This is a genomic window from Neobacillus sp. MER 74 (assembly GCF_023714155.1).
The window spans coordinates 1-57,671 of sequence record NZ_JAMAUV010000019.1 but is presented as its reverse complement, the minus strand read 5'-3'; the positions used below and the strand labels follow the sequence as shown (position 1 = coordinate 57,671).

Annotated in this window: 69 protein-coding genes, 2 rRNA genes and 2 other annotated features (1 of these 73 running past the window's edge); all 71 genes read right to left on the bottom strand. The window is 40.7% G+C overall.

What is annotated here, in order from left to right; genetic code table 11:
* Positions 1–1,290, bottom strand: the 5' portion of a protein-coding gene (locus M3610_RS22035) for an NAD-dependent malic enzyme (RefSeq protein WP_285851443.1). It extends 405 nt beyond the left edge of the window; only the first 1,290 of its 1,695 coding nucleotides appear in the window; its start codon is at positions 1,288–1,290; its stop codon lies off the left edge, out of view.
* Positions 1,291–1,419: 129 nt separating this feature from the next.
* Entirely contained in the window at positions 1,420–2,856 is a 1,437-nt protein-coding gene (gene aspA / locus M3610_RS22030; protein WP_251462619.1) for an aspartate ammonia-lyase, read from the bottom strand.
* Positions 2,857–2,876: 20 nt separating this feature from the next.
* Positions 2,877–4,148, bottom strand: coding sequence for a cation:dicarboxylate symporter family transporter (locus M3610_RS22025; RefSeq protein ID WP_098573628.1), 1,272 nt, complete (start codon positions 4,146–4,148; stop codon positions 2,877–2,879).
* Positions 4,149–4,343: 195 nt separating this feature from the next.
* Positions 4,344–4,736 (bottom strand): 30S ribosomal protein S9, encoded by a 393-nt coding sequence (rpsI, locus tag M3610_RS22020; protein WP_026565721.1) that lies wholly within the window; start codon positions 4,734–4,736, stop codon positions 4,344–4,346.
* A 20-nt stretch (positions 4,737–4,756) separates the two neighbouring features.
* Positions 4,757–5,194, bottom strand: coding sequence for a 50S ribosomal protein L13 (rplM, locus tag M3610_RS22015; protein ID WP_098573631.1), 438 nt, complete (start codon positions 5,192–5,194; stop codon positions 4,757–4,759).
* Between the two features lie 255 nt (positions 5,195–5,449).
* Entirely contained in the window at positions 5,450–6,190 is a 741-nt protein-coding gene (gene truA / locus M3610_RS22010) for a tRNA pseudouridine(38-40) synthase TruA (protein WP_251462616.1), read from the bottom strand.
* A 12-nt stretch (positions 6,191–6,202) separates the two neighbouring features.
* On the bottom strand, positions 6,203–7,000 hold the full coding sequence (locus M3610_RS22005) for an energy-coupling factor transporter transmembrane component T family protein (RefSeq protein WP_251462613.1): 798 nt from the start codon (positions 6,998–7,000) through the stop codon (positions 6,203–6,205).
* A complete protein-coding gene (locus M3610_RS22000; protein WP_251462610.1) occupies positions 6,997–7,866 on the bottom strand; it encodes an energy-coupling factor ABC transporter ATP-binding protein in 870 nt (289 codons plus the stop codon). The genes M3610_RS22005 and M3610_RS22000 overlap by 4 nt, the downstream gene beginning before the upstream one ends.
* Entirely contained in the window at positions 7,842–8,681 is an 840-nt protein-coding gene (locus M3610_RS21995) for an energy-coupling factor ABC transporter ATP-binding protein (RefSeq protein ID WP_251462608.1), read from the bottom strand. The genes M3610_RS22000 and M3610_RS21995 overlap by 25 nt, the downstream gene beginning before the upstream one ends.
* A gap of 381 nt (positions 8,682–9,062) precedes the next feature.
* Positions 9,063–9,425 (bottom strand): 50S ribosomal protein L17, encoded by a 363-nt coding sequence (gene rplQ, locus M3610_RS21990; protein WP_098573645.1) that lies wholly within the window; start codon positions 9,423–9,425, stop codon positions 9,063–9,065.
* A 55-nt stretch (positions 9,426–9,480) separates the two neighbouring features.
* A complete protein-coding gene (locus M3610_RS21985; protein ID WP_098573648.1) occupies positions 9,481–10,425 on the bottom strand; it encodes a DNA-directed RNA polymerase subunit alpha in 945 nt (314 codons plus the stop codon).
* A gap of 175 nt (positions 10,426–10,600) precedes the next feature.
* Entirely contained in the window at positions 10,601–10,990 is a 390-nt protein-coding gene (gene rpsK, locus M3610_RS21980; RefSeq protein ID WP_024027886.1) for a 30S ribosomal protein S11, read from the bottom strand.
* A gap of 21 nt (positions 10,991–11,011) precedes the next feature.
* On the bottom strand, positions 11,012–11,377 hold the full coding sequence (gene rpsM / locus M3610_RS21975; protein WP_026565543.1) for a 30S ribosomal protein S13: 366 nt from the start codon (positions 11,375–11,377) through the stop codon (positions 11,012–11,014).
* Between the two features lie 24 nt (positions 11,378–11,401).
* Entirely contained in the window at positions 11,402–11,515 is a 114-nt protein-coding gene (gene rpmJ, locus M3610_RS21970) for a 50S ribosomal protein L36 (protein WP_000868344.1), read from the bottom strand.
* Positions 11,516–11,553: 38 nt separating this feature from the next.
* On the bottom strand, positions 11,554–11,772 hold the full coding sequence (infA, locus tag M3610_RS21965; RefSeq protein ID WP_007085268.1) for a translation initiation factor IF-1: 219 nt from the start codon (positions 11,770–11,772) through the stop codon (positions 11,554–11,556).
* Between the two features lie 280 nt (positions 11,773–12,052).
* Positions 12,053–12,703 (bottom strand): adenylate kinase, encoded by a 651-nt coding sequence (locus M3610_RS21960; RefSeq protein WP_098573651.1) that lies wholly within the window; start codon positions 12,701–12,703, stop codon positions 12,053–12,055.
* A gap of 57 nt (positions 12,704–12,760) precedes the next feature.
* The gene (gene secY / locus M3610_RS21955; protein WP_098573654.1) at positions 12,761–14,056 is read right to left on the bottom strand and encodes a preprotein translocase subunit SecY; all 1,296 of its coding nucleotides are present in this window, start codon (positions 14,054–14,056) and stop codon (positions 12,761–12,763) included.
* Positions 14,056–14,496: a 50S ribosomal protein L15 gene (gene rplO, locus M3610_RS21950; protein WP_098573656.1), complete on the bottom strand. Its 441-nt coding sequence runs from the start codon at positions 14,494–14,496 to the stop codon at positions 14,056–14,058. Before rplO ends, secY begins: the two co-directional genes overlap by 1 nt.
* 32 nt (positions 14,497–14,528) lie before the next feature.
* A complete protein-coding gene (rpmD, locus tag M3610_RS21945; protein ID WP_026565539.1) occupies positions 14,529–14,711 on the bottom strand; it encodes a 50S ribosomal protein L30 in 183 nt (60 codons plus the stop codon).
* A 1-nt stretch (position 14,712) separates the two neighbouring features.
* Entirely contained in the window at positions 14,713–15,225 is a 513-nt protein-coding gene (gene rpsE, locus M3610_RS21940; protein ID WP_098573658.1) for a 30S ribosomal protein S5, read from the bottom strand.
* Positions 15,226–15,249: 24 nt separating this feature from the next.
* Positions 15,250–15,612, bottom strand: a complete 363-nt coding sequence (gene rplR / locus M3610_RS21935; protein ID WP_098573661.1) for a 50S ribosomal protein L18 — start codon at positions 15,610–15,612, stop codon at positions 15,250–15,252.
* A gap of 32 nt (positions 15,613–15,644) precedes the next feature.
* Positions 15,645–16,181 (bottom strand): 50S ribosomal protein L6, encoded by a 537-nt coding sequence (rplF, locus tag M3610_RS21930; protein WP_098573663.1) that lies wholly within the window; start codon positions 16,179–16,181, stop codon positions 15,645–15,647.
* A 31-nt stretch (positions 16,182–16,212) separates the two neighbouring features.
* Positions 16,213–16,611, bottom strand: a complete 399-nt coding sequence (rpsH, locus tag M3610_RS21925; protein WP_251462603.1) for a 30S ribosomal protein S8 — start codon at positions 16,609–16,611, stop codon at positions 16,213–16,215.
* Between the two features lie 29 nt (positions 16,612–16,640).
* A complete protein-coding gene (rpsN, locus tag M3610_RS21920; protein ID WP_007085277.1) occupies positions 16,641–16,826 on the bottom strand; it encodes a 30S ribosomal protein S14 in 186 nt (61 codons plus the stop codon).
* Between the two features lie 24 nt (positions 16,827–16,850).
* The gene (rplE, locus tag M3610_RS21915; RefSeq protein WP_026565534.1) at positions 16,851–17,390 is read right to left on the bottom strand and encodes a 50S ribosomal protein L5; all 540 of its coding nucleotides are present in this window, start codon (positions 17,388–17,390) and stop codon (positions 16,851–16,853) included.
* A gap of 28 nt (positions 17,391–17,418) precedes the next feature.
* On the bottom strand, positions 17,419–17,727 hold the full coding sequence (gene rplX, locus M3610_RS21910) for a 50S ribosomal protein L24 (RefSeq protein ID WP_098573668.1): 309 nt from the start codon (positions 17,725–17,727) through the stop codon (positions 17,419–17,421).
* A 36-nt stretch (positions 17,728–17,763) separates the two neighbouring features.
* Positions 17,764–18,132, bottom strand: a complete 369-nt coding sequence (gene rplN, locus M3610_RS21905; protein WP_026565532.1) for a 50S ribosomal protein L14 — start codon at positions 18,130–18,132, stop codon at positions 17,764–17,766.
* 40 nt (positions 18,133–18,172) lie between these two features.
* Complete coding sequence (gene rpsQ, locus M3610_RS21900) at positions 18,173–18,436, bottom strand: 30S ribosomal protein S17 (RefSeq protein WP_251462600.1); 264 nt, start codon at positions 18,434–18,436, stop codon at positions 18,173–18,175.
* Positions 18,437–18,458: 22 nt separating this feature from the next.
* Positions 18,459–18,659 (bottom strand): 50S ribosomal protein L29, encoded by a 201-nt coding sequence (gene rpmC, locus M3610_RS21895; RefSeq protein WP_026565530.1) that lies wholly within the window; start codon positions 18,657–18,659, stop codon positions 18,459–18,461.
* Positions 18,649–19,083 carry a 50S ribosomal protein L16 gene (rplP, locus tag M3610_RS21890; RefSeq protein WP_026565529.1) on the bottom strand — a complete coding sequence of 145 codons (435 nt, stop codon included), beginning with the start codon at positions 19,081–19,083 and terminating at the stop codon, positions 18,649–18,651. Before rplP ends, rpmC begins: the two co-directional genes overlap by 11 nt.
* A gap of 1 nt (position 19,084) precedes the next feature.
* Positions 19,085–19,741, bottom strand: coding sequence for a 30S ribosomal protein S3 (gene rpsC / locus M3610_RS21885; RefSeq protein ID WP_098573671.1), 657 nt, complete (start codon positions 19,739–19,741; stop codon positions 19,085–19,087).
* Positions 19,742–19,744: 3 nt separating this feature from the next.
* Positions 19,745–20,086 (bottom strand): 50S ribosomal protein L22, encoded by a 342-nt coding sequence (gene rplV / locus M3610_RS21880; RefSeq protein WP_042453964.1) that lies wholly within the window; start codon positions 20,084–20,086, stop codon positions 19,745–19,747.
* 17 nt (positions 20,087–20,103) lie between these two features.
* A complete protein-coding gene (rpsS, locus tag M3610_RS21875) occupies positions 20,104–20,382 on the bottom strand; it encodes a 30S ribosomal protein S19 (RefSeq protein WP_098573673.1) in 279 nt (92 codons plus the stop codon).
* A 60-nt stretch (positions 20,383–20,442) separates the two neighbouring features.
* Positions 20,443–21,273 carry a 50S ribosomal protein L2 gene (gene rplB / locus M3610_RS21870; RefSeq protein ID WP_098573676.1) on the bottom strand — a complete coding sequence of 277 codons (831 nt, stop codon included), beginning with the start codon at positions 21,271–21,273 and terminating at the stop codon, positions 20,443–20,445.
* 29 nt (positions 21,274–21,302) lie between these two features.
* On the bottom strand, positions 21,303–21,587 hold the full coding sequence (gene rplW, locus M3610_RS21865) for a 50S ribosomal protein L23 (protein ID WP_098573679.1): 285 nt from the start codon (positions 21,585–21,587) through the stop codon (positions 21,303–21,305).
* Positions 21,587–22,210 (bottom strand): 50S ribosomal protein L4, encoded by a 624-nt coding sequence (rplD, locus tag M3610_RS21860; protein WP_098573682.1) that lies wholly within the window; start codon positions 22,208–22,210, stop codon positions 21,587–21,589. Before rplD ends, rplW begins: the two co-directional genes overlap by 1 nt.
* A 28-nt stretch (positions 22,211–22,238) precedes the next feature.
* Positions 22,239–22,865 carry a 50S ribosomal protein L3 gene (gene rplC, locus M3610_RS21855; RefSeq protein WP_026565522.1) on the bottom strand — a complete coding sequence of 209 codons (627 nt, stop codon included), beginning with the start codon at positions 22,863–22,865 and terminating at the stop codon, positions 22,239–22,241.
* 39 nt (positions 22,866–22,904) lie between these two features.
* Positions 22,905–23,213 carry a 30S ribosomal protein S10 gene (gene rpsJ, locus M3610_RS21850; protein ID WP_075689935.1) on the bottom strand — a complete coding sequence of 103 codons (309 nt, stop codon included), beginning with the start codon at positions 23,211–23,213 and terminating at the stop codon, positions 22,905–22,907.
* A gap of 503 nt (positions 23,214–23,716) precedes the next feature.
* Positions 23,717–24,904 carry an elongation factor Tu gene (gene tuf / locus M3610_RS21845; protein ID WP_098573688.1) on the bottom strand — a complete coding sequence of 396 codons (1,188 nt, stop codon included), beginning with the start codon at positions 24,902–24,904 and terminating at the stop codon, positions 23,717–23,719.
* Positions 24,905–25,035: 131 nt separating this feature from the next.
* The gene (gene fusA, locus M3610_RS21840; RefSeq protein WP_098573691.1) at positions 25,036–27,117 is read right to left on the bottom strand and encodes an elongation factor G; all 2,082 of its coding nucleotides are present in this window, start codon (positions 27,115–27,117) and stop codon (positions 25,036–25,038) included.
* A gap of 48 nt (positions 27,118–27,165) precedes the next feature.
* Positions 27,166–27,636 carry a 30S ribosomal protein S7 gene (rpsG, locus tag M3610_RS21835; RefSeq protein WP_098573694.1) on the bottom strand — a complete coding sequence of 157 codons (471 nt, stop codon included), beginning with the start codon at positions 27,634–27,636 and terminating at the stop codon, positions 27,166–27,168.
* A gap of 41 nt (positions 27,637–27,677) precedes the next feature.
* Positions 27,678–28,100, bottom strand: coding sequence for a 30S ribosomal protein S12 (rpsL, locus tag M3610_RS21830; protein WP_026565517.1), 423 nt, complete (start codon positions 28,098–28,100; stop codon positions 27,678–27,680).
* Between the two features lie 101 nt (positions 28,101–28,201).
* Positions 28,202–28,450 (bottom strand): 50S ribosomal protein L7ae-like protein, encoded by a 249-nt coding sequence (locus M3610_RS21825; RefSeq protein ID WP_098573696.1) that lies wholly within the window; start codon positions 28,448–28,450, stop codon positions 28,202–28,204.
* Between the two features lie 135 nt (positions 28,451–28,585).
* On the bottom strand, positions 28,586–32,185 hold the full coding sequence (rpoC, locus tag M3610_RS21820; protein ID WP_251462596.1) for a DNA-directed RNA polymerase subunit beta': 3,600 nt from the start codon (positions 32,183–32,185) through the stop codon (positions 28,586–28,588).
* An 86-nt stretch (positions 32,186–32,271) separates the two neighbouring features.
* Complete coding sequence (gene rpoB / locus M3610_RS21815) at positions 32,272–35,829, bottom strand: DNA-directed RNA polymerase subunit beta (RefSeq protein ID WP_251462593.1); 3,558 nt, start codon at positions 35,827–35,829, stop codon at positions 32,272–32,274.
* A 252-nt stretch (positions 35,830–36,081) separates the two neighbouring features.
* Positions 36,082–36,684 carry a class I SAM-dependent methyltransferase gene (locus M3610_RS21810; protein ID WP_251462590.1) on the bottom strand — a complete coding sequence of 201 codons (603 nt, stop codon included), beginning with the start codon at positions 36,682–36,684 and terminating at the stop codon, positions 36,082–36,084.
* A 118-nt stretch (positions 36,685–36,802) separates the two neighbouring features.
* Positions 36,803–37,165: a 50S ribosomal protein L7/L12 gene (gene rplL, locus M3610_RS21805; RefSeq protein WP_098573702.1), complete on the bottom strand. Its 363-nt coding sequence runs from the start codon at positions 37,163–37,165 to the stop codon at positions 36,803–36,805.
* 203 nt (positions 37,166–37,368) lie between these two features.
* Complete coding sequence (gene rplJ, locus M3610_RS21800) at positions 37,369–37,869, bottom strand: 50S ribosomal protein L10 (protein ID WP_098573705.1); 501 nt, start codon at positions 37,867–37,869, stop codon at positions 37,369–37,371.
* A gap of 33 nt (positions 37,870–37,902) precedes the next feature.
* Positions 37,903–38,047, bottom strand: a sequence feature (ribosomal protein L10 leader region).
* Between the two features lie 53 nt (positions 38,048–38,100).
* On the bottom strand, positions 38,101–38,799 hold the full coding sequence (rplA, locus tag M3610_RS21795; RefSeq protein ID WP_098573708.1) for a 50S ribosomal protein L1: 699 nt from the start codon (positions 38,797–38,799) through the stop codon (positions 38,101–38,103).
* A gap of 157 nt (positions 38,800–38,956) precedes the next feature.
* Entirely contained in the window at positions 38,957–39,382 is a 426-nt protein-coding gene (rplK, locus tag M3610_RS21790) for a 50S ribosomal protein L11 (RefSeq protein WP_026565509.1), read from the bottom strand.
* 179 nt (positions 39,383–39,561) lie between these two features.
* Entirely contained in the window at positions 39,562–40,095 is a 534-nt protein-coding gene (gene nusG / locus M3610_RS21785; protein ID WP_026565508.1) for a transcription termination/antitermination protein NusG, read from the bottom strand.
* 136 nt (positions 40,096–40,231) lie between these two features.
* Positions 40,232–40,414 (bottom strand): preprotein translocase subunit SecE, encoded by a 183-nt coding sequence (secE, locus tag M3610_RS21780; RefSeq protein ID WP_098573710.1) that lies wholly within the window; start codon positions 40,412–40,414, stop codon positions 40,232–40,234.
* 45 nt (positions 40,415–40,459) lie between these two features.
* Positions 40,460–40,606: a 50S ribosomal protein L33 gene (rpmG, locus tag M3610_RS21775; RefSeq protein WP_098573712.1), complete on the bottom strand. Its 147-nt coding sequence runs from the start codon at positions 40,604–40,606 to the stop codon at positions 40,460–40,462.
* 112 nt (positions 40,607–40,718) lie between these two features.
* Positions 40,719–41,369, bottom strand: a complete 651-nt coding sequence (gene sigH / locus M3610_RS21770; RefSeq protein ID WP_098573714.1) for an RNA polymerase sporulation sigma factor SigH — start codon at positions 41,367–41,369, stop codon at positions 40,719–40,721.
* Positions 41,370–41,438: 69 nt separating this feature from the next.
* Positions 41,439–41,948, bottom strand: coding sequence for an NYN domain-containing protein (locus tag M3610_RS21765; protein WP_098573716.1), 510 nt, complete (start codon positions 41,946–41,948; stop codon positions 41,439–41,441).
* 3 nt (positions 41,949–41,951) lie between these two features.
* Positions 41,952–42,695 (bottom strand): 23S rRNA (guanosine(2251)-2'-O)-methyltransferase RlmB, encoded by a 744-nt coding sequence (gene rlmB, locus M3610_RS21760; RefSeq protein WP_098573719.1) that lies wholly within the window; start codon positions 42,693–42,695, stop codon positions 41,952–41,954.
* Position 42,696: 1 nt separating this feature from the next.
* Complete coding sequence (locus tag M3610_RS21755; protein WP_098573721.1) at positions 42,697–43,116, bottom strand: Mini-ribonuclease 3; 420 nt, start codon at positions 43,114–43,116, stop codon at positions 42,697–42,699.
* A gap of 3 nt (positions 43,117–43,119) precedes the next feature.
* Positions 43,120–44,517, bottom strand: a complete 1,398-nt coding sequence (gene cysS / locus M3610_RS21750) for a cysteine--tRNA ligase (RefSeq protein ID WP_098573723.1) — start codon at positions 44,515–44,517, stop codon at positions 43,120–43,122.
* Positions 44,498–45,166, bottom strand: a complete 669-nt coding sequence (cysE, locus tag M3610_RS21745; RefSeq protein WP_098573725.1) for a serine O-acetyltransferase — start codon at positions 45,164–45,166, stop codon at positions 44,498–44,500. Before cysE ends, cysS begins: the two co-directional genes overlap by 20 nt.
* Positions 45,167–45,400: 234 nt before the next feature.
* Positions 45,401–45,650: a binding site (T-box leader), on the bottom strand.
* 46 nt (positions 45,651–45,696) lie between these two features.
* Positions 45,697–47,154 carry a glutamate--tRNA ligase gene (gene gltX / locus M3610_RS21740; protein ID WP_251462587.1) on the bottom strand — a complete coding sequence of 486 codons (1,458 nt, stop codon included), beginning with the start codon at positions 47,152–47,154 and terminating at the stop codon, positions 45,697–45,699.
* Between the two features lie 116 nt (positions 47,155–47,270).
* On the bottom strand, positions 47,271–47,753 hold the full coding sequence (gene ispF / locus M3610_RS21735; protein ID WP_251462584.1) for a 2-C-methyl-D-erythritol 2,4-cyclodiphosphate synthase: 483 nt from the start codon (positions 47,751–47,753) through the stop codon (positions 47,271–47,273).
* A 41-nt stretch (positions 47,754–47,794) separates the two neighbouring features.
* A complete protein-coding gene (gene ispD / locus M3610_RS21730) occupies positions 47,795–48,484 on the bottom strand; it encodes a 2-C-methyl-D-erythritol 4-phosphate cytidylyltransferase (RefSeq protein WP_098573731.1) in 690 nt (229 codons plus the stop codon).
* Between the two features lie 13 nt (positions 48,485–48,497).
* The gene (locus M3610_RS21725) at positions 48,498–49,586 is read right to left on the bottom strand and encodes a PIN/TRAM domain-containing protein (RefSeq protein ID WP_098573734.1); all 1,089 of its coding nucleotides are present in this window, start codon (positions 49,584–49,586) and stop codon (positions 48,498–48,500) included.
* 190 nt (positions 49,587–49,776) lie between these two features.
* The gene (gene disA, locus M3610_RS21720) at positions 49,777–50,850 is read right to left on the bottom strand and encodes a DNA integrity scanning diadenylate cyclase DisA (protein ID WP_098573737.1); all 1,074 of its coding nucleotides are present in this window, start codon (positions 50,848–50,850) and stop codon (positions 49,777–49,779) included.
* A 3-nt stretch (positions 50,851–50,853) separates the two neighbouring features.
* Positions 50,854–52,236: a DNA repair protein RadA gene (gene radA, locus M3610_RS21715; RefSeq protein WP_098573739.1), complete on the bottom strand. Its 1,383-nt coding sequence runs from the start codon at positions 52,234–52,236 to the stop codon at positions 50,854–50,856.
* A gap of 206 nt (positions 52,237–52,442) precedes the next feature.
* Positions 52,443–54,884, bottom strand: a complete 2,442-nt coding sequence (gene clpC / locus M3610_RS21710) for an ATP-dependent protease ATP-binding subunit ClpC (RefSeq protein WP_098573741.1) — start codon at positions 54,882–54,884, stop codon at positions 52,443–52,445.
* A gap of 17 nt (positions 54,885–54,901) precedes the next feature.
* Positions 54,902–55,972 (bottom strand): protein-arginine kinase McsB, encoded by a 1,071-nt coding sequence (mcsB, locus tag M3610_RS21705; protein ID WP_098573744.1) that lies wholly within the window; start codon positions 55,970–55,972, stop codon positions 54,902–54,904.
* Between the two features lies 1 nt (position 55,973).
* Positions 55,974–56,522 (bottom strand): protein-arginine kinase activator protein McsA, encoded by a 549-nt coding sequence (gene mcsA, locus M3610_RS21700; RefSeq protein ID WP_098573747.1) that lies wholly within the window; start codon positions 56,520–56,522, stop codon positions 55,974–55,976.
* A 25-nt stretch (positions 56,523–56,547) separates the two neighbouring features.
* Complete coding sequence (locus tag M3610_RS21695; RefSeq protein WP_026565491.1) at positions 56,548–57,009, bottom strand: CtsR family transcriptional regulator; 462 nt, start codon at positions 57,007–57,009, stop codon at positions 56,548–56,550.
* Between the two features lie 191 nt (positions 57,010–57,200).
* Positions 57,201–57,317, bottom strand: a 5S ribosomal RNA gene (gene rrf / locus M3610_RS21690).
* Between the two features lie 227 nt (positions 57,318–57,544).
* Positions 57,545–57,671: ribosomal RNA gene (locus tag M3610_RS21685) — 23S ribosomal RNA — on the bottom strand; the annotation flags it as partial.

The following is a 57,671-nucleotide window of genomic DNA, read 5'->3' as shown; positions in this document are numbered from 1 at the left end:
CCAATGGATTAGATCAGCAGGCTTTGCTTCCGCAAGCGGAGTCGGATTGGACAGAGGTAAAATTATCGGTCTTTCAACGTACGCTGCCATGTCTTTCACAATATCCTCAGTGAATGCCCCCGCAACCGTTGAAGTTCCGATCAAAATAGTTGGATGTACTTGTCGAACGACTTCAGCTAAGCCTGATCCTGCATTTTTTTCTTCAGCAGGACGCGCATATGGGCGCTGGAAGTCGTACAATACGTCCATATCATCTGCCAGTAAACCATTCCGGTCAATGCACCAAAATCTTTGGTTCGCCGATTCCCATGAAAGCCCCTCCCGTACCATGGCATCGCGCACCTGATCAGCAATTCCAATACCGGCTGTACCCGCCCCAAATACGACAACACGATGCTCACTGAGCGGAATACCGGAAGCGCGCACTGCCGCCAGCACAGCAGCAAGCGATACAGCCCCTGTACCTTGTATATCATCATTGAATGTACACACTTTATCTCGATACTTTTCTAAAATGCTTCGCGCATTTTGGGAACTGAAATCCTCCCAATGCAGCAAAGCATTAGGAAACATTCTCGCCACCGTACTTACAAACTGCTCAATGAATTCATCATACCGCCCATACCGAACACGGGGATGGCAATTACCGATGTAGAACGGGTTGTTCAGAAGCTCTTCACGATCAGTGCCCACATCTAAGATTACAGGCATGACACGTGCGGGATCGATTCCTGCTGCGGCTGTATAAACAGCTAATTTACCAATCGCGATATTACTACCGCCAACACCCCAGTCACCGATCCCTAAAATGCCTTCCCCATCGGTAATAACGATTAAATCGATATCTTCCGCACTCGCCCCGAAGTTTTTAAATGCTTGTTCAATGCCGCTTGCATCATTAATAGATAAATACACCCCGCGCGGCCGGCGGTATTCAATGCTGTAACGCTGGATTGCTAACCCGACTGTCGGTGTATATATGATTGGAAGCATTTCTGGTAAATGGTCCGTCAGCACCCGGTAAAACAATACCTCGTTTCGGTCATGCAGTGCCGATAACGCAACATTTTTATGCAAATCGTTCGGCTGCGAGCAGAATTGTTCATAAGCGCGGCGTGCCTGCTCATCGAGCGTTAGTACTGCCGGCGGTAATAATCCAGTTAAATTCAGCTCCTGTCTCTCCTCCTCCGTGAAGGCAACCCCCTTATTCAACAACGGTATAGCCATTAATTCCGCACCTCGTAAGGCAGTTTCCACATCCCCATTCGGACCAACCTTGAATTTATACATATATTCCCTTCCTTTTCCAATCAACCTCTGCTGTTGATTCTCAATAAAAATAAGGCATCCTCGAAGTTCTATCCCTTATGTCAAACAAAAAAGGGCTGCTCCGCCCTCCTTTGCTTGACATGTACAAGTTTACTGTCTATTTAAAAGAACTGCACCTGCGATACCAGGGTGAGTCATTTCATAAGGGTCCAAAATTAGATCAAGCTCTTCGTTTGATAATATGTCATATTTCAAACATAATTCGCGAATCGGCTGACCGGTTAAAATAGCTTCCCTCGCAATACGTGCAGCAACCTCATAGCCGATATGCGGATTTACCGCCGTAATAATCCCGGCACTCTTTTCTACATATTCCTTCATTCTATCTTCATTTGCTTCAATTCCCTTTAAACAATAGTCTGTAAATGCACGAAATGCATTATTCATAATACTGATGGATTGAAGTAAATTAAATACGAGAACAGGCTCCATAACATTCAGTTCCAGCTGCCCTGCCTCAGATACAAGACAAATCGTATGGTCGTTTCCAATAACTTGAAACGCCACTTGATTAATGACCTCAGCCATTACAGGGTTGACTTTCCCCGGCATAATGGAAGAACCAGGCTGACGGGAAGGCAATGTTATCTCGCCTAATCCCGTGCGGGGACCGGAGGCCATCAATCTCAAATCATTGGCAATTTTGGACATGTTCATCATGCATACTTTAAGTGCTGCCGATACTTCGGTGTAAACATCTGTGTTTTGGGTTGCATCCACAAGGTGCTCAGCTCCCACGAGCGATAAGCCGCTAATATCGGCAAGATGCTCCACTACACGCTCAATATAGCGAGGGTCTGCGTTCAAGCCCGTTCCCACCGCCGTCGCGCCCATGTTCACCTCATATAAATGCTGGCGTGATTGTTTGATGCGCTTGATATCGCGGGCAATTACGCGGGAGTATGCTTCAAACTCTTGACCTAATCGAATCGGTACAGCATCCTGCAGATGAGTACGGCCCATTTTGATGACCCGGTCAAATTCCTTTGCTTTTTGCTCGAATACGCCATGCATAGATTCCATTGTGTCTAATAATTTTTCTAACATATTCAATGTTGCGATGTGAATCGCGGTCGGAAAAGCATCATTCGTAGACTGAGCCATATTCACATGGCTGTTCGGACTAATATGAAAATAATCTCCTCTTTCTTTTCCGATTAATTCAAGCGCACGATTGGCAATGACCTCATTCGCATTCATGTTCATTGATGTACCTGCGCCGCCTTGAATCGGGTCGACAATGAAATGCTCGTGCCACTTGCCGTCGATGATTTCTTGAGCGGCCTCTATTATGGCTTTGCCCACCCCTTCATACAGGCGCTTTGTTTCCATATTGGCAAGAGCCGCCGCTTTCTTGACAACGGCCAAAGCTTTAATTAGTTCTTCATGAATTGTATATCCTGTAATAGGGAAGTTCTCGACAGCGCGCAATGTTTGGATGCCGTAATAGGCATTTACAGGCACCTCTTTTTCCCCTAAAAAATCCTTTTCAATCCGAACATTTCCTTTTATTTCAGTTACTGTCATTACATTCTCCTCCTATCCCTTTATGCAGCCTTTGTTTCTTTAACAGAATCCAAATAGTCCTGAGCTTTTTCTTTATCAAATTCGCCCTCCCATTTCGCCATTGAGATGGCAGCCAATGAGTTTCCTAAAACGTTTACAGCTGAGCGAATCATATCTAAAATACGATCGATTCCAGCAATCAAAGCAATTCCCTCTAACGGTAATCCCATAGATCCGAGAGTCGCCAGTACAACGACAAACGATGCACCTGGGACGCCTGCCATACCTTTTGAAGTCATCATAAGTACAAATAACAATGTGATTTGCTCCATCAATGACATGTGTACGTTATACATTTGCGCAACAAACAGCGAAGCAAGGGCCTGATAAATTGCTGATCCTGTCAGATTGAATGTGTATCCTGTCGGAATGACGAAAGAAACAATCGCCTTAGGACAACCGAATTGCTCCATCTTTTTCATGATGTTCGGGAGAACTGCCTCAGAACTCGCTGTTGTAAAAGAAATGATAAGTTCTTCCTTTAAAATCTTAATAAGTGTAAAAATATTTGTTCCTGTCATTTTCGCGTTTATACCTAAAATCACAATAGCGAAAAACAATACAGTTACATACACAGCCAATACAAGTTTTCCAAGCGGAAGCAATGTGCTCACTCCGAAATGGGCCACCGTCACTGCAATAAGAGCGAATACTCCAAATGGAGCAGCCTTCATTACTTGATTTGTTACCCAAAACATTGCTTCTAATACACCTTCAAAGAAATGAAGTACCGGCTTTCCTTTGTCCCCGATTGCCGCGACCCCTAGGCCGAATAGAACACTGAAGAAAATAATCGGTAATAGATCCCCTTGCGCCATTGATTCAAACACATTTTTTGGAACGATGTGAACGATTGTTTCCGCAAAGCCTTTGTTTTGTGTAGCGCTTGCTGTTTGTTCGTATGCTGAGATATCTCCTTTTGCCAGATGGCTCATATCTACACCAGAACCTGGATGGAACACATTTGCAGCCAGCAATCCAATCCCCAGCGCAATCGTTGTAATGATTTCAAAATAAAGTATCGTCTTGCCGCCAAGCTTACCTAATTTTTTTATATCACCTACACCCGCCACCGCAACAACAAGTGCGGCTATTACAATCGGCATAACGATCATTTTAATTAAATGAATGAAAATATCACCGATTGGCGCAATGTAGGCAATTGCTGTGTTGTTCCCATAAGTAGCAGCCCCAACCACTATACCTAAAATAAGTGCAATAAAAATTTGCGCAGCTAATCCAAATTTTTTCATGTCCATCCCCCTTGTTAACGCTTCCAATTTTGAATACTTAAATAATTTTAAAAGTAAAACAACAAAACCCTACAAAAATCTACAAAACGATTAAAAAAAAATTTAAAAGAACAAACTGCTGCGAGAATCCATGATTTCCTATACAAAAAAAAGACCCTCAACCAATTCGGGTTGAGAGCCTTTGAAACGTAAAAATTAACGTTTTGAGAACTGAGGCGCACGACGAGCACCTTTAAGACCGTATTTCTTACGTTCTTTCATACGTGGATCACGAGTTAATAATCCAGCGCGTTTTAATGTTGGGCGGAATTCAGGGTCAGCTTGTAATAATGCACGAGCAACACCATGACGGATTGCTCCAGCTTGACCAGTGTATCCACCACCGCTTACGTTTACAAGAACATCGTAGCTTCCAACAGTTTCAGTAGCTACTAATGGTTGTCTTACAACAACACGTAATGCTTCAAATGGGATATAATCTTCGATTTCACGACCATTAACAATAATTTTACCTGTGCCTGGTACTAAACGCACACGTGCGACAGAACTCTTACGGCGACCTGTACCGATATATTGAACTTGTGCCAAGTTAATTCCCTCCCTCTTTATTAACCGCGAAGTTCGTAAACTTCAGGTTGTTGTGCTTGGTGCGGATGTTCGCTGCCAGCATATACGTGTAATTTTTTGATGATTTGACGGCCAAGAGAATTCTTTGGAAGCATACCTTTAACAGCAAGCTCGATCATTTTCTCAGCATAGTTAGTACGCATTTCTAGAGCAGTTCTTTGTTTTAAACCACCTGGGTGATTTGTGTGACGGTAGTAAATTTTGTCAGTTAATTTCTTACCAGTAAGTTCTACTTTAGAAGCGTTAAGAATGATTACATTATCACCAGTGTCAACATGTGGTGTAAAAGTTGGTTTGTTTTTACCACGTAAAATTGATGCTACTTCAGAAGCAAGACGTCCAAGAGTTTTGCCCTCAGCATCAATTACGTACCATTTACGCTCGATAGTGTTGGCATTTGCCATAAACGTTGTACGCATGAGTTTCCCTCCTAATTTAAATCCAAAAAGATTATTGTCTTCGCACTTTTAAAGCAATTAGTGTTCAATTCTGTTCCGGGAATGAACATCTACTACCCTTGTGCGGTTAAGTTTGTATTCATATATTTTCAATCACGATGAAGACTTTCCGGGGCTTTATCGTGGGATTAAAAACACGCACATATAATATAATAAATACTTCAGGGCTATATGTCAAGAAAATGTTACACCAGGTTGTGTTGTATTAAAAATTATTTACTCATAATATACTTCCCAAAGGTATAAACCGTGGCCAGGGGCTGTTTTTCCAGACAAAGTCCGATCTTTCTGAGCCAATATATTCGGGATCTCTTCTGGGCTTCGATCACCAGATCCAACTTCTAATAATGTTCCTACTAAAATACGGACCATATTATATAAAAAGCCATTTCCAACAAAACGGATGGTTAACATCTCATTCTCGCGTGAAAAATCAATCGCTTTAATCGTTCGCACTTTGTCTTCCACTTCTGTCTTCGCAGCACAGAAGCTAGAAAAGTCATGTGTACCTAGGAAAAAATTACTTGCCTGTTCCATTGCATTCAAATTGAGACGATATGGATATTGGTAAGCAAATTTCCGCAAAAAAGGATCCCTATTTGAAGATAAATGGAGCTTATAGCGGTATTCCTTCCCTTTAGCATCAAAGCGGGCATGAAACGAATCATCGACCGTCACAGCAGAAAGGACAGAAATATCGCCTGGAAGCATTGAATTCAACGCTCTTCCCCACTTTTCTTCCGGAATATGGAGCGGCGAATCAAAATGAATGACTTGTCCTTTTGCATGTACGCCGGCATCCGTTCGTCCAGAAGCGAATACCTTCACCGGTTCACCCTTATGCATTTTTGTTAATACAGCTTCTAAAACAGATTGAACGGTCCGCTTATTAGGCTGAACCTGATAACCTGAAAATCCAGAACCATCATAAGAAATGATACATTTATACCTTGGCATAGCTTCGCTCCATTATGAACGTAATAAGAATAATAAGATCGTTACAAGAACTAAAAGAACCATCTGAAAGGAATCAGCTTTTTTCCAAGATAACTCCCGATACTTTGTTCTGCCTTCTCCGCCTCGATAACCCCTTGCTTCCATCGCTACGGCTAATTCTTCTGCCCGTTTAAATGAACTAACAAACAATGGGATTAGCAGTGGAATGACGGCTTTAATGCGTTCCTTAAACGGTCCGCTCGCAAACTCTACGCCTCTGGCGATTTGCGCCTTCATAATTTTATCCGTTTCCTGCATAAGCGTGGGAATAAACCGCAATGAAATGGACATCATTAACGCCATCTCATGGACAGGAAAACGAACCTTATTTAAAGGATGTAAAAGTGTTTCCAAACCATCCGTAATTTCAATCGGAGTGGTTGTCAGTGTCAACAAAGACGTCATTAGAATTAGGAAGAAGAATCGTAGCGAAATAAAAATCCCTTGTCTTAACCCTTCCTCATAAATCTTAACTGGCCCTAGTTCATATAAAAGGGCACCTTCTTTAGTAAAAAACAACTGTAGAATAAATGTAAAAAGGACAAGCCAAATAACCGGCTTCAAGCCGCCATACAAAAAGCGCACGGGGACTCGCGACAATCCAAGCATAAAAAAAGTATAAATACCAATAAGTGCATAGGTTACCACATTATTTGCCAGAAAAATAATACAGACAAAAAGAAAGATAATCAATATTTTAGAGCGAGGGTCCATCTTATGAAGAACCGAATCGGCCGGAACATAGCGCCCAAAAATCATTTTATCCATCATAAGCGAACACCTCTACTTAACACCTTAGTAACAGCAGCAGACAGTTCATCAATGGTTAGGAACATTTTCTCTAATTTAATCCCTAATTTGTCCTCAAGTTTCAGTTGAAAACGAACCACTTCGGGTACATCCAGTCCCATTTCAACAAGTTCACCCGGTGCTGAGAAAATCTCTTCCGGTGTCCCTCTTTGAACAACCTTCCCATGCTGCATTATGACAATTTGGTCTGCATATCTTGCAGCATCCTCCATACTATGTGTGACAAGTATGGTAGAAAGCTTTCTTTCTTTATGAAGATCGTAAAACATATCCATGACCTCTTTACGGCCTCTAGGGTCTAGCCCTGCTGTAGGCTCGTCCAGGACAATAACATCAGGTTCCATAGCGAGTACACCTGCAATGGCCACGCGGCGCATTTGGCCCCCAGAGAGATCAAATGGGGATTTTTGAAGGACTTCTTCGCCTAAGCCCACTTGATGTAAGGCAATCCGTGCGCGTTCCTTTGCATCACTCTCAGAAACGCCAAAATTCATGGGCCCGAACATAATATCCTTTTCAACAGTTTCTTCAAACAATTGATGTTCAGGGAATTGAAAAACAATCCCAACTTTTTGACGGATCCTCTTCAAATTTTTATTTTTCAGTCCAGCCTTAATTTCTTGATCACCAATCGAAACTGATCCTTTTGTTGGCTGCAAAAGTGCGTTTAAATGTTGGAGGACGGTGGACTTTCCTGAGCCGGTATGGCCAATTATAGCCATATACACCCCTGTCGGAATATCAATCGAAACGTCCGCAATGGCCAATCGTTCAAAAGGAGTATTTGCTTGATATCGATAATCTACATGTTTGAGCGAGATGTCCATAGCTCTGTCACCAACTCTTCTTCCGATAAATAATGTCTCGATAGTTGAACACCCTTGTCCCGAAATGATTTCGCCATTTTTACTGAAAAAGGAATATCCAAACCTAATTGAACTAATTGTTCATCCATGGAGAAAATTTCTTCAGGTGTCCCTTCACGAAAAACTTCCCCTTTGTTCATCACAATAATGCGATCCGCTTTGGCTGCTTCATCTAAGTCATGGGTAATAGATATAACGGTTAAAGATTTCTCTTCTTTTAATAAACGAACTGTCTCCAATACCTCTTCCCTGCCTTTGGGATCAAGCATTGATGTTGCCTCATCTAATATGATAATTGACGGCCTTAGCGCAAGAACACCTGCTATTGCCACACGCTGCTTTTGGCCTCCAGATAGATGGTGGGGCTCTTGATGTAGAAACTTATCCATCTTGACCCTCTTTAACGAATCTTCGACTCTTTTGACCATTTCCTCTCTAGGAATGCCATTATTTTCTAAACCAAAAGCCACATCATCCTGTACAGTCGTACCAACAAATTGATTATCAGGATTTTGAAAAACCATCCCAATTTTTTTTCGGATATCCCATATTGATTCTTCATCAAGCTTAATACCACAAACCTGTAGTTCACCCGATTGAGGAAATTGAAGCCCATTTAGTAGTTTGGCCATTGTCGACTTCCCAGAACCATTATGACCAACAATCGCCAGCCATTCCCCCTCATATATATCAAAAGAGACATTATTCAGAGCATAGCGTTCTTGTGTATCGTATTGAAAAGAAATTCCATCAAGAGTAACAATAGGATTTTTCATCAGGATATGCCTCCTCTCAGCTGACTAATCTCTGCTCAGATGTTTTTACATATAAAAAAAAGCCTGCACCTCGTCCCTATGCAGTTACGTCTTAACTGCAAAAAAAGGAATTTCATCAAAGAAATGGGAGGAGGTGCATGAGCTAGACGAGTCGTAATTCAAATCACACATCCATAGATGCGGCTGAAAAAAGCTTATTTAAAACAGTCAACAAAAAGAAGACAATTAAACTTTTTAGTTCTCCAACTAATTGGAGTTACGCTCATCATAACACTCTTTTGGGCTTGGGTCTAACATGATATAGAGTTCATTTACAGAAAAAGGGCAAAGAACAAGTTTGTTACAAAACTGTCCAGCGCCCTTGTTGTCTGTTGATAGCTATTAAACTAACTCAATAATAACCATTGGTGCACCGTCACCGCGGCGTGGTCCAATTTTCATAATACGAGTATATCCACCTTGACGCTCAGTATAACGTGGAGCGATATCAGCGAAAAGTTTTTGTAATGCACTTGTATTGTTTTCAGCATCAGCAACTTCGTTACGTACATATGAAGCAGCTTGACGACGAGCATGTAAATCACCGCGTTTACCTAAAGTGATCATTTTTTCAACAGTCACACGAATTTCTTTCGCACGAGTTTCTGTTGTTTCAATACGCTCGTTGATAATTAAATCTGTAGTTAAATCACGTAGCATAGCTTTACGCTGTGCACTTGTGCGTCCTAACTTTCTGTATGCCATGAAGGGTTCCCTCCTTTGTTGAAGTCATAAGTCGGAATAATTGCCTAACGAAAGACTAGTCGTCTTTACGTAAGCCTAATCCAAGCTCTTCTAGTTTTGCCTTCACTTCTTCAAGTGATTTACGGCCTAAGTTACGAACTTTCATCATATCTTCTTCAGTCTTATTTGCTAATTCCTGAACAGTGTTGATTCCAGCACGTTTTAAGCAGTTATAAGAACGAACAGAAAGATCGAGTTCCTCAATAGTCATTTCAAGAACTTTTTCCTTTTGGTCTTCTTCTTTTTCGATCATAATTTCAGCATTTTGAGCTTCATCAGTTAAACCAACGAAAATATTCAAATGCTCAGTCAAAATTTTCGAACCAAGAGCAATTGCTTCTTTTGGTCCAGTGCTTCCATCTGTCCACACATCAAGTGTCAATTTATCAAAATTGGACATTTGACCAACACGTGTATTTTCTACGTGGAACATTACACGTGAAACTGGTGTAAAGATAGAATCAATTGGAATCACACCAATAGGCTGGTCTTCTCTTTTGTTTTGAACAGCTGGAGTGTAACCACGTCCACGTTTCGCCGTTAAACGCATGCGAAGATGACCATTTGAAGCTAAAGTTGCAATATGAAGATCTGGATTTAACACTTCAACATCACTATCATGAGTGATATTGCCAGCTAAAACAGGTCCCTCACCTTGCACATCAAATTCTAGCGTCTTCTCTTCATCAGAGTAGATTTTTAAAGCTAGTTTTTTAATGTTTAGGATGATGGATGTTACATCCTCCACGACGCCTTCAATTGTTGAGAACTCATGAAGTACCCCATCGATTTGAATCGATGTAACCGCGGCACCTGGGAGTGAAGATAATAGGATACGACGTAAGGAGTTACCCAAAGTGGTACCATATCCACGCTCAAGTGGCTCTACGATAAATTTGCCGTACTTGGCATCGTCGTTGATCTCAATCGTTTCGATTTTTGGTTTTTCTATTTCGATCATCAAATAACCCTCCTTCAAAACGTCGAAACTTCAAATTAGCTTGTATACTAATTAAAGTCCCCATGTATATGTTCCCGTTTTGTGCACAACAACTGGAATAAATCTTCTGTAAGAGTGCAAAAAATTAATATCATATCCCATTATAGACATATGATACAAAATCTATACAGAAAAATTAAACACGACGACGTTTTGGTGGACGGCATCCATTATGAGGAACAGGTGTAACGTCTTTGATAGCAGTTACTTCAAGACCAGCAGCTTGAAGAGCACGGATTGCAGCTTCACGTCCTGCACCAGGTCCTTTAACAGTAACTTCAAGAGTTTTCATACCATGTTCAATAGAAGTCTTAGCTGCTGTTTCAGCTGCCATTTGTGCCGCAAATGGTGTAGATTTACGAGAACCTCTAAATCCAAGCGCACCTGCACTTGACCATGAAATTGCATTACCATGAACATCAGTAATAGTTACAATCGTATTGTTAAAAGTTGAACGAATATGAGCAATACCAGATTCAATATTCTTTTTAACACGACGTTTACGTGTATTTGTTTTACGTGCCATTTAAATTACCTCCTTTGCCGATTACTTCTTCTTGTTCGCTACAGTCTTACGAGGACCTTTGCGAGTACGAGCGTTGTTTTTCGTATTTTGTCCACGAACTGGTAAACCACGACGATGACGTAATCCGCGGTAGCAGCCGATTTCCATTAAACGCTTAATGTTAAGAGAAATTTCACGGCGAAGGTCACCTTCAACTTTTAACTTGTCGATGATGTCACGGATTTTGTTTAATTCGTCTTCTGTTAAATCACGTACACGTGTATCTTCAGAAACACCAGCTTCTGCTAATACTTTTTGTGCAGTGTTTTTACCAATTCCATAAATGTATGTTAAAGAGATAACTACACGTTTTTCACGTGGAATATCTACACCAGCAATACGTGCCATAGAAAATGCGCACCTCCTTCAAAATTAACCTTGTTTTTGTTTATGTTTAGGGTTTTCACAGATAACCATAACTTTGCCGCGTCTACGGATAACTTTACACTTTTCGCAGATGGGTTTAACAGATGGTCTTACTTTCATTATTATCCTAACCTCCTTAGTAGTACGGAGTGCAAGCATTATTTAAAGCGGTAAGTAATTCTTCCGCGTGTTAAGTCATATGGAGAAAGCTCAACAGTCACTTTGTCACCCGGAAGGATCCGAATGAAATGCATTCGTATTTTACCAGAAACATGCGCTAGCACGGTATGACCATTTTCTAATTCTACCTTAAACATTGCATTTGGCAATGTTTCAATGACTTTACCTTCAATTTCAATTACATCATCTTTGGCCATCGATCTCGTCTCCCTTCTCAATTCAAAAATTGTGAATACAAAACAATATAACTCTTCTTATTCGTACACAAATAGCAACCTTATAATAGTAACATATTGTTCTTCTTCTGTCCGCAAGTAAATACTACATATTTAGGAATAAAATAGTTCCACATGTAAGTCTTACCCAACTCTCGGTCCTACATACTCCGTACAATAGAAAAGCGATATGCTTTCACATATTTTTGAATCAAAATGAAGAGATGGTCGAGAGCCGTTCGTACGGATTTACTTACGGTCATTAATGTAAGTCCCCAAGTAAATGCTCGATATCAGCGAATACCTTATTAATATCCTGCTGTCCATCGATTGTACGAAGATATCCTTTAGTTTCATAAAAAGTTAATAATGGTTCTTGTTGTTTAATATTTACGTCTAAACGATTTTGAACTGTTTCTTCATTATCATCCGCTCTTTGGTATAACTCACCGCCGCAGCGATCGCATACACCCTCTTGTTTAGGAGGATTAAACTCTAAATGATACGTAGATCCACATTCTTTACAGATACGACGTCCAGTCAAACGCGCCATTAATAATTCTTTATCTACATTAATATTAATTACATAGTTAATTTTTTTATTTAAATCAACTAATAGATTTTCCAACGCATCTGCTTGAGGTACAGTTCTAGGGAAGCCATCTAAAAGGAATCCTTTTTGACAATCTTCCTTGCTTAGTCGCTCACGAACAATGCCGATTGTTACTTCATCAGGAACAAGTTCGCCTTTATCCATGAATGATTTCGCTTGTAAACCTAGTTCTGTTCCTTCTTTCATCGCTGCACGGAACATATCGCCAGTAGAGATATGAGGGATGCCGTATTGCTCGACGATTCTTTCAGCTTGAGTACCTTTACCGGCACCTGGTAGCCCCATTAATACTAAATTCACACGTGTTCCCCCCTCGTGCTATAAATGGGTTTTAGGGAGCTATGGCCCCTAAAACCATTACTTAATAAATCCTTTATAATGACGTTTAACTAGTTGTGCTTCAAGTTGCTTCATCGTATCAAGTGCAACACCGACAACGATTAACAAACTTGTTCCGCCAATTTGCGCTGATTGCGGAAGGTTAGCTATTGAAATAAATAACATCGGCAATACCGCAATAACAGCAAGGAAGATCGCACCAACAAAAGTTAAACGATATAAGACACGCGTTAAGTATTCTTGCGTACTCTTTCCTGGTCGAATACCAGGAATATAGCCGCTTTGCTTTTGTAGGTTCTCCGCTGCTTGTTCAGGGTTAACTTGAATAAAAGCATAGAAATAAGTGAACGCGATAATTAATGCTGCATATAAAGTCATCCCGATTGGATGAGAATAGTCAAAGACCTTAGTAATCCAAAGAGTTACATCATTCGTTGGGAAGAATGACGCAACTGTTCTAGGCGTTACAATAAATGAAACGGCAAAGATAACAGGAATAACACCCGCAGCATTAACTTTTAATGGCATGTGAGTAGATTGTCCTCCAACTGGATTACGTCCAGCAACAACGCGCTTTGCATATTGAATAGGTATCTTACGATTTGCCTGTTGGATAAAGATAACACCAACTACGATAGCAACAACTGCAAGTGCGATTAGAATTACCGTAACAATACGTAAGAATAATGCTTCCCCAGCATTCTCAAATTGTTGAACATAAATTTGATTAATAGTGGATGGCATTCCAGCCACGATCCCGGCAAAGATGATAATAGAAATTCCATTACCAACACCTTTTTCGGTGATCTGTTCCCCTAACCACATTAAAAATGCTGTACCAGCGGTTAATACAACCGCAATCAATAAATAAGTACCAATTCCAGGATTTTCAATCAACTGGCCGCTAGCTAAGTTATTAAAACCGTAGGACATTCCTAATGCCTGGATAAATCCAAGCACGATTGTAAAATAACGAGTAAATTGGGCAATCTTACGACGGCCTGATTCACCTTGCTTAGACCATTCTGTAAACTTCGGTACAACATCCATTTGAAGGAGTTGAATGATAATCGAAGCTGTAATGTACGGCATGATACCCATTGCAAAGATGGAGAATTGTTTTAATGCTCCACCGCCAAAAGTATTTAATATACCGAAAACACTAAGCTTATCTTGATTTGCTAGAACATCAGCATTTACATTGGGTACTGGGATAAATGTACCTAATCGGAATACGACTAACATTAAAAGGGTGAATATGATCTTACGTCTTATCTCACCCACGCGCATAAAATTGGAGAATGTCTGGAACATTAGATCACCTCAGTGTTTCCACCAGCAGCTTCGATAGCTTCCTTAGCAGCAGAGGAGAATTTGTGAGCTTTTACAGTCAACTTTTTCTCTAGTGTCCCTTTTGCAAGAACCTTGATTCCCGCTTTTTCATTACTTACTACGCCTGATTCGATAAGAAGTTCTGGAGTAACTTCTGTACCTTCAACAAAGCGATTTAACGTATCAAGATTTACAATTGCATATTCCTTACGGCTAATGTTTGTAAATCCACGTTTTGGTAAACGACGGTATAAAGGTGTTTGACCACCTTCAAAACCTAGACGTACACCGCCACCAGAACGAGCATTTTGACCTTTGTGACCTTTACCAGCAGTTTTACCTTGACCAGATCCGATACCACGACCTAAACGCTTGCGCTCTTTACGAGAACCTTCAGCAGGTTTTAATTCATGAAGTTTCATATTGGCACCTCCTTATGAAAGAAAACAATTAATTATTGTTCTTTTACTGTAACAAGGTGAGCAACTTTGGTAATCATACCGCGAATAGCAGCGTTATCTGGGTGCTCAACTGTTTGATTTAATTTACGTAATCCAAGAGCTTTAACTGTTTCACGTTGATCGCCTGGACGGCCAATCAAACTGCGAGTGAGGGTAACTGATAGTTTATTTGCCATTTTATTTCCCCCCGTATCCTAACAGTTCTTCTACTGATTTACCACGTAGTTTTGCTACGTCTTCAGCACGTTTTAATTGTTTTAAACCGTCAATTGTAGCACGTACCATGTTAATTGGAGTGTTAGTTCCTAATGATTTAGAAAGAATATCAGCAACTCCGCCTAATTCTAGTACGGCACGAACTGGTCCACCAGCGATAACTCCTGTACCTTCAGAAGCAGGTTTTAGAAGGATTTCGCCAGCACCAAAGCGTCCAATTACTTGGTGTGGAATAGACGTTCCAACCATTGGTACCTCGACTAAGTTTTTCTTTGCATCTTCGATGGCTTTACGAATAGCATCAGGTACTTCTTGAGCTTTACCAGTACCGAAACCAACGTGGCCGTTTTTATCGCCTACAACAACAAGGGCTGTAAAGCGGAAACGACGTCCACCTTTCACAACTTTCGCAACACGGTTAACCGTGACTACGCGTTCTTCTAGTTCAAGTTTGTTTGGATCAATACGACGCATCTTTTTGTGTCCCTCCTTTGTCTATTAGAATTGTAAGCCGTTTTCACGGGCAGCATCAGCTAATGCTTGAATACGTCCATGGTATAGGTATCCGCCACGGTCAAAGACAATAGAAGTGATACCTTTTTCTACAGCACGTTTAGCGACTAATTCTCCGACCTTTTGTGCAGCTTCAACGTTGTTTGTAGATTCTAAACCAAAGTCTTTATCTAAAGTAGAAGCACTTGCTAAAGTTACTCCGTTAATGTCATCAATTACTTGAGCATAAATATGTTTGTTAGAACGAAACACATTTAGACGTGGACGAGCAGAAGTACCGCTAAGTTTCGCACGAACACGAGCATGTCTTTTCTTGCGAGTAGCGTTTTTATCTTGCTTCGTAATCATTTACGTCACTCCTTTCGTTTACCTATGCGGCATTACTTACCGGTTTTACCCTCTTTACGACGAACAAATTCACCTTCGTAACGAATTCCTTTGCCTTTATACGGCTCTGGAGGACGAACTCCGCGAATATTCGCTGCTAATGCACCAACACGTTCTTTGTCAGTACCTTTGATAACGATTTTTGTGTTTGCAGGAACTTCGATTTCAAGTCCCTCTTCAGCTTCGATCTCAACTGGATGAGAGTATCCAACGTTTAATACAAGTTTGTTACCTTGCTTTTGAGCACGATATCCAACCCCGATTAACTCTAGGCCTCTAGAGAACCCAGTAGATACACCTTCAACCATGTTCGCAAGAACGGCACGAGTGGTACCATGTAATGCGCGGTGTTCTTTCACATCAGAAGGACGTGTGATTGTTACAAGATTCTCTTCCACACTGATAGTGATATCTGAGTGGAAAGTACGAGTAAGTTCACCTTTAGGTCCTTTAACTGTAACAGTGTTGTTATTTAAAGTTACTGTTACTCCTGCTGGAATAACAATTGGTTTTTTTCCTACGCGAGACATTTAGTGCACCTCCATTCATTCAAAAGCTCAATTACCAAACGTAAGCTAAAATTTCTCCGCCGATTTGTTTTGCACGAGCTTCTTTATCTGTAATAACACCTTGTGATGTTGATACTAATGCGATACCAAGACCGTTAAGAACGCGTGGTACCTCAGTTGATTTTGCGTAAACTCTAAGTCCAGGCTTGCTTATGCGCTTAAGACCAGTAATAACACGTTCGTTACCAGCACCGTATTTTAAGAAGATACGGATGATACCTTGTTTGTTGTCTTCAATAAATTCGACGTCACGTACGAAACCTTCGCGCTTTAAAATTTCAGCAATTTCTTTTTTCATATTAGAAGCAGGCACTTCTAACTTTTCGTGACGCACCATGTTCGCATTACGAATGCGAGTAAGCAAATCAGCAATTGGATCTGTCATGACCATTATTTTTACCTCCTTCCCAGACTTGGGTTTTACCAGCTAGCTTTTTTGACACCAGGAATTTGTCCTTTGTATGCTAATTCACGGAAACAAATACGGCAAAGCTTAAATTTACGATATACAGAGTGTGGACGACCACAACGTTCGCAGCGTGTATACTCTTGTACTTTGAATTTAGGCGTGCGTTGTTGTTTCGCAATCATTGACTTTTTAGCCACGTTTTCGCCTCCCTTATTTAAGGATTACTTTTGGAATGGCATTCCAAATTGAGTTAAAAGTTCACGAGATTCTTCATCAGTTTTTGCAGTTGTTACGATAACGATATCCATACCACGAACTTTGCTTACTTTATCGTAATCAATTTCAGGGAAGATTAATTGTTCTTTAACACCTAGAGTGTAGTTACCACGACCGTCGAATGCTTTTTTAGAAATACCACGGAAGTCACGTACACGAGGTAAGGAAACGGAAACTAATTTATCCAAGAATTCGTACATGCGTTCACCGCGAAGAGTAACCTTAGCACCGATTGGCATACCTTCACGAAGACGGAAGCCAGCGATAGATTTTTTCGCACGTGTAACGACAGGTTTTTGACCTGTGATAGTTGAAAGTTCTTCTACTGCATTATCGAGTGCCTTTGCGTTTGCAACTGCGTCACCAACGCCCATATTCACAACGATTTTCTCAAGTTTAGGAACTTCCATAACTGATTTATAGTTGAACTTGCTCATAAGAGCAGGAGTAACTTCTTTTACAAATTTTTCTTTTAGGCGGTTCACTTATTGTACCTCCCTTCTAAATTTTAAACTATTTATCTAAAACTTCACCGGATTTTGCTACGCGTACTTTCTTGCCATCAACCGTTGTGGAACCTACACGAGTTGGGTTACCAGTTTTAGGATCGATAGGCATAACGTTTGATACATGGATAGGAGCCTCAAAGCTGATAATTCCGCCTTGTGGATTCACTTGAGAAGGTTTAGAGTGTTTTTTCACAATGTTTACACCTTCAACTAGTACACGGCTGTCTTTAGGATAAGCAGCTAGGATCACACCTGTTTTGCCTTTATCCTTGCCAGAAATAACTCTGACGTTATCACCTTTTTTTACATGCATCAGTAAGCACCTCCTTAAAGGCAATTAATTTTAAAATTATAATACTTCTGGAGCAAGAGAAACAATCTTCATAAAGTTGTTGTCGCGAAGTTCACGGGCAACAGGTCCGAAAATACGAGTTCCACGTGGGCTCTTATCATCTTTGATAATTACACATGCGTTTTCATCAAAACGAATGTATGAACCGTCTGGACGACGAGCACCGCTCTTTGTACGAACGATAACTGCTTTAACAACGTCACCTTTTTTAACAACGCCACCTGGTGTTGCTTGTTTTACTGTACAAACGATAACATCACCAATACCAGCAAATTTGCGACCTGAACCACCAAGAACTTTAATCGTTAGTACCTCACGTGCACCAGAGTTGTCAGCAACTTTTAAACGTGATTCTTGTTGAATCATGTGTGTAACCTCCCTTCGGAATGAAGCTTAATCCGAACAATTAAATAATAACTGCTTTTTCTACAACTTCAACTAAACGGAAACGCTTAGTAGCTGAAAGCGGACGAGTTTCCATAATACGAACTATATCGCCGATTTTTGCTTCGTTTTGCTCATCATGAGCTTTATACTTTTTAGAGTACTTAACGCGTTTACCATATAAAGGATGCTTTTTTTGAGTTTCAACAAGAACTGTTACGGTTTTATCCATCTTGTCAGAAACAACGCGTCCTGTGTAAACTTTACGTTGGTTACGTTCACTCATTGTGTGAACCTCCCTTCAATAATCACTTGTTAACGTTGATTTCTCTTTCACGAACAACTGTTTTCATACGAGCGATCGCTTTACGTACTTCACGTATGCGAGCAGTGTTTTCAAGTTGTCCTGTCGCCAATTGAAAGCGAAGGTTGAAAAGTTCTTCTTTTAATGATTTTACTTTTTGTTCAATTTCAGCAGTGGTAAGGTCACGAAGTTCATTAGCTTTCATTTGATTCACCACCAATTTCTTCTCGTTTTACAAACTTACACTTAACAGGAAGTTTGTGCATTGCAAGTCGAAGTGCTTCACGAGCGATTTCTTCAGAAACGCCAGCGATTTCGAACATGATTTTTCCAGGCTTAACAACAGCTACCCAGCCTTCAGGTGCCCCTTTACCGGAACCCATCCGTACTTCTAAAGGTTTAGCAGTGTAAGGCTTGTGAGGGAAAATTTTAATCCAAACTTTACCGCCACGTTTCATGTAACGTGTCATCGCAATACGTGCTGCTTCGATTTGACGGTTCGTAATCCATGAAGCTTCTAAAGCTTGCAGGCCGAATTCACCGAATGTCACTTCTGTACCGCCTTTTGCGTTACCACGCATGTTACCACGATGTTGACGGCGATATTTTACGCGTTTTGGCAATAACATATTATTTGCCTCCTTCCACAGATTTCTTCTTAGTAGGAAGGACTTCTCCCTTATAGATCCATACTTTTACGCCAAGCTTACCATAAGTAGTATCGGCTTCAGCAGTAGCATAGTCGATATCAGCGCGAAGTGTATGAAGTGGAACAGTTCCTTCGCTGTAATGTTCAGCACGAGCGATATCTGCACCGCCAAGACGACCAGATACTTGTGTTTTGATACCTTTTGAACCAGCGCGCATAGCACGTTGAATTGCTTGCTTTTGTGCACGACGGAAAGATACACGGTTTTCTAATTGACGAGCAATATTTTCAGCAACTAATTTCGCATCAACGTCAGCTCTCTTGATTTCAAGGATGTTGATGTGAACTCGTTTGCCAGTTAATTGATTTAATGCTTTACGAAGTGCTTCAACTTCAGTACCGCCTTTACCAATAACCATACCAGGCTTAGCAGTATGAACTGTTACATTCACACGGTTTGCCGCACGTTCGATTTCAACTTTAGAAACAGAAGCATCCTTCAAACGCTTCGTGATGTACTCACGAATTTTAAGGTCTTCGTGTAAAAGAGTAGCGAAGTCTTTACCTGCGTACCACTTAGATTCCCAATCTTTGATGATTCCGATACGCAAACCGACTGGATTTACTTTTTGACCCACAGATTATCCCTCCTTCTTTTCTGATAGAACGATTGTGATGTGGCTAGTGCGTTTGTTGATTTGGCTTGCACGGCCCATAGCGCGAGGACGGAAACGTTTTAAAGTTGGTCCTTCGTCAACAAATGCTTGTGCAACAACTAGATTATTAACGTCCATTTCATAGTTGTGCTCAGCGTTTGCCATAGCTGATTTTAATACTTTTTCTACGATTGGAGAAGCAGCCTTAGGAGTGAGATTTAAAATCGCCACAGCTTCACCAACTTGCTTACCTCGGATTAAATCAACGACTAAACGTGCTTTACGAGGAGCAATACGAACTGTTCTTGCAACAGCTTTAGCTTGCATTTGGATGCCCTCCTCTCTTAACGTCTTGTTTTCTTGTCATCATTACCATGGCCCTTGTAAGCACGAGTTGGAGCGAACTCTCCAAGCTTGTGTCCTACCATGTCTTCTGTAACATATACAGGCACATGTTTGCGACCATCATATACTGCGATAGTGTGGCCAATAAATTGTGGGAAGATTGTAGAACGGCGTGACCAAGTTTTAATAACTTGTTTGCTATCAGTCTCGTTCAACTTTTCTACCTTAACCATTAAATGATCATCAACAAATGGTCCTTTTTTTAAGCTGCGACCCATGAAGGAACCTCCCTTCGTGACTGTTCTACGGTTCTTTCTTTGAACCGTAGGAATATCACGTTATTTTTTACGACGACGTACGATAAATTTATCTGATTTGTTTTTCTTCTTACGAGTTTTGTATCCAAGAGTTGGTTTACCCCATGGAGACATTGGTGATTTACGTCCGATTGGTGAACGTCCTTCACCACCACCGTGTGGGTGATCGTTAGGGTTCATTACAGATCCACGAACTGTTGGACGTTTACCTAACCAACGAGAACGACCTGCTTTACCAATGTTGATTAATTCGTGTTGTTCATTACCTACTTGACCAACTGTAGCGCGGCATTCAGCAAGAATCATACGAACTTCACCAGAATTTAAACGTACTAATACGTATTTACCTTCTTTACCTAGTACTTGTGCGCTTGTTCCAGCAGAACGAACTAACTGGCCGCCTTTTCCTGGTTTTAATTCGATGTTGTGTACTACAGTACCAACAGGAATGTTTGCTAATGGAAGTGCGTTACCCACTTTAATATCTGCCTCTGGACCAGACATTACTTCCATGCCAACTACTAGATTTTTAGGAGCTAAGATATAACGCTTTTCTCCATCCACGTAATTGATTAATGCGATATTTGCAGAACGGTTTGGATCATACTCAATTGTAGCAACGCGTCCTGGAATGCCATCTTTGTTACGTTTAAAGTCAATTATACGATATTGACGTTTATGACCGCCACCTTGATGACGAACAGTTAACTTACCTTGGTTATTACGGCCGCCTTTTCTCTTAACTGGAGCTAAAAGAGATTTTTCTGGAGTACTAGTTGTGATTTCTGCGAAATCAGAAGTAGTCATTCCGCGACGACCATTGGAGGTAGGTTTGTACTTTTTAATCGCCATTTTATTTCCCTCCTCTTCTTGATAGGTTCTTATGCTTCAAAGAATTCGATTTCTTTGCTATCAGCAGTTAATTTTACAATTGCTTTACGACGTTTATTTGTGTAACCACCGAATTTTCCCATACGCTTGAATTTACCTTTGTAGTTCATGATGTTTACTTTTTCAACATCTACGCTAAAGATTTCTTCGATAGCATCTTTAACTTGTGTCTTGTTAGCTCTAACATCTACTTCAAAAGTATATTTTTTCTCAGCCATTAGGTCAGTAGAACGTTCAGTGATAACGGGGCGCTTAATGATATCGCGTGAATCCATTATGCAAGCACCTCCTCTACTTTTTCAACCGCTGCTTTAGTCATGATTAATTTCTCATGATTAACAACATCTAATACGTTAATTCCATCAGCAGTTACTACTGTAACGCCAGGAATGTTGCGTGCAGATAATGCTACGTTTTCGTCAAGATCTGCTGTAACGATTAACGCCTTTTTCTCTACAGAAAGACCATTTAGAACAGTCTTGAATTCTTTTGTTTTCGGAGCATCGAAAGTTAATAAATCTAACACTAAGATGTTCTCTTCTAATACTTTAGAAGAAAGTGCAGATTTGATTGCTAAACGACGAACCTTTTTCGGTAATTTGTAAGCGTAGCTGCGTGGTGTTGGACCGAATACAGTACCACCTCCGCGCCATTGTGGAGAACGGATAGACCCTTGACGAGCACGTCCAGTTCCTTTTTGACGCCATGGTTTACGACCACCGCCGCGTACTTCAGAACGAATTTTAGTTTTATGAGTTCCTTGACGTAATGAAGCTCTTTGCATAACAATTGCTTCAAATAATACGTGTTGGTTTGGCTCAATACCAAATACAGAATCATTAAGTTCGATATCTCCAACTTGAGATCCAGCTTGGTTTAATAATGCTACTTTAGGCATTCTTTGTTCCTCCTTTCTAAAAGGGTGACTATGCTTTAATTGCACCTTTGATTTTTAATAATGCTTTTTTAGCGCCTGGAACGTTACCTTTGATTAAAAGTAAGTTACGCTCTGTATCAACCTTAACGATTTCAAGGTTTTGTACAGTGATTTGTTCTCCACCCATACGTCCTGGTAATAATTTACCTTTGAAAACGCGGTTTGGAGCAACAGGTCCCATTGAACCTGGGCGACGGTGATAACGAGATCCGTGAGCCATTGGTCCGCGTGATTGTCCGTGGCGTTTAATTACACCTTGGAAACCTTTACCCTTTGAGATTCCTGTTACATCTACGATATCTCCAGCAGCGAAAATATCAACTTTGACTTCTTGACCAACTTCATAGCTTGCTAAGTCATCTCCGCGGAATTCGCGAACGAAGCGCTTAGGAGCAGTATTAGCTTTAGCAACATGCCCTTTTTCTGGTTTGTTAGCTAACTTTTCACGTTTGTCTTCAAAACCAACTTGAACTGCAACATAACCGTCGCTTTCAACTGATTTCTTTTGAAGTACTACGTTTGGAGCTACCTCAACTACAGTTACAGGAATTAAGTTACCATTGCTAGCAAATACTTGAGTCATACCAATCTTTCTTCCTAAGATTCCTTTGGTCATTTAAGTCACACCTCCTAATATATTTGTGATTTATTTTGATTAAAGTTTAATTTCAATATCAACACCAGATGGTAAGTCTAAACGCATTAACGCATCAACAGTTTGTGGAGTTGGGTTAACGATGTCGATTAGACGCTTATGTGTCCGTTGTTCGAATTGCTCACGAGAATCTTTGTACTTATGAACCGCACGAAGGATTGTGTAAACAGTCTTTTCAGTTGGTAACGGAATTGGACCCGAAACTGATGCACCTGAACGTTTTGCTGTTTCAACGATTTTTTCTGCAGATTGATCTAGGATTCTGTGATCATACGCTTTTAAACGGATACGAATTTTTTGTTTTGCCATTATTTTCCCTCCTTTATTCGCCTATTTTCTAAATAGACATTCTCAGTGAAAATTTCCCTCACACACTCGCCATGGCAAAGCGGCCGGGTGTGTCAGCAACCTTTCACATCATCGCAGTCAAAGACCAACATTGTCTATTATACATAAAACATAAAGCAAAAGCAACACCAATTGTGAAGTTTTTTTTATGTTTCTGTTTCGAACACTTTTCCTATTATAGCGGCTGATATTCACTTTTTCAACAGTTATTATTAATCTCCAGAAATATCCTAATTAGAAACGCTGCAAAGCTTTGACCAAAACCCATTTATACAATTGTAATTAACTCTATCTATTTTTCTGAAAGTTCGTAAATTAAAGTTCTATATTTAATAGAAGAAACTCGGATATTATATATTCCAATTTCAATTATTGAGCTACAAAAAAGCAGATGGATCGTCATCCATCTGCTTTCATATCTTTGATCATTTTCGACTCAGCACCAAAGGAGCTGTAGTTTCAAATTACTCAGTGATTGTAGTGATTGAACCTGAACCTACTGTACGTCCACCTTCACGAATAGAGAACTTAGTTCCTTCTTCGATCGCGATTGGAGCGATAAGTTCAACTGTCATTTCGATGTGGTCACCAGGCATAACCATTTCAGTACCTTCTGGTAACATACAGATACCAGTGATGTCAGAAGTACGGAAATAGAATTGCGGACGGTAGTTAGAGAAGAATGGAGTGTGACGTCCACCCTCTTCTTTTGATAATACGTAAACTTGTGCTTTGAACTTTGTGTGTGGAGTGATTGACTTTGGTTTAGCCAATACTTGACCACGTTCGATATCTTCACGAGCTACACCACGAAGAAGCGCACCAATGTTGTCTCCTGCTTCAGCGAAGTCAAGAAGTTTACGGAACATTTCTACTCCTGTTACAGTAGTAGATTTTGGCTCTTCAGTGAAACCAACGATTTCAACTACGTCACCAACTTTAACTACACCACGCTCAACACGTCCTGTAGCAACTGTTCCACGACCAGTGATTGAGAATACATCCTCAACTGGCATCATGAATGGCTTATCAGTGTCACGAGTTGGAGTTGGGATGAACTCATCAACAGCGCTCATAAGTTCGAAGATTTTTTCTTCCCATTCAGCTTCGCCTTCTAATGCTTTTAGAGCAGAACCTTTGATAACTGGAGTGTCATCGCCAGGGAAATCGTATTCAGATAATAGATCACGAATTTCCATTTCTACTAATTCAAGAAGCTCTTCGTCGTCAACCATATCACACTTGTTCATGAATACAACAAGGTAAGGTACGCCTACCTGACGAGAAAGAAGGATGTGCTCACGAGTTTGTGGCATTGGGCCATCAGTAGCAGATACTACAAGGATACCGCCGTCCATTTGCGCAGCACCAGTGATCATGTTTTTAACATAGTCAGCGTGTCCTGGGCAGTCTACGTGTGCGTAGTGACGGTTATCTGTTTCATACTCAACGTGTGCAGTAGAGATTGTGATACCACGTTCTTTTTCTTCTGGTGCACCATCGATTTGATCGTATGCACGTGCTTCTGCTTTACCAGATTTAGCAAGTACAGAAGTGATTGCTGCAGTTAAAGTTGTTTTACCATGGTCAACGTGTCCGATTGTACCAATGTTAACGTGTGGCTTAGAACGGTCGAATTTAGCTTTACCCATTAGGAAATCCTCCTCTAAATTATAAAAATTTAATTAATATTATTTTATGTAAGCCGTGAGTAAGGTTGTCCCGAACCCACGACTTCCACTTCTTACATAGTAGTTATACTTTAACAAAGAATGAAAATCAATTATTCACCTTTATTTTTTTTGATGATTTCTTCAGAAACTGATTTTGGTACTTCCTCATAGTGGTCGAAGTGCATGGAGAATACTCCACGTCCTTGTGTACTAGAACGAAGTGCAGTCGCGTAACCAAACATTTCTGAAAGTGGAACCATTGAACGTACTACTTGTGCATTACCACGTGCTTCCATACCTTCAACACGTCCACGGCGAGCAGTGATTTGTCCCATGATATCACCAAGATATTCTTCTGGGATAACTACTTCTACTCTCATCATTGGTTCAAGGATAACAGGACTACACTTAGAAGCAGCATTTTTAAGTGCCATAGATGCGGCAATTTTAAACGCCATTTCAGAGGAGTCAACATCATGGTATGAACCATCAAATAGTCTTGCTTTAATATCAACTAGTGGATATCCAGCAAGAACACCGCGTTGTAATGCATCTTCAAGACCAGCTTGAACTGGAGCGATGTATTCACGAGGAACAACACCACCGACAATACCGTTTTCGAATTCGAATCCTTTACCTTCTTCGTTAGGAGAGAATTCGATCCAAACGTGTCCGTATTGTCCACGACCACCAGATTGACGTGCGAATTTACCTTCAACTTGTGCAGATGCACGGAAAGTTTCGCGGTACGCAACCTGAGGCGCACCTACATTAGCTTCAACTTTAAATTCACGACGCATACGGTCAACGATGATATCAAGGTGAAGTTCACCCATACCAGCAATGATAACCTGTCCAGTTTCCTGGTCAGTGTGTGCACGGAAAGTTGGATCTTCTTCTTGAAGCTTTTGTAGTGCAGTTGTCATCTTGTCTTGATCTGCTTTTGATTTTGGTTCAACAGAAAGTTGAATTACTGGTTCAGGGAATTGCATAGACTCTAAGATAACAAGGTTTTTCTCGTCACATAAAGTATCACCAGTAGTTGTATCTTTCAAACCTACAGCAGCAGCAATGTCACCAGCATAAACCTTTGAGATTTCTTGACGGCTGTTCGCATGCATTTGCAGGATACGTCCGATACGTTCACGCTTGCCTTTTGTTGAGTTTTGGACATATGATCCAGACTCTAGAGTACCAGAGTAAACGCGGAAGAACGTTAATTTACCAACATAAGGGTCAGTCATAACTTTAAATGCAAGAGCAGCAAACGGCTCTTCATCACTTGAATGACGCTCAATAACTTCATTCTCATCATCAATAGCGTGACCTTTGATTGCAGGTACATCTAATGGAGATGGAAGGTAGTCAATAACTGCATCAAGCATTAACTGAACACCTTTGTTTTTGAATGCTGATCCACAGATTACTGGATAAAATTCTACATTAACAGTACCTTTACGAATTGCTGCTTTAAGCTCTTCTTTAGAGATTTCTTCTCCACCAAGGTATTTTTCCATTAATTCTTCATCTAACTCAGCAACTGCTTCAACTAACTTCTCACGGTATTCTTCAGCTTGAGCCATGTATTCTTCTGGAATCTCACGAACTTCAATGTCAGTTCCTAAGTCATTCCCGTAAAATACTGCATTCATTTCCACTAGGTCAATGATTGCTTCAAACTGATCTTCAGCACCGATTGGTAACTGAATTGGATGTGCATTCGCTTGAAGACGGTCATGGATTGTTCCTACAGAATATAAGAAGTCAGCTCCAATTTTGTCCATCTTGTTTACGAATACAACACGCGGTACACCGTAAGTTGTTGCTTGGCGCCATACAGTTTCAGTTTGAGGCTCAACACCAGATTGAGCATCAAGTACAGCTACTGCACCATCAAGTACACGTAATGAACGTTCAACTTCAACTGTGAAGTCTACGTGTCCTGGTGTATCAATGATGTTTACACGATGGCCATGCCATTGTGCAGTTGTTGCTGCGGAAGTAATTGTGATTCCGCGTTCTTGTTCTTGTTCCATCCAGTCCATCTGAGACGCACCTTCATGTGTTTCACCGATCTTATGGATACGGCCAGTGTAATAAAGAACACGCTCAGTGGTAGTCGTTTTACCGGCATCAATGTGAGCCATGATACCGATATTACGAGTATTTGCTAAGGAGAACTCTCTTGCCATTGGGTCTTTCTCCTTCCTAGTTTGAAAGTTTTTATATTGAAGGTTAGATTACCAACGATAGTGAGCAAACGCTTTGTTTGCTTCAGCCATTTTGTGTGTATCTTCACGCTTTTTAACAGATGCACCTGTGTTATTTGCTGCATCCATGATTTCATTAGCTAAACGCTCTTCCATTGTTTTCTCTCCACGGTTACGTGAATAGTTCACTAACCAACGAAGACCAAGAGTTGTACGGCGGTCAGGACGCACCTCAACTGGTACTTGGTAGTTCGCTCCACCTACACGGCGAGCTCTAACTTCTAGTACAGGCATGATATTTTTCATAGCTGCTTCAAATACTTCCATTGGTTCTTTACCAGAACGCTCACGGATTGTATTGAATGCAGAGTAAAGAATTTCTTGAGATTTCCCTCTTTTACCGTCAACCATCATTTTGTTGATTAAACGAGTAACTAATTTTGAATTGTAAAGTGGATCTGGTAACACGTCTCTCTTTGCTACAGGACCTTTACGTGGCATATTTTTTCCTCCTTTCAACGAAGCTTCTATTTAAGTTGTAATTATTTTTTAGCTGCTTTTGGTCTCTTCGTACCGTATTTAGAACGACCTTGCATACGGTTGTTTACACCAGCAGTATCAAGCGCTCCACGTACGATATGATAACGTACCCCTGGTAAGTCTTTTACACGTCCTCCACGAATAAGAACAACGCTGTGCTCTTGTAGATTGTGTCCAATACCAGGAATGTATGCTGTCACCTCGATACCATTTGTCAAACGTACACGAGCATATTTACGTAACGCTGAGTTTGGTTTCTTTGGAGTCATTGTACCAACACGAGTACATACACCGCGTTTTTGTGGTGAAGATACATTAGTTTGTGATTTTTTGAAGCTGTTATAACCTTTGTTAAGTGCTGGTGATTTTGACTTTTCCTCTTTTGATTGACGAGGTTTACGCACTAATTGGTTAATAGTAGGCATTTATGTTTCCTCCCTTCATTATTTGTAAGCCCACACATCCAGGTGGTTCATTTTTTTGCAAAAACAAAGTTTTTGCAGACTTTCTATCTACAAAAACGCTTTTAGCTGATAATTGCAACAGTTGAAGCACCAACTTCAATCCCACATGCTTTTCCGAGTTTTCTCATCGAATCCACATAAAGGATAGGAACATTTATTTCAAGAGCTTCATCAACCACTTTTGACGTTAACTTTGGATCAGCGTCGTTAGCGATAATTAACTCTTTCACATTACCTTCTTTAAGTGCCTTTACTGTTTGTTTTGTTCCTATAACGAACTTTTGTGCCTGTAATACTTTTTCATAAGACATCGTTCATATCCTCCAAAGTATCAGGTGAATAGGAGCACCTTTGATATAGTACCATCTTAACAATTAGATGTCAACACGACTTTTAATATTTTCTTAAAATAAGGAATCTGCTAGTTAGCAGATCCCTTACTTTTATTAATCAATTGTAACTGTTTCTTCAGAGGTTGTATCGCGAAGGACAGGCTCTGCTTTGCGGTAACGCTGCATTCCTGTTCCAGCTGGTACAAGCTTACCAATGATAACATTTTCTTTTAAGCCAAGTAATTCATCGCGTTTGCCTTTAATGGCAGCATCTGTAAGAACCCTTGTGGTTTCTTGGAAGGATGCAGCAGAAAGGAATGAATCAGTTTCAAGCGACGCTTTTGTAATACCAAGTAAGACTGGACGTCCTGTTGCAGGCATTTTTCCTGATAACAAAGCCTTTTCGTTCGCATCAGTAAACTGGTGAATATCCAGAAGTGTACCCGGTAGTACATCTGTTTCACCCGCATCACCAACACGTACTTTACGCAACATTTGACGAACCATTACTTCTACGTGCTTATCGCCAATTTCTACCCCTTGCATACGATAAACCTTTTGAACTTCTCGTAATAAGTACTCTTGGACAGATGTAACGTCTTTAACTCTAATTAATTCTTTCGGATCAATAGAACCTTCCGTTAATTCTTCCCCACGAGCCACATTATCATTTACAGCCACTTTTAAGCGGGCAGTATATGGTGCATTGTATGTTCTGGATTCAACTTCACCCTGAATAACAATTTCATGCTGGCGGTCACGGCCTTCGTTAATACCAACGACAACCCCATCAATTTCAGAAATAACCGCTTGCCCTTTAGGGTTACGCGCTTCAAAAATTTCCTGGATACGTGGTAAACCTTGTGTAATATCGTCACCGGCCACCCCGCCTGTATGGAATGTACGCATTGTTAACTGTGTACCTGGTTCACCGATAGATTGGGCAGCAATAATACCAACTGCTTCCCCAACTTCAACCTCTTGACCTGTTGCCAGGTTGCGGCCATAACATTTTTTACAAACACCATGACGGGTATTACATGTAAATGCAGAACGGATTTTTACAGTTTCAATGCCAGCATTCACAATTGCTTCAGCTAAATCTTCTGTAATTAAACCATTTTCAGGAACGAAGACTTCTCCTGTTTCAGGATGTTTAATCGCCTTACGTGCATATCGGCCAATTAAACGTTCGTCTAAGCCTTCAATGATTTCTGTGCCATCTTTAAGGGCGCTTATTGTGAAGCCGCGGTCTGTGCTACAATCGTCTTCACGAACAATAACATCCTGAGCAACGTCAACAAGTCGACGTGTTAAGTAACCAGAGTCCGCCGTCTTAAGTGCTGTATCAGCAAGACCTTTACGGGCACCGTGTGTCGAGATAAAGTACTCTAATACCGTTAACCCTTCACGGAAACTTGATTTAATTGGTAACTCAATGATCCGTCCAGCCGGGTTAGCCATCAGACCACGCATACCAGCAAGCTGCGTAAAGTTCGATGCGTTACCACGGGCTCCGGAATCACTCATCATAAAGATTGGATTCGATTTATTCAATGATTGCATTAGTTTACCTTGAATGGTATCTTTTGCAGCACTCCAGATGGCAATTACGCGGTCATAACGCTCATCTTCGGTAATGAGACCACGTCTGAATTGCTTCATAACGCTATCTACTTTACCCTGTGCCTCATGAAGAATTTCCTGCTTCTCAGGAAGTACGACAATGTCAGCAACACCAACAGTAAGACCTGCTTTAGTTGAATGTCTAAATCCTAAATCCTTCATGCGGTCAAGCATTTTAGACGTTTCTGTAATCTTGAAACGCTTGAACACTTCAGCAATGATATTTCCAAGGATTTTCTTCTTAAACGGATCAATCAATGGCATCGACTGAATTTTCGCCTTAATATCTTCGCCTTTTTCAACGAAATATTTTACAGGTGTTTCAACTTCTAGATTCTGTCTAGTCGGTTCATTAATGTATGGGAAGGATTTCGGCAGAATTTCATTGAAAATAAGCTTACCAACTGTAGTAATTAATAGCTTATTGTTTTGTTCTTCTGTGAAAGTTTCATTTCCTAATGAACCTGCATGCACTCCTACACGTGTATGCAAATGAACGTAGCCATTTTGATATGCGAGAATCGCTTCACTTGTATCTTTAAAAACCATACCCTCGCCGACTGCGCCTTCTCTTTCTAGAGTCAAGTAATAGTTTCCTAAAACCATGTCTTGGGAAGGAGTAACAACTGGCTTACCATCTTTAGGGTTCAAGATATTTTGTGCTGCAAGCATTAATAGTCTTGCTTCTGCTTGGGCTTCTGATGATAACGGTACGTGAACCGCCATTTGGTCACCATCAAAATCGGCATTGTATGCAGTACATACAAGCGGATGCAGACGGATGGCCCGGCCTTCAACTAGAGTTGGTTCAAAGGCTTGAATCCCAAGTCTATGAAGTGTAGGGGCACGGTTTAATAATACTGGATGCTCTTTAATGACGTCTTCGAGCACATCCCAAACATCTGGAGATACTCTTTCTATTTTACGTTTTGCAGATTTAATGTTATGAGCTAACCCTTTTTCAACTAATTCCTTCATAACGAAAGGTTTGAATAGTTCTAGTGCCATTTCTTTTGGAAGTCCACATTGGAACATTTTCAAGTTTGGCCCTACAACGATAACCGAACGCCCTGAATAGTCAACACGCTTACCAAGCAAGTTTTGACGGAAACGGCCTTGTTTACCTTTTAACATATGAGAAAGTGATTTCAACGGACGGTTACCCGGTCCTGTAACAGGACGTCCACGGCGGCCGTTATCAATCAAGGCATCAACAGCTTCTTGAAGCATACGTTTTTCATTCTGAACAATAATGCTTGGTGCACCTAAATCTAATAAACGTTTTAAACGGTTATTACGGTTAATAACACGGCGATATAAATCATTTAAATCAGATGTTGCAAATCTACCGCCATCCAATTGGACCATTGGACGAAGTTCTGGAGGGATAACAGGTAGAACATCAAGAATCATCCAAGATGGCTCATTTCCAGAACCGCGGAATGCTTCTAACACTTCAAGGCGTTTGATCGCACGTGTACGACGCTGACCTTGTGCGCTTTTTAATTCCTCTTTTAATCCGTCTACTTCCTTGTCTAAATCGATATCGAAAAGAAGTTTTTTAATTGCTTCTGCACCCATGGCAGCTTGGAATTTGTTTCCGTACTTTTCACGATATGCACGATATTCTTTTTCAGATAATAGCTGCTTCTTATCAAGAGCTGTATCTCCTGATTCCGTTACAACATAGGAAGCAAAGTAAATAATCTCCTCCAAAGCTCTTGGAGACATATCTAATACAAGACCCATCCGGCTTGGGATTCCTTTAAAGTACCATATATGTGAAACTGGCGCAGCAAGCTCAATATGCCCCATACGTTCACGACGAACCTTTGCTCGTGTGACTTCCACACCACAGCGATCACAAACGACACCTTTATAACGGACACGCTTATACTTTCCACAATGACATTCCCAATCCTTTGTTGGACCAAAAATACGTTCGCAGAATAAGCCGTCTTTTTCAGGCTTTAATGTACGATAGTTAATCGTTTCTGGTTTTTTAACTTCTCCGAAGGACCATGAACGGATCTTATCCGGTGAAGCAAGACCAATCTTCATAAACTCAAAATTATTAACATCCAGCAAGGGGCCTACCTCCCTTTTGATATCCAGGTTTTACCCTTATGACGTACAAAAGTGGGAGCGCATAGTGCGCTCCTACTCATATATAGTTACTCTTTTGAACCGACTTTTTCTGATTCAAATGCTTGTTCAGGAACAATGTTTAACGTATCGACTTGTTGTAAGTCATCGTCATCTTCCGTATCGCGCATTTCAATTTCTTCTTCGTCACCTGAAAGAATTTTTACATCCATTCCTAGACTCTGAAGTTCTTTAATTAATACTTTGAATGATTCTGGAACACCTGGTTCCGGAACATTTTCACCTTTGACAATCGCTTCGTACGTTTTTACACGACCAACCACGTCATCGGATTTAACCGTAAGGATCTCTTGAAGTGTGTATGCTGCACCGTATGCTTCAAGTGCCCAAACCTCCATCTCACCAAAACGCTGACCACCAAATTGAGCTTTACCACCCAATGGCTGCTGCGTAACTAATGAGTATGGTCCAGTTGAACGGGCGTGGAGTTTATCATCAACCATGTGTGCAAGTTTAATCATATACATGACACCTACAGAGACACGGTTATCAAATGGTTCCCCAGAACGGCCATCATAAAGGACCGTTTTCGCATCACGAGCCATACCTGCTTCTTCAATTGTTCCCCAAACATCTTCTTCACGTGCTCCGTCAAATACTGGAGATGCAACATGAATACCTAGGTAACGGGCTGCCATTCCAAGATGGAGTTCAAGCACCTGTCCAATGTTCATCCGTGATGGTACCCCTAGTGGATTTAACATGATATCCACTGGTGTTCCGTCTGGTAAAAACGGCATATCTTCTTCCGGTAAAATTCTTGAGATAACCCCTTTGTTACCGTGACGTCCCGCCATTTTATCACCTTCAGAAATCTTACGTTTCTGAACGATGTAGACACGGACAAGTTGATTCACGCCTGGTGGCAGTTCATCGCCATCTTCACGATTAAAGACTTTAACATCAAGGACAATCCCGCCGCCGCCATGTGGCACACGTAGAGAAGTATCACGAACTTCACGAGCTTTTTCACCGAAAATTGCATGTAAAAGACGTTCTTCTGCTGTTAATTCTGTAACTCCTTTTGGTGTTACTTTACCAACTAACAAGTCACCATCTTTCACTTCAGCACCAGTACGAATGATACCGCGCTCATCCAAATTACGAAGTGCATCTTCCCCGACGTTCGGAATATCACGTGTAATTTCTTCCGGCCCTAGTTTAGTATCACGGGATTCTGACTCATATTCTTCAATATGAATCGAAGTGTATACATCGTCTTTTACAAGACGTTGATTCATAATAATCGCATCTTCATAGTTATAACCATCCCATGTCATAAAGGCAACAAGGACGTTACGGCCTAGGGCTAATTCTCCTAATTCCATGGATGGACCATCAGCAAGAATTTCACCTTTAGTTACACGGTTACCCACTGCAACGATCGGACGTTGGTTATAACATGTTCCTTGGTTAGAACGGATGAATTTTAACATGCGGTATTTATCAAGATTTCCTTTTACCTCTTGACCGTCAACCACATTAATACGACGCACCCATACCTCACGTGCTTCCACGTGTTCAACAATACCTTCGTGCTTACAGATCACCGCTGCACCCGAGTCTTTACCAGATACATATTCCATACCTGTTCCAACACGAGGGGCTTCTGGCTGCATGAGTGGTACGGCTTGACGCTGCATGTTCGCACCCATTAGGGCACGGTTGGAGTCATCATTTTCAAGGAACGGAATACATGCTGTTGCTGCAGACACGACTTGCTTTGGCGATACATCCATATAGTCAATACGTTCACGTTTAACAACCGTATTTTCACCACGGAAACGAGCTACAACTTCCTCATCCAAGAAAGATCCATCTTCATCTAAGCGAGAGTTCGCTTGGGCTACTACATAGTTATCTTCTTCGTCAGCTGTTAAGTAATCGATCCGAGCAGTTACCTTACCAGTATCAGGGTCAACCCTGCGGTATGGTGTTTCGATAAATCCAAATCGGTTAACTTTCGCGTATGAAGAAAGCGAGTTAATCAAACCAATGTTTGGACCCTCTGGTGTTTCAATCGGACACATCCGGCCATAGTGGGAGTAGTGAACGTCACGAACTTCCATTCCAGCACGTTCACGTGTTAAACCACCAGGTCCTAATGCAGAGAGACGACGCTTATGCGTTAATTCAGCAAGCGGGTTGGTTTGGTCCATGAACTGTGATAATTGCGAGCTGCCAAAGAATTCTTTAATAGACGCAATGACTGGACGAATGTTAATCAGTTGCTGTGGAGTAATTGTCGCTGTGTCTTGAATGGACATTCTTTCACGAACCACACGCTCCATACGGGATAACCCAATCCGGAATTGATTCTGAAGCAATTCTCCAACAGAACGAAGACGTCTGTTACCTAAGTGATCGATATCATCCGTGTCACCGACACCGTGCAATAGATTAAAGAAGTAGCTAATCGATGCAATGATATCAGCTGGTGTAATATTTTTAATTGGTTCTTCCACATAGGCATTACCTAAGACATTAATTACCTTTTCATTATCATCACCAGGAGCATAAATCTTAATATCCTGAAGTGTAATCTCGTCCTCTACAACACCGCCATATGGATTAAAGCCTTTGAAATTAATATTCTTTTCAAGAGCAGGGAGAATTCTATCCAGATTTCTTCTATCTAGAACTAAGCCTTTCTCGGCAATAATTTCACCAGTTTCAGGATCCGCAAGGGACTCTGCTAAGCGTTGGTTGAATAAACGATTTTTGATATGAAGCTTTTTATTAATTTTATAACGGCCTACATTAGCAAGGTCATAGCGCTTAGGGTCAAAGAAACGTGACACTAATAAGCTCTTTGCATTTTCAACCGTAGGTGGTTCACCTGGACGAAGACGCTCATAAATTTCTAAAAGGGCCTTTTCGACACCTTCCGTATTGTCTTTCTCAAGTGTATTGCGGATGTATTCGTTATCCCCAATCAATTCAATGATTTCTTGATCAGAGCCGAAACCAAGTGCACGCAAAAGAACCGTAACGGGCAGTTTCCGAGTACGATCTATTCTCACATAAACGACATCTTTAGCATCTGTTTCATATTCGAGCCAAGCGCCGCGGTTCGGAATGACAGTAGCAGAAAAGCCCCGCTTTCCATTTTTATCGAACTTCCCACTATAGTAAACACTCGGAGAGCGCACTAATTGTGAAACAATAACACGTTCCGCCCCGTTAATGACAAACGTACCAGTCTCAGTCATAAGTGGAAAATCACCCATAAATACATCTTGATCTTTTACTTCACCTGTTTCTTTGTTCACAAGACGTACTTTTACACGCAATGGAGCAGAATATGTAACGTCCCGTTCTTTTGATTCCTCTACTGAATACTTTGGATCGCCAAGACTGTAATCAATAAATTCTAGTGATAGGTTACCAGTAAAGTCCTCGATTGGTGAAATATCCTGGAACATTTCACGCAAACCCTCATCAAGAAACCATTGATAAGAAGAGGTTTGGATTTCAATAAGATTTGGTAATTCTAAAACTTCACTGATTCGTGCGTAACTTCTTCGTTGGCGGTGTCGTCCATACTGAACTAGTTGACCTGTCAACTGATTCACCCCTCAAATCAAGCGTTATTATTAAAATCTATTAACGTTTATGGAATAGAAAATGACTTCTCTTCCAGTAAACAAAAAGAAAAAGGGTTTTTAGTTAAAAACCACATTTTCACATTTAGACTATTATTTTGTCATCATTTCCTTAATATCCCTTTTTTATACAAGATAATCAAGTATTTATAGGAATAATTCGGAAATTATTATGATGGCATTTTATAATGCTATCATAGTGACATTTTCAAGTCAACTTTTTTGTGCCCTTATGACAAAATAACCTTTGGATTTGTCAATAGTTTCGACGTGGTTAAATAAATTATTTAATTTTTCAATCGCGGATGGTGCACCTTGTTTCTTTTGAATGACAACCCAGAGCTCCCCCTGTGACACGAGATGATCAAAGCTTTGTTCAAAAATGTCATGAACTGTTTTCTTTCCTGCTCTAATCGGTGGATTTGTTAAAATTGCTGCAAATGTGTTTTCTTTCACATTCAACAACCGGTCACTCTCATAGATTTTAACATTCTGGATCCGATTTATTTCTGCATTTTCCTTTGCCAATTCAATAGCCCGCTCATTAACATCAACCATATGAATCATACGTTCATGATAATATTTTGCAAGCGACAGACCTATTGGCCCATAGCCGCAGCCAACATCCAGGAGGAATCCGTCTGCATTTGGCATTTCAAAAGACTCAATTAATAAACGTGAGCCGAAATCTACTTCTCTTTTTGAAAACACACCGTTGTCCGTTTTAAAACGAAAAGAGTTATTTTTTAAAGTGTAGTCCCAAAATTTCGGGTCACTTTCGACCTTTTGTGTTCGAGAATAGTAGTGTTCAGACAACTGACTCACCTCCGAGGAAGATTAATAATTGAAGATAGACGAGGAAAAGAAACTAAAAATCTAAATTCTATTAAGCCAAAAAAAGCCCGCTTATACAGCGAGCTCGTTTTTGAGATTATTACTTAACTTCAACGTTTGCTCCAACTTCATCAAGCTTAGCTTTGATTGCTTCAGCTTCATCTTTAGAAACGCCTTCTTTAACTGGCTTTGGAGTGTTGTCAACAAGGTCTTTTGCTTCTTTAAGACCAAGACCAGTGATTTCACGTACAACTTTGATAACTTTGATTTTTTGATCGCCAGCGCCAGCTAGGATTACATCAAATTCAGTTTTTTCTTCAACAGCAGCAGCACCAGCGCCGCCAGCCATTGCTACTGGAGCAGCAGCAGTTACGCCGAATTCTTCTTCGATTGCTTTTACTAGATCGTTAAGTTCTAAAACAGTCATAGTTTTAACTGCTTCAATGATTTGTTCTTTAGTCATGATTAATTTCCTCCTTAGTTTTCGTTCGAATTTATTAGTTTGACGCTAAGATTGTCCAGCTTCAGCTCCCAGCAGCTAGTGTCCTTCGCTCTTCGCCCTACGATAAGTCAACATCGGTTCGCTGTCGCTCTCCGTGTTTCCTTTATCTCGGTTGAAGCGCTCCAGTCCATACGCTGCTAAACGGTCGCTTCAGCATTTCTAGCTTACGCGCCTTGTTCTTCTTTTTGTTCTGCAACTGCTTTTGTAACAAGAGCAAGGTTGCGGATTGGAGCTTGTAGTACGCTGAGTAACATAGATAGTAAACCTTCGCGTGATGGTAGGTCAGCAAGAGCTTTAATTTCTTCAGCTGTTGCAACGTTCCCTTCAATTACACCTGCTTTAAGTTCAAGTGCTTCATGCTTTTTCGCAAAGTCGTTCAAGATTTTAGCTGGTGCTACTACATCTTCAGTACTGAACGCAATTGCGTTTGGACCTGTTAATGCAGCGTTTAAATCAGCAAGACCAGCTGCTTCAGCCGCACGGCGTGTCATAGAGTTTTTGTAAACTTTGAATTCCACACCAGCTTCACGAAGTTGTTTACGAAGTTCAGTTACTTCTGAAACAGAAAGACCACGGTAATCAACAACAACGGTTGATACGCTGCTCTTTAATTTATCAGAAATTTCGCTAACGATTTGTTGCTTTAATTCGATTGCACTGCTCATCTTTACACCTCCTGTAGAATTTCTACATTTATACCAGGCAAATAAACGCCTCCATATCGAACGGTGACATGGAGGCAGGATAACAACCGATCTCTCAGTTATTTATATCGCATTACCTCGGCAGGAAATTAAGTGCACTTGGCACACCTGCTGTCTACAGTACAAATGTTATTATTTTAAACAACAAAATAGATTATATAAAATCTATTTTATATTGTCAATTGGTAAAATTTATTTAACAGCTACTGATGAAGGATCAACTTTAACGCCAGGTCCCATTGTAGAAGCAACAGTTACGTTCTTCATGTAAGTACCTTTTGCAGCAGAAGGCTTCACTTTTAGCAAAGTTTCAAATACAGTGTTAAAGTTTTCAACAAGCTTTTCGTTTTCGAAAGAAGCTTTACCGATTGGCACGTGGATGTTACCAGACTTGTCAACGCGGTATTCAACTTTACCTGCTTTAATTTCATTGATTGCACGAGTTACATCAAATGTAACTGTACCAGTTTTAGGGTTTGGCATTAAGCCTTTAGGTCCTAATACACGACCTAATTTACCAACTTCACCCATCATGTCAGGAGTTGCTACGATTACATCAAATTCAAACCAACCTTGTTGGATTTTGTTGATGTATTCAGCATCGCCCACATAATCAGCGCCTGCTGCTTCTGCTTCTTTAACTTTTTCCCCTTTAGCGAAAACTAGAACGCGTTGCGTTTTACCAGTTCCGTTTGGAAGCACTACTGCACCACGGATTTGTTGGTCAGCTTTCTTAGGGTCAACGCCTAAACGGAATGCTGCTTCAACAGTTGCATCAAATTTAGCGAAGTTTGTTTGTTTTGTAAGATCAATTGCTTCAGCAATTGGATATGCTTTTAGGCGATCTACAAGCTTTGAAGCTTCTAAATACTTCTTACCTTTTTTAGCCATTTTAATTTCCTCCTAGAATTGTGGTTTTAGCGAATAATTCTCCCACGGCAAAGCGGAGGCGCCTTGAACAGGCGCCGCAGCTAGCCCACGAAAAAGGTTGCGAGTGTTTATAACGTCGCAACCCCTTCATTTTACAAAAAACAATCAGTTACATGGATTAGTCTTCGATGACGATACCCATGCTGCGAGCAGTACCTTCAACCATACGCATTGCTGCTTCAACGCTAGCTGCGTTTAGGTCAGGCATTTTCTGTTCCGCAATCTCGCGTACTGTATTACGCTTAACTGTTGCTACTTTATTACGGTTAGGTTCACCAGAACCTGACTGAATTCCAGCTGCTACTTTCAAAAGAACGGCAGCAGGAGGAGTTTTCGTAATAAATGTAAATGAACGGTCTTCAAATACCGTAATTTCAACAGGGATGATCAAACCAGCTTGATCTGCTGTACGAGCGTTAAATTCTTTACAGAATCCCATGATGTTAACACCGGCTTGACCTAGTGCAGGACCAACTGGTGGCGCAGGGTTTGCTTTCCCAGCAGGAATTTGTAATTTAACGACTTTAATTACTTTTTTAGCCACGAGACACACCTCCTTAAAGTCCGTGATGTGGTAATAGGGTTTTTTAGGAACCCTCCCACTCAGGCATCTGTCTTTATCTATTGATCATAAAGAACTTGACATAAGTCTTGTCTCATATAGAGACATACTGACCTATGAAATATTACCACTTTTTCAAAATGATTTCAAGTTTTTTTATATTAAAGTTTTTCAATCTGGGTAAAATCAAGTTCTACAGGGGTATCACGGCCGAACATATTAACAAGAACTTTCAGTTTCGCCTTGTCTTTATCCATCTCTTCTACTGATCCTGTAAAGTTAGCAAATGGACCTTCTTTGACACGAACCGTTTCGCCAATTTCATAATCAGCATCGACACGAGTTTCAGTAACACCCATTCGTTTTAATATAACGACAACTTCTTCTGGAAGTAATGGAGTTGGTTTAGAACCTGATCCTGATGAGCCAACAAAACCTGTTACTCCAGGTGTATTACGCACCACATACCATGAATCATCTGTCATCACAATTTCTACTAGTACATAACCAGGGAACACTTTGCGCTTTACTACTTTTTTCTTGCCGTTTTTTAGTTCGGTTTCTTCTTCTTCAGGGACAACTACTCGAAAGATCTTATCTTGCATCCCCATTGATTCGACCCGTTTTTCTAAATTTGCTTTTACTTTATTTTCATAACCGGAGTAAGTATGTAACACATACCAATTTTTTTCCATTTAAGAGGACTAGAACGTCCGTCCCTCCCTATTTATTAGTCATAGACTATTTTTTAAACAAATAAAAAACCCGTTATACGGGCTTTTAGATAAAAATTCCTTTATTAATCACCATTATACCATGAAAATTGATTTATTATTCAAGAATTAAACGAATCAATTTTGAAATTCCTAAATCAAGAACTGCAAAGAACGCTGCAAAAAAGACAACAGTCGTTAATACAGTAATCGTCGAGCGTGTTAGTTCTCCTCGTTTTGGCCAGCTAACTTTCCTCATCTCACGGAATATATCACTGAAGAACTTTGTTATGCGCTGCATGTTAAGTAACCCCCAAAATAAAATAACTATAAGAATATAGGATGACTATTTTGTTTCTCTATGAATGGTATGGGTGGTGCACGTTTTGCAGAATTTTTTTAATTCTAATCGCTCTGTTTGTGTCTGCTTGCTGATTGTCGAATAGTTTCGAGAACCGCAGACTGCACATGCAAGGATAACTTTTTTACTCATTTTCGACACCTTTACCCAATTTTCTATTATATCCTTAAAAATGTACCATGTACCCTAATTATTGTCAATATCCCTTGAAAACGGTTCAAATTTATGCCATTAAGGTAGGTTATTACAGCGAAAACTCGCGAAGTTCGAGATATCGTTCCAATTTTCTTTTCACTCGCTGCAGAGCATTATCAATGGATTTCACATGACGATTGAGTTCTTCTGAAATTTCTTGATAGGATTGACCATCTAAGTAGAGGGCCAATACCTTTCTTTCTAAGTCACTTAATAATTCAGTCATTTTAAATTCAATATGGTCAAATTCTTCTTGATTAATGATTAGCTCTTCAGGGTCAAGTACCTTTGCCCCTGACAAAACATCCATTAATGTTCGATCGGACTCTTCATCATAAATCGGCTTGTCCAAAGAAACATAAGAATTTAACGGAATATGCTTTTGCCGTGTTGCGGTTTTAATGGCTGTTATAATTTGACGAGTAATGCATAGCTCGGCAAATGCCTTAAAGGATGTCAGCTTGTCCTCTCTGAAGTCACGAATGGCTTTGTACAGTCCAATCATCCCTTCTTGGACAATATCTTCTTTATCAGCACCAATTAAAAAATAGGACCTTGCTTTTGCACGCACAAAATTACGATACTTGTGGATTAAATAATCCAATGCTTCACTGTCACCGTGGTGTACCAAATAAACAATTTCTTCATCTTCCATTACGAGAAACTGCTGGTTGACCTTTGTTCCGAAGTCCGTACTCAAAGTAGATCCCCTCCACCGAACAAGCATAGTTAGTAATAGTATACATGACAATTTTTCTAGTGTCCACGCTCACTTTTGACCCCTGCGCCACTTTTCGAAAATTTCTGCCATTTCATCACTCATATTGATTTTCGAGACAGGTTTTTTTTCTTGAATCTTTTTCACTTTCTGTTCGATGCCCCTTTCAATGGAGGACATTTCAATGAGCAACTCCCGAGCGGATTTTCTTAATGCTCCTTGTCCAAAGATCGCCCATTGCTCTGTATAATCGGAGGTGGCGACATGTATTTGCGTTCTCCGATTACTTAGGCTAATGGCCAATTTTTCTATCCGCTCATCTGCTGTTTCATTTTCTTTCGTAAAGATGACTTCTACTTGATGGTTTTTATATTTTTTCTCTGTTCCTTGCACATAGTAGGCATCAAAGACAACAATCACACGATATCCGGAATAGGCTTGATACTCCGCCATTCTTTCTACAAGACGATCTCTTGCTGCTGGCAGATCTCGATCTTTTAATGTCCTAAGTTCCGGCCAGGCCCCAATAATGTTATATCCGTCGACAAGCAGGATATCCATATGTTACCCCTCAAGCGGGTGTCGTTTTCGATATACCTCATACATGAGTAAAGATGCCGCAACAGAAGCATTTAACGAAGTAACTTTTCCAACCATTGGCAGGTGAATAAGAAAATCACATTTATCGCGGATTAGTCTACCCATTCCTTTTCCTTCACTGCCAATGACTAAGCCAAGCGGCAGGGTCCCATCTAACCTGCGGTAGTCATCTTTTCCTTTGGCATCTGTTCCAGCAATCCAAATGCCCCTTTCCTTTAATTCATCGATTGTTCTCGACATATTTGTCACACGCGCGACTGGAATATACTCAATGGCACCTGTTGAGGCTTTAGCCACTGTCGCGGTTAAGCCCACAGCCCTCCGTTTCGGAATAATGATGCCATGTGCCCCCACAGAATCCGCCGTTCTCATGATTGAACCGAGATTATGAGGATCCTCAATCTCATCAAGCAATAAAAAGAAAGGTGGTTCATTTTTCTTCTCAGCAGCTGCAAACAAATCATCGATTTCCGCATATTGGTAAGCGGCGACATAGGCTAGAACTCCTTGATGATTTTCACCGGATATTTGATCAATTTTTTTCTTTGGCACAAATTGAACAATTACATGTGCTTCCTTTGCTAACTGCGTAATTTGCTGCATTTGGCCGCGCTGTGATCCTTCAGCAATTAAGATCTTATTAATGTCCCTTTCTGATTTCAGCGCTTCAATAACTGGATTTTTGCCAACAATATATTCTTGTTCCATCCTAGCGTTCCTCCTTTCTTTCATCCACATATTTAAATGCCAGATTAATCAATTCTTCCATCCGCTCTATTTTACCCGATAAATATAAATAACCCAGCAACGCTTCGAATGCTGTACTGTAATGGTAGGTCTGGACATCTGTATTTTTAGGAACAGAGCCTGACTTCGCATTTCGACCACGCATAATCACCGCTAACTCTTCCTCGTCGAGAAGATGATCATCCATCATTTGAAAAAGTATTTTGCACTGTGCTTTTGCTGAAACGTAAGTTGTTCCCGTCCGGTGTAAATGATTGGGTCTTACCTTCCCGCTATAGAGGAGGTGGCGCCTTACATACGTTTCATAAATGGCGTCACCCATATAGGCAAGGGCTAGACTATTCAATTGTTTGGCATCGACGGTATTTTCATATTCAAGCATGAATTAACCTCTTTTCCACCTTGTACCTTGCGGGGTATCTTCTAAAATAATATTCATTTCCTTCAGCTGATCTCGGATTTGGTCAGACAATTGGAAATTGCGGTCCTTTCGAGCCTGGATTCGCTTTTCAATTAGTGCATCAATTTCTTCATCCAGCATTTCTTCTTTTTCAATCGTCAGCCCTAAGACATGGAATAAGTCTTCAAACTGTTTGGTAAAAGCATCGATTACCGCTACAGCTGTATTTTTTTCTAACAGATAATAATTCGCCAGTTTTGAGAGGTCAAATAAGACAGAAATGGCCTTCGCTGTGTTAAAATCATCATCCATCGCCTCAATAAACTGTTCCTGGGAGCTTGCAATTTTATCAAGCCATTCCTGATTATTATCGGTTAAATCTGTGCTTGCTTCTTTACGATGCTTTAAATTTTGATAGGAGGTGATCAAGCGCTCAAATGCAGCTTTTGTACTTTCCAGTAATTCCTCACTGTAATTGATCGGATTGCGATAATGAACCGATAACATGAAAAAGCGTAACACTTGTGGATTGTGTTTCTTGATAATGTCGTGAACTAATACAAAGTTTCCTAGCGACTTCGACATTTTTTCATTGTCAATATTGATATAGCCATTGTGCATCCAGTAGCGGGAAAATAGTTTTCCTGATAGTGCTTCTGACTGGGCAATTTCATTTTCATGGTGCGGGAAAGTTAAATCCTGTCCACCCGCATGAATATCAATCGTTTCACCCAGATACTTTTTCGCCATTGCCGAGCACTCAATATGCCAGCCTGGACGTCCAAGTCCCCATGGGCTCTCCCAGAAGATTTCCCCTTCCTTCGCCGCTTTCCAAAGGGCAAAATCTAAGTCATCTTGTTTCCTATCGCCAACTTCAATTCTTGCGCCTATCTGGAGATCATCAATCGATTGATGCGACAGTTTACCATAGCCATCGAATTTTCTTGTCCGAAAATACACATCTCCAGCCGATTCATAAGCAAAACCTTTATCAATTAATTCACTAATAAATTCAATAATAATGTCCATGTTCTCCATTACCCGTGGATGAACATCCGCTTTTTGGCAGCCTAATGCAGACACATCTTCAAAATAGGCATTGATAAAACGGTCAGCAATAGCTGGCACGTCTTCTCCTAATTGATTGGCAGCTCGGATTAATTTATCATCAACATCAGTAAAATTAGAAACATATTTAACATCGTATCCGCGGTATTCTAAATAGCGTCGGACTGTATCAAAAACGATGGCCGGACGAGCATTACCAATATGAATATAATTATAGACAGTCGGACCGCAAACATACATTTTGACCTTGCCCTCTTCAAGCGGTACGAAAGTTTCCTTTTTACGTGTAAGTGTATTATAAAGTTGAATGGCCATTGACTTCTATCCTTTCTCCTTTTAATTCTTCGAGTTCATACATTAACTTATCCAAGTCGTTTTGCATTTCTCTTAAGCGGTCGGCAACAGGGTCTGGCAAATCACAATGGTTTAAGTCTTTTGTAATTTTTCTTCCATCTTGCATGACTACCCTGCCTGGAATTCCCACTACCGTTGAGTTAGGAGGAACCTCTTTCAATACAACCGAGCCGCCGCCAATTTTGGAATTTTCTCCAACCGTGATCGATCCGAGTACCTTAGCCCCTGTAGAAATCAGAACATTATCCTTAATGGTTGGATGCCGTTTCCCTTTCTCTTTCCCTGTTCCACCAAGTGTGACCCCTTGATATATAGTTACATTATCCCCAATTTCACAGGTTTCCCCAATAACCACGCCCATACCATGGTCAATAAAAAATCTTCTGCCTATTTTTGCCCCAGGATGAATCTCAATACCGGTAAAAAATCGGCTTACCTGCGAAATAACCCTGGCTAGAAAAAATAATTTCCGATTAAAAAGTGCATGTGCAAGACGGTGTGACCAAATGGCATGCAAGCCTGAATAGGTTAAGATGACTTCCAAATGGCTCCTTGCCGCAGGATCTTGCTCGAAAATAACCTCTACATCCTCCCTCAACTTCTTAAACATTACCATTTTCCCCCTATTTTTAAAGCGTAAGCACCCGTTTAGCGGCGTATGGACTGGAGCACTTTGACTGAGATAAAGGAAACACGGAGAGCGTAAGCGATCCGATGTTGACTTATCGACGGGAAAAGGGCGAAGTACACTAGCCGCTGGGTGCTGAAGCTAGACAGTTGTCTAGGTTCAGAACTTTAATCTTTATTAAACTTCAAAGTAAATAAAAAACGCCTCTGTCATGACGACAGAGGCGCTTAACGCGCGGTTCCACTCTGATTAGACCGGAAAGCTAGGATGGTAACAATAGCTCAAAACTTGGTCTCACTCTACCTGTTAACGGATCGGTTCCGCCCATCTCTACTTAGAGTTGACTCTTTTCGAAACAGGGCTCAGAGGTGCATTTCAAAAAACGAGAGGCCTAAACCACTTTCAGCCGGTGATGGTTTTCTCTTTGAAGCATCCTTTTTTTACTTATCCTCTTCTACACTTTCAGAACTATATAATTGTTTACTCTACTATATTACATTTTATTGTCGATGTTAACTAATAATTTTATTAATTCTTGTTTGAACCTTATTTTTTCCTAAAAGTTCAATGGCCTGTGGCAGGTCTGGCCCGTGTGTTTGGCCAGTTACTGCAGCACGAATTGGCATAAATAGGTTTTTCCCCTTTTGGCCAGTCGACTTTTGAACTGCCTTCATTGCAGCCTTTATCCCGTCAGCCCGGAAGTGCTCTAACTGATCCAGTTCATGTGAAAATGCCTTTAACACTTCCGGAACCGTCTCACCTGCTAGAATCTCCTTCGCCTCTTCTTCGTAGTCCACTTCCTCTTTAAAGAACATCTCGGATAATTCCACGATTTCAGCACCAAAGCTCATTTTTTCCTGCAGAAGTTCGATTAACCCTTGGACCCATTGATACTGCTCATCCGTTTGACTTTCACTTAAACGGCCTGCTTTCACTAAGTGAGGTAAAGCCAGTTCAACTACACGATCAATCTCAATCTTCTTCATGTATTGGTTATTCATCCATAGCAGTTTCTGCTTATCAAATAAGGCAGGGGATTTAGATAAGCGATTCGCATCAAATATCTCAATAAACTCATTCTTAGAGTAAATTTCTTCTTCACCTGAAGGCGACCAGCCGAGGAGCGTAATAAAGTTAAATAACGCTTCTGGGAGATACCCTAACTCTTCATATTGTTCGATAAACTGAATGATTGATTCATCGCGCTTACTTAACTTTTTACGGCTTTCATTGACAATCAATGTCATATGGCCGAAAATCGGCGGCTCCCAGCCTAATGCTTCATAGACCATGAGTTGTTTAGGTGTGTTAGAAATATGATCATCGCCACGGAGCACGTGAGAGATTTTCATTAAATAATCATCAATTGTAACCGCAAAATTATAGGTTGGGGTGCCATCCTTTTTAATGATGACCCAGTCGCCCATCCCTTCGGATTCAAAGGACACGCTCCCCTTTACCATATCATCAAAGGTATAGGTTTTCCCTTCAGGTACGATAATCCGAATGCTTGGCTGACGGCCTTCGCTTTCTAATTCACGGCGTTGTTCATCGGTTAAATGACGGCATTTACCCGAATAATGCGGCGTTTCTCCCCTTTCAGCCTGGGCTTCACGCTCTGCCTCAATTTCCGCTTCGGTACAATAACACTTATAAGCATGACCTTCCGCTAATAATTGGTTATAGTAAATTTCATATATATCATTTCGCTCGGATTGACGATATGGTCCGTATTCGCCGCCGACGTCAACACCCTCATCCCAATCCATGCCAAGCCATTTTAAGTATTTCAACTGGCTTTCTTCTCCGCCGGCAATATTTCTTTTTTTATCCGTATCTTCAATACGAATGATAAACTTCCCGCCCTGATTACGTGCGAATAAGTAATTAAATAATGCCGTACGAGCGTTTCCAATATGTAAATGCCCTGTTGGACTTGGAGCATACCTTACACGAACTTCATTTGACATCTCAATGCCTCCATTTAGAAAAGCGTAAGTGCCTAGGCGCTGAAGCTAGACAGCTTTCCCAAGAATTTATATGTTTCAACTGATTATTTTATCATTGTCTATGATTTCAAGAAAGACTATTCATGAACCTTTCTTAATAAAACAACCGCTTGAGAGGCGATTCCTTCCCCTCTGCCAGTGAAGCCCAATTTCTCGGTGGTGGTTGCCTTCACATTGATTTGCTCAGGTTCGGCCTCTAGTAATTCGGCAATTCTCACGCGCATTTGCTCAATATAGGGTGCCATTTTCGGCTTCTGAGCTATGATTGTACAATCCGCGTTTACCAGCTCGTACCCCTTATTTTTCACCAATTCCCACACATGCTCCATTAACTTTGCAGAGTCTGCATCTTTAAAATTGGGATCGGTATCAGGAAAATGTTTGCCAATATCCCCTTCTCCAATCGCACCAAGGCAAGCATCAGAAACCGTATGTAATAAAACATCTGCATCTGAATGACCTAGCAGCCCTTTTTCATATGGTATGCTGATTCCACCGATAATCAACGGTCGCCCTTCCGTTAGTTGATGCACATCAAACCCTTGACCAATTCGAAACATTATGAAAAACTCCCTTTTTTCCTATTGTCTAGCTGCAACGCCTAGTCAAGGCGCTTCCGCTTTTCTAGTATCGCTTCCGCAAAATAAATATCTTCTGGTGTTGTTAATTTGATATTATCGTAGTCGCCTTCAACCATCGCAATAGGATGGCCGATCCTCTCCACTAGACTGGCATCATCTGTTCCTAGGAAAGAATCCCTTTCTGCTTTCTCATAGGCCTTCTTCAGAAGAGAAATGCGAAAAGCTTGTGGGGTTTGGACCGCCCACAAGCTTGAACGTTCGACAGTTTCAACCACCAAACCATCTTGTACCTTTTTGATGGTGTCCTTTGCCGGTACTCCCAAAATGGCCGCCCCTGTATCCATAGCCACTTTTGTCAAACGGTAGATATGTTCATTACTGATAAAAGGACGTGCCGCATCATGAACAAGAATAACCCCGTCTGTTTCCACTGTTTTCAGCGCATTAAAAATGCTATCCTGCCGTTCCTTACCCCCATGCACTAAATGGATTGCTTTGGCAATATTATACTTGGTAAATAAGGCTTTAAATTCCCCTTCATCTTGTGGATGAATCGCTACAATAATTTTGCTGCAGGCATTATCCTGTTCAAACACTTTTAATGTATGGATTAATACAGGTACATGATTAAGCTCTAATAGAAGCTTATTTTTCCCTGCTCCCATTCTTTTTCCCTGGCCCGCTGCCGGGAGAATGACTTGGTAAGTCATATGAAAACCCCACTTATAATGCTTTTTCTAATAGCTTTGGTTTAGCAAATATCATTCTTCCAGCCGATGTTTGGAGAACACTTGTGACGAGAACCTCAATTCGTTTTCCAATATATTCTCTTCCTTCTTCGACAACGATCATCGTTCCGTCATCCAAGTAAGCAACGCCCTGATGATATTCCTTGCCATCCTTAATCACCTGTACCGTTAATTCTTCTCCTGGAAGAACAACAGGTTTGACGGCATTTGCTAAATCATTGATGTTTAACACTGAAACATTCTGCAATTCGCAAACCTTATTCAGATTGAAATCATTTGTGACTAAGATTCCATTTGTGATTTTTGCCAGTTTCACAAGTTTTGAATCCACTTCACTAATTTCCTCGAAATCACCTTCATAGATTTCGACTTTAATGGCAAGTTCCTTTTGAATTCGATTTAAAATATCTAGACCTCTGCGGCCGCGATTTCGTTTTAATACATCGGATGAATCAGCAATATGCTGTAATTCCTCGAGGACAAACTGTGGAATGACAATCGTTCCTTCTAAAAATCCCGTCTGACAAATATCAGCTATACGTCCATCAATAATCACACTAGTATCTAGTATTTTTAAAGATTGATTCGCTTCTTTTTCACTCTCGTCTTCACTGGATTTTTTCTTATTACTCCGATTTCCAAATAGACCTAGTAGTTCGTCCCTTTTCTTAAAACCTACCTGAAAGCCAAGATAGCCAAATAAAATGGTCAGTATGATTGGCACGACAGCATTTAGAATTGGCACCTGTACCGCATTTAAGGCAAAGCCAATTAAAAAGGCCACCAACAACCCAAATATGAGACCCACACTACCAAAAAGGACATCGGTTACAGGGATTTTGACTAATGAATCTTCAGTCCATTTAACAAAGTTAAAAACATAATCTACTGCCCAAAAGGTAATAAGATAAAAAATAATAGCACCTAAAACAGCAGTGATATACGAGTTGTTAATTAAGGGAATGTCATTGATATGAAGTAGATTGAACAATTCCGGCAATAACAAAATACCAAGCGTACCACCCATAATGAGGAAGCAAGCCTGCACAATACGTTTTAACATTCCTTCACCTCCTCTACTCATTATAAACATATTCATAAAAATGAAACCTTAATTTACTGATTATTTTTCACTTAAAGATTCTTGTTAAAAGAGTAGTTCCCGTGAATTATTAATAGATGATTTCTCCATAGGGTAGCATTGGAAAACCCCCATGTCAAACAATTGGATTTTTTTTACTTTTCCATTGTTTTTAAAGGTGACGATCGGTATATAACCGTTCTTTTATTAATTTAAAACCCTCTTTAATTTTTTTAGCCCGGACTTCCCCAATTCCTTCCACATCATCGAGATCTTCCACAGATGCTGAAATAATTTTTGCAAGTTCGCCAAAATGGCTAATTAAGTTTTCAATAATGATTGATGGGAGTCTTGGAATTTTATTAAGAATCCGGTAGCCGCGCGGATTTTTATTTTCCTCGAGATGCACATAGCCCAGATAGCCCATTAATTTTAATAACACCATATCTTCTATTGTTCCATTTGAAGTCATTGACTGCATTCGGGCTAAAACATCTCTTGCCTTGATATCTCTATCAAAGGCATAATCTTTGATTATGAGCATTGTTTCCTCTTCCAAGTCAGTTAAGATTTCATTCAGTTGTAAACGAATGAGACGCCCCTCAGTCCCTAATTCATGTAAATAGGTTAGTAGTTCGTTTTTAATCTTTAAGACCATTTCAAACCGATGCAGAACCAGTAGAAAGTCATTATAGGTGACAGACTCTTCAAACTCTAAAATACTCAAATTGGTAATACTTTGTTCCAGAACCGTCTTATACTTTTCAAGTGTCTGGATAGCTTGATTGGCCTTTGTTAAAATCACTGCAATATCTTTTAAGGCATAGCGGAAGTTCCCTTGATACAGAGTAATTACATTTCTCCTTTGGGAGATAGCAATGACTAAGGCTTTTGTTTGTTTCGCCGTCCTCTCAGCTGTCCGGTGCCGCATTCCTGTTTCTGTAGAGGGGATATCGGAGTCAGGGGCCAGCTGGGCATTGGCAAACAGAATTTTATTTCCTAATTCATTAAGGATAATTGCCCCATCCATTTTGGCCAATTCATATAAAAAGCTTGGCGAAAAAGGACAATTAATTTCAAAGCCGCCATCAACGATACTTTTTACTTTTTCGTTAAAACCAATGACAATAAGGCCTCCTGTATTGGCTCGAAGGACATTGTCAATCCCCTCACGAATGGGCGTCCCAGGAGCAAGGAATTGTAATATCTCACTTACGGAATGTTCACCTAGCTTTTTATTCTCCATCTGCTACCCCCCCAAAGCTGCTTTCAAAGCTTCACTTACATTCGTTACCCCAATAAGTTCGATTCCCCTCGGTCCCTTCCAACCGCCTAGATTATTAGCAGGCAGAATCACTCGCTCAAAACCAAGCTTGGCCGCTTCCTGGACACGCTGCTCAATTCTCGATACCCTTCTTACTTCCCCAGTCAAACCAACTTCACCGATAATGCAGTCCGTCGGCCTTGTCGGCTTATCTCTAAAGCTCGAAGCAATACTGACAGCAACAGCCAAATCAATGGCTGGCTCATCCAACTTTACACCGCCGGCAACTTTTAAATAGGCATCTTGATTCTGGAGAAGCATCCCCACTCGCTTTTCTAATACTGCCATCAAGAGCGGCACACGGTTATGGTCAATTCCAGTAGCCATTCTTCTGGGATTCCCAAAACTGGTAGGGGAAATTAAAGCCTGGATTTCGACAAGGACTGGTCTTGTCCCTTCCATCGATGCAACTACCGTCGATCCAGCTGCGCCCCGTGAACGCTCTTCTAAGAAGATCTCAGAAGGATTGGCTACTTCTTCGAGGCCCAATTCCTTCATTTCAAAAATGCCCATTTCATTCGTTGAACCAAATCGGTTTTTGACTGCACGTAGAATCCGATAGGTATGGTGTCTTTCTCCTTCAAAATAGAGAACCGTATCCACCATATGCTCTAACAGCCTTGGACCTGCAATGGATCCTTCTTTTGTTACATGTCCAACAATAAAGATCGCAATTCCTTTCGTTTTCCCAATTCTCATTAATTCCGAGGTACACTCACGTACTTGTGAGACACTTCCTGGTGCGCTTGTTACATCGGGGTGAAAGACCGTTTGGATCGAATCAATGATGACAAAGCTAGGATTGGTACTATCGATGGTCCGGTTGATTTCTTCAAGATTCGTTTCAGAATAAACGAGGAGATTTTCAGAAGATATACCTAATCGTTCCGCCCGAAGTTTAGTTTGTCGTAACGATTCCTCACCAGATATGTATAAAACCTGATTTCCTTTATTCGCAAGTTGTGATGAAACCTGCAAAAGCAGCGTTGACTTCCCAATTCCAGGGTCTCCGCCTATCAGCACTAAAGAACCCTTAACCACGCCACCGCCAAGGACACGGTTTAATTCGTTTAAATCCGTTAGAATCCGTGGTTCATTTTCCATTTCAATTGAATTGATCGGCATGGGCTTGGATAACAGTCCTGATCCGCCCTGGGAATGGGCAAATGCACCTCTTCTCGCGGAACCTGTTACTTCAACTTCCTCCACCATCTTATTCCATTCACCGCAGCCAGGACATTTTCCCATCCACTTGGGCGATTCATATCCGCACGCCTGACACATAAACTTCGTCTTTCGTTTTGCCATTATCCTTCGACCCTCTCTTAACTAAAAAGAACAAAAGGCACACGCACCAGATAGCGAAATACGCTGGGTGCAGGAGCCAAATTTTGCTAACTATTTACAGGTTACCATACCTTTTTTATTTTTTCATTTGAAAAAGTCGATAGAAAAAGAGGTACACGATTTAACTTTATTTACGTGTACCTCTTCATAGATATTACGACATAGTCCTATTTTACTAAACTCGTTTTCTCAGCCATACGAACAATAAATTCTCCATTATCAACATCAATAATTGCATGCTGTCCGGTTAATAATGTTCCCTTTAATAGTTCTTCCGAAAGTCTGTCTTCAATATGCTTTTGAATCGCACGGCGTAATGGTCGTGCCCCATATTCAGGGTCATAGCCTTCCTGAGAAATTTTCTCTTTTGCCGCAGCTGTTAATTCTAAAGAAATATGCTGCTCTTTTAAACGCTTAATTAACTGCTCTGATAATAAAGTCACAATTTCTTCAAGATGCTTCCGCTCTAACGCATGGAAAACAATAATTTCATCGATACGGTTAAGGAATTCAGGACGGAATGCTTTCTTTAATTCTCCCATCACTTTCCCTTTCATATCTTTATAGTCTTGTTCGCCATCTTGGATATTAAAGCCGACATACTTGTTCCGTTTTAATGCCTCAGCACCGACATTGGATGTCATAATAAGGACTGTATTCCGGAAGTCAACTGTTCTGCCTTTAGAATCAGTCAATCGACCGTCCTCAAGGACTTGCAGCAGGATATTAAATACGTCAGGATGTGCTTTTTCAATTTCATCTAATAGCACAACAGAATATGGCTTTCTGCGAACCTTTTCTGTTAATTGGCCGCCTTCCTCATAACCTACATATCCTGGCGGTGAACCAACTAGACGAGAAGTCGAGTGTTTTTCCATATACTCGGACATATCAATCCGTATCATCGCATCCTCATCACCAAACATCGCTTCAGCAAGAGCACGGGCTAATTCGGTTTTCCCAACACCTGTTGGTCCAAGGAAGACAAAAGAACCGATTGGTCGTTTGGGATCTTTTAATCCAGCACGAGCACGGCGGACTGCCTTCGATACAGCTTTTACCGCTTCCTCCTGGCCAATTACGCGAGAATGAAGTACTTCTTCTAAATTAAGAAGCTTCGCCATTTCTGTTTCCGCCAGCTTGGAAACAGGAACCCCGGTCCAACTAGAAACAACACTTGCAATATCTTCAACGGTTACTTCATTATTTTCTTTCCCTTGTTTTTCTTTCCAATTCTTCTTTGTCTCTTCAAGTTGTTCACGTAAACGCTGTTCTGTATCTCTTAAGGATGCAGCCTTTTCAAACTCTTGACTCTGAACAGCAGAATCTTTTTCCTTACGCACTTCTTCCAATTTCACTTCTAATTCTTTTAAATTAGGTGGAGTGGTAAAGGAACGAAGCCTTACCTTAGAACCCGCTTCATCGATTAAGTCAATCGCTTTATCCGGCAGGAAGCGGTCTGAGATATAACGGTCCGAAAGTTTCACAGCCGCTTGAATTGCTTCATCTGTAATTGAAACACGGTGATGTGCCTCATAACGGTCGCGCAGCCCTTCTAAAATCTGAATTGATTCTTCAAGTGTTGGTTCATCTACACGAATTGGCTGGAAGCGTCGTTCTAATGCAGCATCTTTTTCGATATATTTACGATACTCATCAAGAGTTGTTGCTCCAATACATTGGAGTTCACCGCGCGCAAGAGATGGCTTTAAGATATTAGATGCATCAATCGCCCCTTCCGCACCTCCAGCACCAATTAAGGTATGCAGCTCATCAATGAAAAGAATAATATTCCCGGCTTGGCGAATTTCATCCATGACCTTTTTTAAACGGTCTTCAAATTCTCCTCGATATTTCGTCCCAGCTACCACTGTTCCCATATCGAGAGTCATCACCCGTTTATCACGAAGGATTTCAGGCACTTCGTTATTTACAATTTGCTGGGCAAGACCTTCTGCAATCGCAGTTTTACCGACGCCCGGCTCCCCAATTAATACAGGGTTGTTTTTTGTCCGACGGCTTAATACTTCAATGACACGTTGAATTTCTTTGCCGCGTCCAATTACCGGGTCTAGACTGCCCTCACGTGCGATCGAAGTTAGATCCCGTGCAAGGCTGTCAAGTGTTGGGGTGTTCGCACTGGCAGATGCACCGCCTTGATGCCCGCCTGACTCATTGCTTCCTAGAAGTTGAAGGACTTGCTGTCTTGCCTTATTTAAGCTTACACCAAGATTATTAAGGACTCGTGCGGCGACCCCTTCCCCTTCACGGATTAAGCCAAGGAGAATATGTTCAGTGCCTACATAGGAATGTCCTAACTTGCGTGCCTCATCCATCGATAGTTCGATGACCTTTTTAGCCCGTGGAGTATAGTGAATCGTTTGAGAAGCTTCCTGTCCTTTGCCAATTAAGTTTTCTACTTCTTTTTGGATTTTTTCAGAACCTAAGCCTAGCCCATAAAGAGCTTTTGCTGCAATCCCTTCTCCTTCACGAGTTAATCCTAATAAAATGTGCTCTGTTCCAATATTGTTATGTCCAAGACGAATCGCTTCCTCTTGTGCTAATGCTAGAACTTTCTGCGCTCTTTCAGTAAAACGGCCGAACATCATATTCTCTTCCTCCTCACCTATTTTTCTTGCTCCATTTTTATTCGTTCCCTAATTAATGCTGCCCGACGGATATCTCTTTCATGTGGTCTTAATGAACCCCCAGCATATTGCTGCAGGAAACCTGGCTGGGTCAGGATCATTAATTCATTTAATATCGTCTTAGGCATATTTTCAATATAACCCATATCTATTCCAAGCCGAACATCGGATAAGCATCTTGCTGCTTCTTTTGATTCAATAATTCGGCTATTAGATAACACACCCATTGAACGGAACACCCTGTCTTCTAATTGTATGTTTGAAGTTTTCCGTAATGCTTCACGTGCTGACCTTTCTTGTGAAATTAACTGGCTGACAACTCCCTTGAGATCCCGGCAAATGTCCTCTTCCGATTTTCCAAGGGTAATTTGATTAGAAATTTGAAATATATTACCTAAAGCTTCGCTGCCTTCCCCATAAATTCCTCTAACAACTAGACCTAATTGATTGATTGCGGGAATAATTCGATTAATTTGCTGTGTTAAGATTAATCCTGGCAGATGCATCATAACCGAAGCACGAAGACCGGTACCCACATTTGTAGGACAACTGGTTAAATAACCATGCTTCTCATCAAATGCATATTGAATATTACTTTCAAGCCAATCATCAATTTCATTAGCAGCATCTAAGGCTTCAGATAATTGCAACCCAGGAAACAAGCATTGAATACGAATATGATCCTCTTCATTAATCATAATACTAACTTCTTCATTTTCGGTTAATAAAACAGCACCATGTGGTGAATCCTCTGCTAGGTTTGGACTGATTAAATGTTTTTCTACCAAAACTCTTTTCTGCAGGGGCTGGAGTTCATTAATTTTCAACAATTCCATTTGGCCAAACTTTTGAATGTCTGACTGTTTTAATATTTCCTCCATTTTTTCAATAATCATCTTTGCTTCTTCGTGTGAAAAAAGTGTTGGAAATTTATATGCATCAAAGTTACGAGCCAAACGAATACGGGAACTGAGGACGATATCTGAATCAGGTCCTTCCTCACTCATCCAGGAGCTGACAGCTTGATTTAAAAACCGTTCAAGCGACATGTTATTCCCCTCCCTCTTGGCTGTCTGCTAGTTTTCTCTCTAACTGACGTATTTCATCACGAATCTCAGCTGCCTTCTCAAATTCCTCATTGGCAATGGATTCTTTTAGAGTGCCTTTTAATTCATCTATTTGCTTACGGAGATGGATACCGCCGCCAATTCTCTTTGGTATTTTCCCATTATGTGTCCAGTTCCCACTATGAAGTCGACGTAATACGGGTTTCAATTGTTCTTTAAATACTTCATAACAATGAGAACATCCAAAGCGGCCCACTTTTAAAAACTGTGGAAATGTCATTGAACAAGAATCACATTGCAGAATTTCCTCTTGATGAAATGGGCTTTGACTGGGTTTTTGAAAAGCAGGGTCTATATTTAATAATCCTGCTAATAAATTATTAAAAGCGAATCCAGATTCCCCATTAAAAATAAACATTTCTCCCTTTTCCTGCGCACATTTTTCACACAGATTGACTTCCGTCTTTTCCCCATTAATAATTTTCGTAAAGTGAAGGGCTGCAGGTCTTTGGTTGCATTCCTGGCAAATCATACTTTCACCTCTCAAGCGAAAAAATTTATTTATATTTTAAAGATGTAAGCATTGCTTTTAGCATTCTCGCTCTTAATTCGTCTCGGTATGGAAGATCAATATAAAGAACGGATCGGTCAATTACACTGAGCATAATTTTCGCTTCCCGCTGCGAGACAATTTCTTCTTGAACGAGTCTGAATATAACATCTTCGGCACTGGTTTGACTAATCCTGCTTTGAATAAGTGCGAGTGATTGTTCAATTAAATGAGCAAGATCATGAGACTGGACCTTCATGATCCGTATATACCCACCGCCGCCCCGTTTACTTTCTACGATGTATCCTCTTTCAATCGTAAAACGGGTATTGATTACATAATTAATTTGAGATGGAACACATTGAAATTTGTCTGCGATTTCACTTCGTTTGATTTCAACTAGGTCTCTTTCACTTAATTCCAATACTTGTTTGAGATATTTTTCAATAATATCAGAGATGTTTCTCATCTTCCCACCCCCATTCTCTGACTTTGACTATATTTGACTAAATTATACTGAATTTTTTATGTAGATGCAACGATTCACTACTAATGATTTTCTCCAAATCTCGCCAATGTGAAACCTAGGTTTGATTAAAAAGTATCTTCTTAATTTGTTTGGAACACAAAAAAGGACAACCTTTTCAGGTTGTCCTTGGTGCCTGGCAACGTCCTACTCTCACAGGGACGCGTGTCCCAACTACCATCGGCGCTGAGAAGCTTAACTTCCGTGTTCGGTATGGGAACGGGTGTGACCTTCTCGCCATTGCTGCCAGACTATTTGGTTGAGGTATCATTCCCTCAAAACTAGATAATGCAGAAGAAGTTTGTAAACTTGAGTTCACCTATATAATTGTCTAGCTCCAGCGTCCAGCAACTAGTGTCCTTCGGTCTTTTCCCTACGATAAGTCAACATCGAATCGCTATCGCTCTTCGTGTTTCCTTTATCTCAGTCAAAGCCCTCCAGGCCATACGTTGCTAAGCGGACGCTTCCGCTTTTCTATTTGGTTAAGTCCTCGAACGATTAGTATCAGTCAGCTCCACATGTTACCACGCTTCCACCTCTGACCTATCAACCTGATCATCTTTCAGGGTTCTTACTAGCTTGCGCTATGGGAAATCTCATCTTGA

Coding starts and splice junctions, on each gene's coding strand:
- rplM (WP_098573631.1), bottom strand. CDS start 5,194: ATGCGTACAACGTTTATGGCAAATGCCAACACTATCGAGCGTAAATGG.
- rplX (WP_098573668.1), bottom strand. CDS start 17,727: ATGCATGTAAAAAAAGGTGATAACGTCAGAGTTATTTCTGGCAAGGAT.
- M3610_RS21755 (WP_098573721.1), bottom strand. CDS start 43,116: ATGCTTGAATATGAAAATACCGTCGATGCCAAACAATTGAATAGTCTA.
- fusA (WP_098573691.1), bottom strand. CDS start 27,117: ATGGCAAGAGAGTTCTCCTTAGCAAATACTCGTAATATCGGTATCATG.
- rpsE (WP_098573658.1), bottom strand. CDS start 15,225: ATGCGTCGTATTGATCCAAACAAACTTGAACTAGAAGAACGCGTAGTC.
- rpmC (WP_026565530.1), bottom strand. CDS start 18,659: ATGAAAGCTAATGAACTTCGTGACCTTACCACTGCTGAAATTGAACAA.
- rplD (WP_098573682.1), bottom strand. CDS start 22,210: ATGCCTAAAGTAGCATTATTAAACCAAGCTGGATCTCAAGTTGGAGAT.
- cysS (WP_098573723.1), bottom strand. CDS start 44,517: ATGGCCATTCAACTTTATAATACACTTACACGTAAAAAGGAAACTTTC.
- rplV (WP_042453964.1), bottom strand. CDS start 20,086: ATGCAAGCTAAAGCTGTTGCAAGAACAGTTCGTATTGCTCCTCGTAAA.
- rpmD (WP_026565539.1), bottom strand. CDS start 14,711: ATGGCAAATAAACTATCAGTTACCCTCACTCGCAGTTTGATTGGCCGT.
- rpsG (WP_098573694.1), bottom strand. CDS start 27,636: ATGCCACGTAAAGGTCCTGTAGCAAAGAGAGACGTGTTACCAGATCCA.
- rplN (WP_026565532.1), bottom strand. CDS start 18,132: ATGATTCAACAAGAATCACGTTTAAAAGTTGCTGACAACTCTGGTGCA.
- rplO (WP_098573656.1), bottom strand. CDS start 14,496: ATGAAACTTCATGAATTAAAACCTGCTGAAGGTTCTCGTAAAGAGCGC.
- rpsK (WP_024027886.1), bottom strand. CDS start 10,990: ATGGCACGTAAAACAAATACACGTAAACGTCGTGTTAAAAAGAATATT.
- radA (WP_098573739.1), bottom strand. CDS start 52,236: ATGGCAAAACGAAAGACGAAGTTTATGTGTCAGGCGTGCGGATATGAA.
- rplR (WP_098573661.1), bottom strand. CDS start 15,612: ATGATTACGAAGCAAGATAAAAACGCTACTCGCAAGAAAAGACATGCT.
- rpsJ (WP_075689935.1), bottom strand. CDS start 23,213: ATGGCAAAACAAAAAATTCGTATCCGTTTAAAAGCGTATGATCACAGA.
- nusG (WP_026565508.1), bottom strand. CDS start 40,095: ATGGAAAAAAATTGGTATGTGTTACATACTTACTCCGGTTATGAAAAT.
- rpsQ (WP_251462600.1), bottom strand. CDS start 18,436: ATGAGTGAACGTAACCAACGTAAAGTTTACACAGGACGCGTTGTTTCT.
- rplA (WP_098573708.1), bottom strand. CDS start 38,799: ATGGCTAAAAAAGGTAAGAAGTATTTAGAAGCTTCAAAGCTTGTAGAT.
- rpsH (WP_251462603.1), bottom strand. CDS start 16,611: ATGGTCATGACAGATCCAATTGCTGATTTGCTTACTCGCATTCGTAAT.
- M3610_RS21765 (WP_098573716.1), bottom strand. CDS start 41,948: ATGGATATCCTGCTTGTCGACGGATATAACATTATTGGGGCCTGGCCG.
- M3610_RS21995 (WP_251462608.1), bottom strand. CDS start 8,681: ATGAAAAATCCTATTGTTACTCTTGATGGAATTTCTTTTCAATACGAT.
- M3610_RS21695 (WP_026565491.1), bottom strand. CDS start 57,009: ATGAGAAACATCTCTGATATTATTGAAAAATATCTCAAACAAGTATTG.
- gltX (WP_251462587.1), bottom strand. CDS start 47,154: ATGTCAAATGAAGTTCGTGTAAGGTATGCTCCAAGTCCAACAGGGCAT.
- M3610_RS21985 (WP_098573648.1), bottom strand. CDS start 10,425: ATGATCGAAATAGAAAAACCAAAAATCGAAACGATTGAGATCAACGAC.
- secE (WP_098573710.1), bottom strand. CDS start 40,414: ATGCAGCGCATAACAAAGTTCTTCAGTGATATATTCCGTGAGATGAGG.
- rpmJ (WP_000868344.1), bottom strand. CDS start 11,515: ATGAAAGTAAGACCATCTGTTAAACCCATCTGCGAAAAGTGTAAAGTT.
- mcsB (WP_098573744.1), bottom strand. CDS start 55,972: ATGTCGCTTGAACGGTTTTTAAATCAAGCTGTCAGCTCCTGGATGAGT.
- M3610_RS22025 (WP_098573628.1), bottom strand. CDS start 4,148: ATGAAAAAATTTGGATTAGCTGCGCAAATTTTTATTGCACTTATTTTA.
- rplF (WP_098573663.1), bottom strand. CDS start 16,181: ATGTCTCGCGTAGGAAAAAAACCAATTGTTATTCCAGCAGGAGTAACA.
- rplC (WP_026565522.1), bottom strand. CDS start 22,865: ATGACCAAAGGAATCTTAGGAAGAAAGATTGGTATGACTCAAGTATTT.
- ispD (WP_098573731.1), bottom strand. CDS start 48,484: ATGACTTACCAAGTCATTCTCCCGGCAGCGGGCCAGGGAAAAAGAATG.
- tuf (WP_098573688.1), bottom strand. CDS start 24,904: ATGGGTAAAGCTAAATTCGACCGTTCTAAGCCACACGTTAACATTGGT.
- aspA (WP_251462619.1), bottom strand. CDS start 2,856: ATGACAGTAACTGAAATAAAAGGAAATGTTCGGATTGAAAAGGATTTT.
- M3610_RS22000 (WP_251462610.1), bottom strand. CDS start 7,866: ATGGACATCTCGCTCAAACATGTAGATTATCGATATCAAGCAAATACT.
- rplP (WP_026565529.1), bottom strand. CDS start 19,083: ATGTTATTGCCAAAACGCGTAAAATATCGCCGTCAACATCGTGGTAAC.
- ispF (WP_251462584.1), bottom strand. CDS start 47,753: ATGTTTCGAATTGGTCAAGGGTTTGATGTGCATCAACTAACGGAAGGG.
- mcsA (WP_098573747.1), bottom strand. CDS start 56,522: ATGATTTGCCAGGAATGCAACCAAAGACCTGCAGCCCTTCACTTTACG.
- secY (WP_098573654.1), bottom strand. CDS start 14,056: ATGTTCCAGACATTCTCCAATTTTATGCGCGTGGGTGAGATAAGACGT.
- M3610_RS21825 (WP_098573696.1), bottom strand. CDS start 28,450: ATGTCTTATGAAAAAGTATTACAGGCACAAAAGTTCGTTATAGGAACA.
- rpsL (WP_026565517.1), bottom strand. CDS start 28,100: ATGCCTACTATTAACCAATTAGTGCGTAAACCTCGTCAATCAAAAGAG.
- infA (WP_007085268.1), bottom strand. CDS start 11,772: ATGGCCAAAGATGATGTAATTGAAATTGAAGGTAAAGTCATTGAAACA.
- rlmB (WP_098573719.1), bottom strand. CDS start 42,695: ATGGAACAAGAATATATTGTTGGCAAAAATCCAGTTATTGAAGCGCTG.
- disA (WP_098573737.1), bottom strand. CDS start 50,850: ATGGAGAATAAAAAGCTAGGTGAACATTCCGTAAGTGAGATATTACAA.
- rplQ (WP_098573645.1), bottom strand. CDS start 9,425: ATGGCATACAGAAAGTTAGGACGCACAAGTGCACAGCGTAAAGCTATG.
- truA (WP_251462616.1), bottom strand. CDS start 6,190: ATGCCAAGGTATAAATGTATCATTTCTTATGATGGTTCTGGATTTTCA.
- rpsS (WP_098573673.1), bottom strand. CDS start 20,382: ATGGGTCGCAGCTTAAAAAAAGGACCATTTGTTGATGATCATTTAATG.
- M3610_RS21725 (WP_098573734.1), bottom strand. CDS start 49,586: ATGTTAAAACGTATTGTGCAGGCTTGCTTCCTCATTATGGGTGGTACG.
- rplB (WP_098573676.1), bottom strand. CDS start 21,273: ATGGCGATTAAAAAGTACAAACCTACCTCCAATGGTCGTCGCGGAATG.
- M3610_RS22005 (WP_251462613.1), bottom strand. CDS start 7,000: ATGATGGATAAAATGATTTTTGGGCGCTATGTTCCGGCCGATTCGGTT.
- rplJ (WP_098573705.1), bottom strand. CDS start 37,869: ATGAGCAGTGCAATCGAATTAAAGCAACAAATCGTTAGCGAAATTTCT.
- rplL (WP_098573702.1), bottom strand. CDS start 37,165: ATGACTAAAGAACAAATCATTGAAGCAGTTAAAACTATGACTGTTTTA.
- cysE (WP_098573725.1), bottom strand. CDS start 45,166: ATGTTTAAGAAGTTGAGGGAGGATGTAGAGGTTATTTTCGAGCAAGAT.
- clpC (WP_098573741.1), bottom strand. CDS start 54,884: ATGATGTTCGGCCGTTTTACTGAAAGAGCGCAGAAAGTTCTAGCATTA.
- rpmG (WP_098573712.1), bottom strand. CDS start 40,606: ATGAGTAAAAAAGTTATCCTTGCATGTGCAGTCTGCGGTTCTCGAAAC.
- rplW (WP_098573679.1), bottom strand. CDS start 21,587: ATGGATTCACGCGATATCATTAAGCGCCCCGTTATCACTGAACGTTCT.
- rpsM (WP_026565543.1), bottom strand. CDS start 11,377: ATGGCACGTATTGCTGGTGTAGATATTCCACGTGAAAAACGTGTAGTT.